Raw genomic sequence first — 47558 nt, 5'->3', positions numbered from 1 at the left:
CTTGCACAAGGCACACCCGCACTCCGAGCGGCCGGATCGGCAATGAGCCACCCAAGCGATCACCGACGCCGAACCTAGCGGCAACCAGCCGAACCGATCACCACCGACATAGAAGCGTCTTGCACTTACTGTCCCGACGTAGGGGGCATTTCACCCCATCTCGGCAACCGAAACTGCAAGATCGGCGCGGTGGGGTGGTCCTCAGGTGCGGGCGATCAGGTCGAGGACGTCGGCCAGAGCCTTCGGCTCGCTGAGCATCGGCCAGTGCCCGGTGGGCAGCTCATGCAGTTGGCCGTCGGCCAGGCCGGTGAAGAACGGATGCTCCTGTTGGATCATCTGCCGCACCACGTCCAGCGGGAAGGTGCTGGCGACCAGCGCCGTCGGCACCGGGCGCCCACCGGTGCGTCGGACCGGGTCGGTGGCGGCCCGCAGTGGCTGCGGGGTGGCCCGGGTACGCAGCAGCGCGAGCGTCGGGTCGTCCAGGCCGGCCAGGTTGGTCGGGTCGGCGGCCGGGTCCCAGGCCGGCGGCGGCAGCAGGTGCCCGGCTCCGATCGCTGCCCGCAGCCGCTGCTGCTCCTCCGGCGGCAGCGTGTCGAACTGCGCCGTGCCGTCCGGCAACGGCCCGCTCTCCACGTAGACGATCCGGGCGATCCGGCCGGGGATGCGGTCCACCGCCTGGGCGGCCGGCATCCCGCCGCCGGAGTGCCCGACCAGCAGGACGTCGCGCAGGTCCTCGACCTCGATGAGTCGGACGATGTCGGTGGTGTGCGTGTCCAGGCTGACCTCCGGCCCGGCGAGGTGGTCGCGTTCGGCCACCCCGGTCAGCGTCATCGGATAGACCTCGTGCCCCTGCGACCGCAGCGCGACGGTCACGTCCCGCCACGCCCAGGCACCCAACCAGAACCCCGGCACCAGCACGAATGTCGCCATCTGCGGCTCCTTCTCTCGGTTACCGACAGACCGTACGATCTATTCCGGACAGGATCCGCCCGGTTTGAAGGAGTGGCCCGTGTCACATCCCGCGGGGCGGGTGCTGGCCCTGCTCGAACTGCTGCAGACCCGGCACCGGTCCACGGCCGCCGAACTCGCCGGCCACCTCGGTGTGGACGAGCGGACCGTCCGCCGGTACGCGACCACGCTCGTCGAGCTGGGCATTCCCGTCACCGCCGACCGGGGCCGCTACGGCGGCTACCGGCTGCACCCCGGTTACCAGCTGCCGCCGCTGATGCTCACCGACGACGAGGCGGTGGCCGTGCTGCTCGGCCTCGTCGTCGCCGAACGGGTCGGGCTCGCCACCGAGCAGCCGGCCACCGCCACCGCGCTGGCGAAGATCCGCCGGGTGCTGCCGGCCGCGCTCGCCGACCGGCTCGCCGCCATCCAGGAGCACCTGGGCTTCACCCTGCGTCGTCCGGAACCGGAGCGCGGACCGGCGTCCGGCACCCTGCTCGCACTGGCCTCGGCAACCCGGCACCGGCAGCGGGTGGCGCTTGACTACCGCTCCTGGCGGGGCGAGCAGTCGCACCGCGAGCTCGACCCGTACGGGCTGGTCTTCCACGCCGGCCGCTGGTATGTCACCGGCCACGACCACCGGCGCGGGGAGATCCGCACCTTCCGACTGGACCGGATCGGCGCGGTGACGCCCGGCATGGCGACGTTCACAGTGCCGGACGGCTTCGAAGCGGTGACCTGGGTGACCCGGTCGCTGGCCGGTGTGCCGTACACGCACGAGGTGGAGGTCGTGCTGGAGACCGACCTGGTCGCCGCCCGCCGCCGCATCCCGCCCAGCGTGGCCGAGTTGACCGCCACCACCGACGGGGTGCTGCTGCGGGCCCGAGCGGAGAGCCTGCCCGGGATGGCGGCGCTGCTGGCCGGGCTGGGGTGTCCGTTCACAGTGCGGCATCCGGACGCGCTGCGCGCCGCGGTGGCCGAACACGCCCGCCGGCTGGCGGACTGGGCCGCTCGGCCAGCAGGTGGACAGCCGCCCTCGCCGCGCCGCCCGCTGGACTAGGCTGCCGGCGATGGACGAGGTGACCCGAATTCCGGTCGGCGGCGAGCGGCCGTACGACGTCTTGGTGGGACGTGACCTGCTGGGCGCGCTGCCGGGCCTGCTGCCCGGCGCGACCCGGGTCGCGGTGCTGCACGCGCCTCCGCTCAAGGCCCTCGCGGACGCGCTCGGCGAACGCCTGCGCGCTGCCGGCGTCGAGCCGCTGCCGATCGAGGTGCCCGACGCCGAGTCGGGAAAGCACATCGAGGTGGCCGCCTCCTGCTGGGACCGGCTCGGAGCGGCCGGCTTCACCCGCACCGACGCGGTGGTCGGGGTGGGCGGCGGCGCGGTGACCGACCTGGCCGGCTTCGTCGCGGCCTGCTGGTTGCGGGGTGTGCGCTGGGTGCCGGTGGCGACCTCGCTGCTGGGCATGGTCGACGCCGCGGTCGGCGGCAAGACGGGCATCAACACGGCCGCCGGCAAGAACCTGGTGGGCGCGTTCCACCCGCCGGTCGGGGTGTTGGCCGACCTGGCCACTCTGGACAGCCTGCCCGCTGTCGACCTGGCTGCCGGGTTGGCCGAGGTCGTCAAGTGCGGCTTCATCGCCGACCCGACGATCCTGGATCTCGTCGAGAACGACCCGGAGGCCGCCACCGACCCCCGAGGGCCGGTGAGCCGGGAGCTGATCGAGCGGGCCATCCGGGTCAAGGCCGACGTGGTCGCCGGCGATCTGCGCGAGTCGGGCCTGCGGGAGGTGCTCAACTACGGGCACACCCTGGCCCACGCCATCGAGCAGAACGAGGGCTACCGCTGGCGGCACGGCCACGCCGTCGCCGTCGGACTGGTGTACGCGGCCACGCTGGCCCGGCTCGCCGGGCGGCTGGACGCGCCGACCGCCGACCGACACCGGGTCACGCTGAGCGTGCTGGGCCTGCCGGTGAGCTACCCGGCCGACGCCTGGCCGCAGCTGTTGGCCGCGATGCGGGTGGACAAGAAGACCCGGGGCAGTCGGCTGCGCTTCGTGGTGCTCGACGGGCTGGCCCGCCCGACGATGTTGGAGGGCCCCGACGACGCGTTGCTGGAGGCCGCCTACCGGGAGGTGGGCTCGTGAAGGTCTACGTCTTGAACGGGCCGAACCTGGGCCGGCTGGGCACCCGCGAGCCCGACGTGTACGGCGCGACCACCTACGCGGACCTGGTGGCGCTCTGCGAGAGCACCGGTCGGGAGCTGGGGCTGGCGGTGACGGTCCGGCAGACCGACGCGGAGCACGAGCTGCTGGGCTGGCTGCACACGGCGGCCGACGAGGGCGCCGCTGTCGTGCTCAACCCGGCCGCCTGGTCGCACTACTCGTACGCGGTGCGGGACGCCTGCGCCATGCTGCGGGGGCCGCTGGTGGAGGTGCACATCTCCAACATCCACACCCGCGAGGAGTTCCGGCACCACTCGGTGGTCTCGGCGGTGGCGACCGGGGTGATCTGCGGTCTCGGTATCGACGGCTATCGTCTCGCTCTGCACCATCTGGCCACCCGCTGAAGGCCCACCGACTGGGCGCTCCGAACGGGGGGCCGTCCGATTCGACGCAGCTTGTAGACTTGCCAGGTCTGTCCGCCAATTGATGATCAAGGCAGGAAATGGCCTCCACCAACGACCTCAAAAACGGCCTGGTACTCAACCTGGACGGCGAGCTCTGGGCCGTCGTCGAGTTCCAGCACGTCAAGCCCGGTAAGGGTGGTGCCTTCGTGCGCACCACGCTGAAGAACGTGCTGTCCGGGAAGGTGGTCGACAAGACCTTCAACGCGGGCACCAAGGTCGAAACCGCGACCGTTGACAAGCGCACGATGCAGTACCTGTACGCCGACGGTGAGGACTTCGTCTTCATGGATCTGGAGACCTTCGACCAGATCACCGTGCCCGGTGGCACCGTCGGTGAGGCAGCCAACTACCTGCTGCCCGAGGCGGAGGCGACCGTCGCCCAGCACGAGGGTGTGCCGCTCTACATCGAGCTGCCCACCAGCGTCGTGCTGGAGGTCACCTACACGGAGCCGGGCCTGCAGGGCGACCGTTCGACCGGCGGCACCAAGCCGGCGACCGTGGAGACCGGCGCCACAGTGCCGGTTCCGCTGTTCATCACCACCGGCGAGAAGATCAAGGTCGACACCCGCGACGGCCGTTACCTCGGCCGCGCCTGATGGCTGAGGGTTCCAAGCAGCAGATGCCGGCGCGCCGCAAGGCGCGCAAGCGGGCGCTGGATGTCCTTTACGAGGCCGACCTGCGGGACAAGCCTCCGGTGGAGGTGCTCGCCGGCTACGTGCAGCGGATCGAGCAGCCCCGACCGGAGCACCTCGGCTACGCGGTGGGCCTGGTCGAGGGGGTTGCCGAGCACCTCAACCGGATCGACGAGCTGATCGCCAGCTACGCCGAGGGTTGGACGCTGGAGCGGATGCCGGTCGTCGACCGTAATCTGGCCCGGATCGCCGTCTACGAGTTGCTCTACGTCGACGAGATCGACGACGCGGTGGCGATCAGCGAGGCCGTGGAGCTGGCTCGGCAGATGTCGACCGACGACTCGCCGCGCTTCCTCAACGGGGTGCTCGGCCGGATCGCCGAGTACGCCACCCGCTGAGCGTCCGCACCGAACACCGCACATCCGAAAGGGCCCGTGCCAGCTGGCACGGGCCCTTTCGGTGGAGCGGCAGATCAGGTGGAGCGGCAGATCAGGAGGCGAAGAACGCCCGGGGGTCGGCCACCAGCACGCCGTGCTCGGTGAGCCGCTCGATCAGGCCCGACGGTGAGGCGTCGTAGACGATCGCGAGCGCCCGCAGGTCGTCGGCGCGGATGGAGAGCACCCGGCCGTTGTAGTCGCCGCGCTGCTGCTGGATGGCGCGGGCGTAGCGGGCAACGTAGGCCAGGTCCTCGGAGGCCTCGTCGTAGAGCCGCTCCAGGTCCAGGACAATCTTGCTGGTGGGCTCGTGACGGACGCCACTGCCGTCAGGCAGCAGCTCCGAGACGGGTACGCGGTAGAACTCGGCCAACTCGGCCAGACGGGACACCGTCACGGCCCGGTCGCCACGCTCGTACGAGCCGACCACCACGGCCTTCCACCGCCCGTTCGACTTCTCCTCCACACCCTGCAGGGAGAGACCCTGCTGCTGGCGGATGGAGCGCAGGCGGGCGCCCAGAGACTTGGCGTATTCAGAGGGCATTCGGACACTCCCAGTGCTGCTCGGGGTTCTCCCGTCGATCGCTACGGAGCGTGACGGTACGGGGAATGCGACACGTGGTCAAGTGGTCGTGCCCCTACCGTTGCGGAGCGTCCGGGGAGTTTTCCCCTTTTCCGGTACCTGACCCGGTGGTCAGCGGCCGCCGTCCATCACCCCGGTGACCACTGGTAACGTGGCGGAAGCCCCGGCCCAGGTCTGCTGAGCGGTCCGGCCGGAGGTGCCCGACATCCTTTAACGACCCGTCCCGTGAGGCGGGGAAGGAGGTCCGCCGTGGCATACCCACCGGCTGCCCGCTCGTCACCACCGCAACAACCCTCGGTGAAGGTGATCCTCGCCAGCGCCGACGTGCAACGCGTGGTCGACCGCATCGCACACCAGATCCTGGAGAAGACCCAGGGCGCCGCCAACACGGTGCTGCTCGGGATTCCCACCCGGGGCACCCCCCTCGCCCGGCGACTCGCCGACCGGATCAGCACCTTCGAGGACGTCGCCGTTCCGGTCGGTGTGCTCGACATCACCCTGTACCGCGACGACCTCCGTCGGCACGCCACCCGCGCGGTGGGTCCGACCGAGCTGCCCCCGGGGGGAATCGACGGCAAGCGGGTCATCCTGGTCGACGACGTGCTCTTCTCCGGCCGCACCGTCCGGGCCGCGCTCGACGCGCTCAACGACGTGGGCCGCCCGGCCTCGGTGCAGCTCGCCGTCCTGGTCGACCGGGGACACCGGGAGTTGCCGATCCGCGCCGACTACGTCGGCAAGAACATCCCGACCTCGCTCGCCGAGAGCGTCAAGGTGACGCTCGCCGAGATCGACGGGACGGACGAGGTCAAGCTCTACGGGGGGACCGCCTCATGATCAAGCATCTGCTCTCCGGCGGTGACCTGGACGCCGACACCGCCACCGAGATCCTGGACACCGCCGCCGAGATGGCCACCGTCGCCGGCCGGGAGATCAAGAAGCTTCCCGCGCTGCGCGGACGGACCGTGGTGAACCTCTTCTACGAGGACTCCACGCGGACCCGGATCTCCTTCGAGGCGGCGGCGAAGCGGCTCAGCGCCGACGTGATCAACTTTTCCGCGAAGGGGTCCAGCGTCACCAAGGGTGAGAGCCTGAAGGACACCGCGTTGACCCTGCAGGCCATGGGCGCGGACGCCGTCGTCATCCGACACCCCGCCTCCGGCGCGCCGCACCGCCTGGCCAACTGGGTGGACGGGTCGGTCGTCAACGCCGGCGACGGCACCCACGAGCACCCCACCCAGGCGCTGCTGGACGCGTACACCATGCGGGCCCGGCTGGGCCGGCTCGCCGGCCTGTCGGTCGCGGTGGTCGGGGACGTGCTGCACTCCCGGGTGGCCCGCTCCAACGTGCTGCTGCTGTCCACCCTCGGCGCCAAGGTCACCCTCGTCGGCCCGCCGACCCTCATCCCGGTCGACATCGCGGGCGCCCTCGCGCCCGGCACCGACGTCTCCTACGACCTCGACTCCGTCCTGCCGAACGTGGACGTGGTGATGATGCTGCGCGTGCAGCGGGAGCGGATGAACGACTCCTACTTCCCCTCCGCGCGCGAGTACGCCCGCCGCTACGGGCTGGATGGCCCGCGGATGCGCCGGCTGCCCGAGCACGCGATCGTCATGCACCCCGGCCCGATGAACCGGGGGATGGAGATCACCCCCGAGGTCGCCGACTCACCCCGCTCCACCATCGTCGAACAGGTCACCAACGGGGTCTCCGTGCGGATGGCTGTCCTTTACCTGCTGCTCGGAGGGAACAACCGGTGACCGCGTACCTGATCACCAGCGTGAGTGTCGTCGGCGCCGCGCCGACCGACCTGCTGATCCGCGACGGCGTGATCGCCGAGGTCGGTGCCGGCCTGACCGCGCCGGACGCCACGGTCGTCGACGGCACCGGCCTGGTCGCCCTGCCCGGCCTCGTGGACCTGCACACCCACCTGCGCGAGCCCGGTCGGGAGGACGCCGAGACCGTCGAGTCCGGTTCCCGGGCGGCGGCGCTGGGCGGCTACACGGCGGTCTGCGCGATGGCCAACACCTCCCCGGTGGCGGACACCGCCGGCGTTGTCGAGCAGGTCTGGCGCCTCGGCCGCGAGGCCGGCCTGGTCGACGTGCAGCCGATCGGCGCGGTCACCGTCGGGCTGGCCGGCGAGCGGCTGGCCGAGCTGGGCGCGATGGCCGACTCCGCGGCCCGGGTACGGATCTTCTCCGACGACGGGCACTGCGTCGCCGACCCGAAGTTGATGCGCCGAGCCCTGGAGTACGTCAAGGCGTTCGACGGGATCATCGCCCAGCACGCCGAGGAGCCCCGGCTCACCGAGGGCGCCCAGATGCACGAGGGCGAGGTCTCCACCCGGCTCGGCCTGATCGGCTGGCCGGCGGTCGCCGAGGAGGCGATCATCGCCCGGGACGTGCTGCTCGCCGAGCACGTGGGCAGCCGACTGCACGTCTGCCACGTCTCCACCGCCGGCAGCGTCGAGGTGCTGCGTCAGGCAAAGGCGCGCGGGGTACGCGTGACCGCCGAGGTGACCCCGCACCATCTGCTGCTCACCGACGAACGGGCGGAAACCTACGACCCGGTCTACAAGGTGAACCCGCCGCTGCGCACCGCCGCGGACATCGCCGCGCTGCGTGCCGCCCTCGCCGACGGGGTGATCGACGTGATCGCCACCGACCACGCCCCGCACGCGGTGGAGGACAAGGAGTGCGAGTGGGCGTACGCCCGACCGGGGATGCTCGGTCTGGAGACGGCCCTCTCCATCGCGCTGGACGTGCTCGGCCCCGAGTGGGACCTGATCGCCGAGCGGATGTCGCGCACCCCCGCACGGATCGCCGGCCTCACCGGGCACGGCGTCGACCCCGCGCCGGGTGTCCCGGCCAACCTGACCCTGATCGACCCGGCCGCCCACCGCACCATCGAGCCGGCGGAGCTGGCCAGTCGCAGTCGCAACACCCCGTACGCCCGCATGACGCTGCCAGGTCGCATCGTGGCGACCTTCCTGCGTGGCGAGCCGACGGTCCTGGACGGAAAGGCTGTCAAGTAATGGTCAAGCGCAGACCGGCAATCCTGGTGCTGGAGGATGGGCGCACGTTCCCCGGCGAGGCGTACGGCAGCGTCGGGGAGACCTTCGGCGAGGCGGTCTTCAACACCGGCATGACCGGTTACCAGGAGACCCTCACCGACCCGTCCTACCACCGTCAGGTGGTGGTGCAGACCGCGCCGCACATCGGCAACACCGGCGTCAACGGCGAGGACGACGAGTCCGGTCGGATCTGGGTGGCCGGCTACGTCGTACGCGACCCGGCCCGGATCGGCTCGAACTGGCGGGCCACCGGCGGTCTCGAGGACCGCCTCGCCACCGAGGGCGTGGTGGGCATCAGCGGGGTGGACACCCGGGCGCTGACCCGGCACCTGCGCGAGCGGGGCGCCATGCGGGTGGGCATCTCCAGCATCGACAACGACCCGCAGAGCCTGCTGGCCCGGGTCCGCCAGGCGCCGCAGATGGTCGGCGCGGACCTGTCCGCCGAGGTGAGCACCGCCGAGCCGTACGTCGTCGAGGCCCTGGGCGAGCACCGGTTCACAGTGGCCGCCCTGGACCTGGGCATCAAGCGCAACGTGCCGCGTCGGCTGGCCACCCGTGGGGTGACCACCCATGTGCTGCCGGCGTCGTCGAGCATCGACCAGATGCTCGCCACCGGCGCCGACGCGATCTTCCTGTCGCCGGGCCCGGGCGACCCGGCCACCGCCGACGCCCCGGTGGAGCTGGCCCGGGAGGCGCTGCGGCGGGAGGTGCCGCTGTTCGGCATCTGCTTCGGCAGCCAGATCCTCGGTCGGGCGCTCGGCTTCGGCACCTACAAGCTGGGCTACGGCCACCGGGGGATCAACCAGCCGGTGCTGGACCGGGTCACCGGCAAGGTCGAGGTGACCAGCCACAACCACGGCTTCGCGGTGCGGGTGCCCGGTGCGGGTGTCGGCGTGGTCGTCCCCGACCAGGTGATCGACACCGACTTCGGTGGCGTACGGGTGTCGCACGTCTGCCTCAATGACAACGTGGTCGAGGGGCTGCGGGCGGTGGACCTGCCCGCGTTCACCGTCCAGTACCACCCGGAGGCGGCGGCCGGTCCGCACGACGCGGACTACCTCTTCGACCGATTCGCCGACTTGATCGAAGGCCGGACCCACAGCAAGGGGCGCAGCAATGCCTAAGCGGACCGATCTCAAGCACATCCTCGTGATCGGCTCCGGGCCGATCGTCATCGGGCAGGCCTGCGAGTTCGACTACTCCGGCACCCAGGCGTGCCGGGTGCTGCGCAGCGAGGGGATCCGGGTCAGCCTGGTCAACTCCAACCCGGCGACGATCATGACGGACCCGGAGTTCGCCGACGCGACCTACGTCGAGCCGATCACCCCGGAGTTCGTGGAGCTGGTCATCGCCAAGGAGCGCCCGGACGCGATCCTCGCGACCCTCGGCGGTCAGACCGCGCTGAACACGGCCGTCGCCCTGCACGAGGCCGGCGTCCTGGAGAAGTACGGCGTGGAGCTGATCGGCGCGAACATCGACGCCATCAACCGGGGCGAGGACCGGCAGCTGTTCAAGGAGATCGTGGCGAAGGCCGGCGTACGGCTCGGCGTCGACGACCCGACCGGGCTGGTGCCCCGCTCGCGGGTCTGCCACTCGATGGACGAGGTCGAGGCGACAGTCGCCGAGCTGGGCCTGCCGGTGGTGATCCGGCCGTCGTTCACCATGGGGGGCCTGGGCTCCGGCATGGCGCACACCCCGGAGGACCTGGCCCGCATCGCCGGCGACGGCCTGTCCGCCAGCCCGGTGCACGAGGTGCTCATCGAGGAGAGCGTGCTCGGCTGGAAGGAGTACGAGCTCGAGCTGATGCGCGACCGGCACGACAACGTGGTGGTGGTCTGCTCGATCGAGAACATCGACCCGATGGGTGTGCACACCGGCGACAGCGTCACAGTGGCCCCGGCCATGACGCTCACCGACCGGGAGTACCAGCGCCTGCGTGACCTGGGCATCGCCGTGCTGCGCGAGGTCGGGGTGGACACCGGCGGCTGCAACATCCAGTTCGCTGTCAACCCGGTCGACGGCCGGATCGTCGTGATCGAGATGAACCCCCGGGTGTCGCGGTCCTCGGCGCTGGCCTCCAAGGCGACCGGCTTCCCGATCGCGAAGATCGCCGCGAAGCTGGCCATCGGCTACACCCTCGACGAGATCCCCAACGACATCACCCTGAAGACCCCGGCGGCGTTCGAGCCGACCCTCGACTACGTGGTGGTGAAGATCCCCCGGTTCGCGTTCGAGAAGTTCCCCGGCGCCGACCCGGAGCTGACCACGACGATGAAGTCGGTGGGCGAGGCGATGAGCCTCGGGCGCAACTTCACCGAGGCGCTGAACAAGGCGATGCGCTCGATGGAAACCAAATCGGCCGGTTTCTGGAGTGTGCCGGACCCGGCCGGCGTCACCCTGGCGGACACTCTCGCGGCGCTGCGGATCCCGCACGACGGCCGGCTCTACACAGTGGAGCGGGCGCTGCGGCTCGGGGCGTCGATCGCCGAGGTGGCCGAGGCGTCCGGCGGCATCGACCCGTGGTTCCTGGACCAGATCGCCGCGCTGATCGAGCTGCGCGCCGAGATCGTCGACGCGCCGGTGCTCGACGCCGACCTGCTGCGTCGTGCCAAGCGGGCCGGTCTGTCCGACCGGCAGCTCGCCGCGCTGCGCCCGGAGCTGGCCGCCGAGGACGGCGTACGGACCCTGCGGCACCGCCTGGACGTGCGCCCGGTCTACAAGACGGTGGACACCTGCGCGGCCGAGTTCGAGGCGACCACGCCGTACCACTACTCGACGTACGACCTGGAGACCGAGGTCGTGCCGTCGGACCGGCCGAAGGTGCTGATCCTGGGCTCCGGCCCGAACCGGATCGGGCAGGGCATCGAGTTCGACTACTCCTGCGTGCACGCCGTGCAGGCGTTGCGGTCGGCCGGTTACGAGACCGTGATGGTCAACTGCAACCCGGAGACGGTCTCCACCGACTACGACACCGCCGACCGGCTCTACTTCGAGCCGTTGACCTTCGAGGACGTCCTGGAGGTCTGGCACGCCGAGGACTCGTCCGGTCGGGCGGCCGGCGGGCCGGGTGTGGTCGGGGTGGTCGTCCAACTCGGCGGGCAGACCCCGCTGGGGCTGGCGCAGCGGCTGAAGAACGCCGGTGTGCCGATCGTCGGCACCTCCCCGGAGTCGATCCACCTGGCCGAGGAGCGCGGCGCGTTCGGCGCGGTGCTGGCCCGCGCCGGACTGCGCGCGCCGGCGCACGGCATGGCCACCTCGTACGACGAGGCCAAGACGATCGCCGACGAGATCGGCTACCCGGTGCTGGTCCGGCCGTCGTACGTGCTGGGCGGGCGGGGCATGGAGATCGTCTACGACGACCCGACGCTGCGCGACTACATCGGTCGGGCCACCGACATCTCCCCGGACCACCCGGTGCTGGTGGACCGGTTCCTCGACGACGCCATCGAAATCGACGTGGACGCGCTGTGCGACGCCGACGGCGAGGTCTACATCGGCGGCGTGATGGAGCACATCGAGGAGGCGGGCATCCACTCCGGCGACTCGTCCTGCGCGCTCCCGCCGATCACCCTCGCGGGCTCGCACCTGGTCGAGGTCCGCCGCTACACCGAGGCCATCGCGCGTGGCGTCGGGGTCCGTGGCCTGCTCAACGTGCAGTACGCCCTCAAGGACGACGTGCTCTACGTGCTGGAGGCCAACCCGCGCGCGTCGCGGACCGTCCCGTTCGTCTCCAAGGCCACGGCGGTGCCGCTGGCCAAGGCGGCGGCCCGGATCGCGCTCGGGGCGAGCATCGCCGAGCTGCGCACCGAGGGCCTGCTCCCGGCGACGGGGGACGGGGGCACGATGCCCGCCGACGCGCCGGTCGCGGTCAAGGAGGCGGTGCTGCCGTTCAAGCGTTTCCGAACCCGCGCGGGCAAGGGGATCGACTCGCTGCTCGGGCCGGAGATGAAGTCGACCGGCGAGGTGATGGGCATCGACACCAACTTCGGGCACGCCTTCGCCAAGAGCCAGTCGGCCGCGTACGGGTCACTGCCGACCGCCGGGAAGATCTTCGTCTCGGTGGCCAACCGGGACAAGCGCGGCATGATCTTCCCGATCAAGCGGCTGGCCGATCTGGGCTTCGAGATCGTCGCCACCGCCGGCACGGCCGAGGTGCTGCGCCGGCACGGCATCGCCTGTGAGCAGATCCGTAAGCACTACCAGGCCGGTGCGGGCGACGACGCGGTGTCGCTGATCGGCGGCGGCCACGTGGCGCTGGTGATCAACACGCCGCAGGGCTCGGGTGCCAGCGCCCGCTCCGACGGTTATGAGATCCGCAGCGCGGCCGTCACCGCGGACATCCCCTGCATCACCACGGTCCCGGGCGCCGCCGCGGCGGTGATGGGCATCGAGGCGCGGATCCGCGGCGACATGCAGGTCCGCCCCCTGCAGGACCTGCACGCAATCCTGCGGGCGGCCCGGTGACACTGTTCGAGCAGGTGGTACGGCCGTGGTTGTTCCGGCTCGGGGGCGGGGACGCCGAGGCGGCGCACGAGTGGACGCTGCGGCGGTTGGCGGCCCTGTCTCGGCGGCCGGCCGCGCTCGCCGCGCTGCGGGCCCGGTACGCGGTCGACGCGCCGCGCACCGTGTTCGGGGTGCGGTTCCCCAACCCGGTCGGGTTGGCCGCCGGGATGGACAAGGACGGCGCGGCGCTGCCGGCCTGGCCGGCGCTCGGCTTCGGTTTCGTGGAGGTCGGCACTGTCACCGCGCACGCCCAGCCGGGCAACCCCCGGCCGCGGCTGTTCCGGCTGCCGTCCAGCGAGGCGGTGGTCAACCGGATGGGCTTCAACAACGCCGGGGCCGCCGCGCTGGCCGCCCGGTTGGCGGCACTGCCGCGCCCGCTCGGGGTGCCGCTGGGCATCTCGCTGGGCAAGTCCAAGGTGACCCCGCTGGACGAGGCGGTCGAGGACTATCTCGCCTCGTACCGGGCGCTGCGCGGGCACGGCGACTACTTCGCGGTGAACGTGTCCTCACCGAACACCCCGGGTCTGCGGTCGTTGCAGGACCGTGGCCACCTGGACGCGCTGCTCGGCGCGTTGGTGGGGGAGAAGCCGGTGCTGGTCAAGATCGCACCAGACCTGACCGAGGCGGCGATCGCCGAGCTGCTGGAGGTCTGCCTGGCCCGGGGTGCCGCCGGGGTGATCGCCACCAACACCACCCTGTCCCGGGACGGTCTCGCCGGCGTCGACGTCGAGCGTGGCGGGCAGGCCGGTGGCCTGTCCGGTCGGCCGCTCACCGGGCGGGCCCGCGACGTGGTCGCCTTCGTCCACTCCGAGACGGGCGGCCGGCTGCCGATCGTCGGCGTCGGCGGGGTGCTGGACCCGGACGACGCGGCGCGGATGTTCGATGCCGGCGCCGCCCTGGTGCAGCTCTACACCGGCTTCATCTTCCGCGGACCGGCCCTGGTCCGCGCCGGCGCCCGCGGGGCGGGCGCTACGGCGGCACCGGACGCGGTCGCCGGCCGGGGAGCGCGCTCGGCCCGGTGCCGGCCGGGCGCAACCGGGTGCCGAGCCCGCTCCGCGTCGAGGAGCACACGCCCGTTGTTGCCCTTTGCTCTGCACCCGTGGGTGCACCACCCGGAGCGCGACACCCGGCCACCGGGTGTCGCGTCCGCGGGTGCAGAGCAAAGGCAGCGGCGGAGAGGTTCGACCCGGCCGCAGGACGTCCGCCGTCCGGACCGCTTGAGGCGCAGAGGAGTACGCGTGACACCCGAGGAGATCCTGGCCTTCGACCGGGCGCACGTCTGGCACCCGTACGCCGCGCTGCCGCCGGCCAACCCGCCGTACGTGGTGCGTGGCGCCGAGGGGGTACGGCTCACCCTGGCCGATGGGCGGGAGTTGGTGGACGGCATGTCGTCCTGGTGGGCGGCGATCCACGGGTACCGGCACCCGGTGCTTGACGCGGCGGTGACCGACCAACTCGGCCGGATGAGCCACGTGATGTTCGGCGGGCTCACCCACGAGCCGGCGGTGCGGCTGGCCCGAACCCTGGTCGAGCTGACCCCGGACGGCCTGGAGCACGTGTTCCTGGCCGACTCCGGCTCGGTCAGCGTCGAGGTGGCGGTGAAGATGTGCCTGCAGTACCAGCGGGCCGTCGGCCGGCCACAGCGGCGCCGGCTGGCGACCTGGCGGGGCGGCTACCACGGCGACACCTTCCATCCGATGAGCGTCTGCGACCCGGAGGGCGGGATGCACCACCTGTGGGGCGACGTGCTGCCCCGGCAGGTGTTCGCCCCGGTGCCGCCGGGCGGCTTCACCGACCCGCCTGACGACGCGTACGTGGCGGCCCTGGTGGAGACGGTCGAGCGGCACGCCGACGAGTTGGCCGCCGTGATCGTCGAGCCCGTCGTCCAGGGCGCTGGCGGGATGCGCTTCCACCACCCGGGCTACCTGCGCGTGCTGCGCGAGGTGACCCGGGCGAACGGAATTCTGCTGATCTTCGACGAGATCGCCACCGGGTTCGGCCGTACCGGCGAGATGTTCGCCGCCGGGCACGCCGGGGTGACGCCGGACGTGCTCTGCCTGGGCAAGGCGCTGACCGGCGGGTACCTGACCCTCGCGGCGACCCTGTGCACCGCTGAGGTCGCCCAGGGCATCTCGGCGACCGGCGTGCTGGCGCACGGGCCCACGTTCATGGGCAACCCGTTGGCCTGCGCGGTGGCGAACGCCTCCATCGGGCTGCTGCGGGCCGGAGACTGGGCCGGCCAGGTCGACAGGGTCGGCGCCGGCCTGCGCGCCGGTCTGGAGCCCCTGCGCGGCACGCCGGGCGTGGCCGACGTACGGGTTCTCGGCGCGATCGGCGTGGTGCAGCTCGACCACGAGGTCGACCTCGGCGCGGCGACCACAGCCGCTGTCGCCCAGGGGGTGTGGCTACGTCCGTTCCGCGACCTGATCTACACGATGCCGCCGTACGTCACCGACGACGTCGACCTGGCCCGGATCGCGACCGGGGTGGCGGCGGCGGTGGCGGCCGGCTGAGTCGGCCCGGCCACCGGGTCGACGGGTTACCCGGGCGGGTCAGCCGTCCGGACGAGAAGAGGGGAACACTCCGATGGAGAGCTTCGGTACCCGGCTGCACCGGGCGATCACCGAGCGGGGCCCACTCTGTGTGGGCATCGACCCGCATCCCGGTCTGCTGGCTCAGTGGGGCCTCCCGGACGACGTTCAGGGGCTCGACCGGTTCAGCCGGACCGTGGTGGAAGCCCTTGGTGACCGGGTTGCGGTAGTCAAGCCTCAGTCGGCCTTTTTCGAGCGGTTCGGGTCCCGAGGTGTGGCGATTCTTGAGTCAACTATCCGACAGTTACGGGATGCCGGCTCGCTCGTTCTGCTCGACGTCAAGCGCGGCGACATCGGCTCGACGGTGAGCGCGTACGCCGCCGCGTACCTTGATCCATCCAGCCCCGTGTATGTCGACGCGGTCACCGCGAGCCCCTACCTCGGGGTCGGTTCGCTGGCGCCGATGTTCGAGCTGGCCGCCGAGCACGGCGGCGGGGTGTTCGTGCTGGCCCTCACCTCCAACCCCGAGGGCGCGGCCGTGCAGCGGGCCGTCACGGCTGACGGCCGCACCGTGGCGCAAACCGTGATCGACGAGATTTCCCAGCTCAACAGGGGTGCGTCCCCGCTCGGGAGCTTCGGTCTGGTGGTCGGCGCGACCATCGGTGACACCGGTCACGACCTCTCCGGTGTGGGTGGCCCACTGCTCGCTCCGGGGCTCGGCGCGCAGGGTGCCGGCGCAGCCGATCTGCGTACCGTCTTCGGTTCGAGCCTCGCCTCGGTGCTCCCGTCGTACTCCCGGGAAGTGCTCTCGGCAGGCCCTGACGTGGCCGCGCTGCGGGCCGCCGCGGACCGCGTGTTGGTCGACTGCCGGGCCGTCCTGCCTGCCCGGTGACTGACTGACGGGTCGGTCACTCTACGGTGATCATGCGGCCCCACGTTGCCGAAAGCTCCGTTGGCCGCTAGTTTTCCCCGCGCTGGGAACCATGGACCCCTTGGTTCACAGCGACACCACGTTTCACAGATGCGGCGGTGCGCCCCGCCCGCCGCGATAGGGACCTGAGGAGAACTGGTGCCGCTCCCGTCACTGACCCCCGAACAACGCGCTGCCGCGCTCGAGAAGGCCGCGGAGATCCGCAAGGCCCGTGCTCAGCTGAAGGAGCAGCTCAAGCAGGGCAAGACCACCCTCGGTGCCGTCCTCGAGCGGGCCGAGAGCGACGACGTCGTTGGCAAGCTCAAGGTGTCGGCCGTCCTGCAGGCCATGCCGGGCATCGGCAAGATCCGGGCTACCCAGATCATGGAGAAGCTCAAGATCGCCGACAGCCGTCGCCTGCGTGGCCTCGGCGAGCAGCAGCGCAAGGCACTGCTTGGAGAGTTCGCCGCCAACTGAACCTGGCAGCGTGTAGAAACAAGCAGTGAGCACGGATGACGAGGCGCGCCCGGCGGCTCGGCTCACTGTCCTGGCTGGACCTTCGGGTTCCGGCAGGGAGAGTGTCGTCGAGCTCGTCCGGGCGCGTTCTCCGTCCGTGTGGATCCCGGTCGCGGCAACCACCAGGCCGCGCCGGGAGTCGGAGATCGACGGGGTGGACCGGGTCTTCCTCGCCCCCGCCGAGTTCGATCGGCGGATCGTCGACGGCGAGCTGCTGGAGTGGTCCCGGATCGGTTCACACCGCCGGGGCACCCCGTACCCGCCGCTACGCGCCCGGCTCGACGCCGGCCAGCCGGTGCTTCTCCCGCTCGACCTGCGCGGCGTCCCACTGGTCCGGGCGCGCCTGCGCGACGCCCGGCTGGTGTTGCTGAGCCCACCCGGGTACGCGCCCGACGCCACGGTGGCCGCCACCGTCGAGCACGCGCTGACCCACGACCACACCGAACGGGTGGTCGAGGAGCTGGTAGGCTTACTCGGTTCTTCTTATCCGGATCCGGCCTGGTCGCGCGTGCGTGGCTGACGGTCGGCCGCCGTTGAGACTCAGCACCGCGTCCGCGCGGCTCGAAAGACGCAGAGGTTAATTCGTGGGATCCATCGCCAACCCCGAAGGCATCACCAACCCGCCGATCGACGAGCTCCTCGAGAAGACGACGTCGAAGTACGCGCTGGTCATCTTCGCCGCCAAGCGCGCGCGCCAGGTCAACGCCTACTACAGCCAGCTCGGTGAGGGTCTGCTGGAGTACGTCGGCCCGCTCGTCGAGACCACCCCGCAGGAGAAGCCCCTCTCCATCGCCATGCGCGAGATCAACTCGGGCCTGCTCACCGCCGAGCCGACCGACCAGCCGTAAGCCCCCGCTGGCCGATGTCCGCCTCGATCGTCCTCGGGGTCGGTGGCGGCATCGCCGCCTACAAGGCGTGCGAGCTGCTGCGACTCTTCACCGAATCGGGTCACCGGGTTCGGGTCGTGCCAACGGCGTCGGCGCTCCGCTTCGTTGGAGCGCCGACCTGGGCCGCGCTCTCCGGTCAACCGGTCGCCGACGACGTCTGGACCGACGTCCACGAGGTGCCGCACGTCCGCCTCGGTAAGCAGGCCGACCTGGTGGTGGTCGCGCCGACCACCACCGACCTGCTCGCCAAGGCCGCCCACGGCCTCGCCGACGACCTGCTGACCAACACCCTGCTGACCGCCCGCTGCCCGGTCCTGCTGGCCCCGGCCATGCACACCGAGATGTGGGAGCACCCCGCCACAGTGGCCAACGTGGCCACGTTGCGCTCCCGGGGAGTCCGGGTCATCGAGCCCGCCGTCGGCCGGCTCACCGGCGCCGACACGGGAAAGGGCCGGCTGCCCAACCCGGCGGAGATCTTCGCCGTCGCCGGTCGGCTCCTGGCCCGCGGCGCCTCCGCCCCCGCCGACCTGGCCGGTCGCCGGGTGGTCGTCACCGCCGGTGGCACCCGCGAGCCCCTCGACCCGGTGCGTTTCCTGGGCAACCGTTCGTCGGGCAAGCAGGGGTACGCGTTCGCCCGCGCGGCGGTCGCTCGGGGTGCCCGGGTCACACTCATCTCGGCAAACGTCGGCCTCGCCGACCCGGCCGGGGTCGACCTGATCCGGGTGGGCACCACCGCCGAGTTGCGGGAGGCGACAGTCAAGGCCGCCGTCGAGGCCGACGCGGTGGTGATGGCGGCGGCTCCGGCCGATTTCCGGCCCGCGACGTACGCGACTGGCAAAATCAAGAAGTCGGACGACGGTGTCGCACCCACCATCGAGCTCGTCACGAACCCTGACATCGCGGCGGAGCTCGGCCAGCGCAAACGACCAGGGCAGGTGCTGGTGGTGTTCGCCGCCGAGACCGGTGACGCCGAGGCCAACGGCCGGGCGAAACTCGCCCGGAAGCGGGCCGACCTGATCGTGGTCAACGAGGTCGGTCCGGACCTGGTCTTCGGCGCCGACACCAACACGGTGACGGTCATCGGCGCGGACGGTTCGGTCAGCCGGCTGCCCGAGCAGGCCAAGGAAGCCGTGGCCGACGCCGTGTGGGATCTCGTCGTGGCGCGGCTGCCCGGCCGCTCCTGACGGGTGGAACAGGGCGCGACCGATCCCGACACCGGCCGCAGTGGTGATTAGACTGCCGCGGAACGACCTCACACGCTTAGGAGTGCCGTGACACGCCGTCTCTTCACGTCCGAATCGGTCACGGAAGGCCACCCGGACAAGATCGCTGACCAGATCAGCGATGGCATCCTCGACGCGTTGCTGACCGAGGATCCCCACAGCCGCGTGGCCGTGGAGACCATGATCACCACCGGTCAGGTGCACATCGCCGGTGAGGTGACCACCAAGGCGTACGCCGACATCCCGACGATCGTCCGCCGGACCATCCTCGACATCGGTTACGACTCGTCGAAGAAGGGCTTCGACGGTGCCTCCTGCGGGGTCAGCGTCTCCATCGGCGCGCAGTCCGAGGACATCGCGCAGGGTGTGGACAACGCCTTCGAGCTGCGCACCGGGGCGTCGGAGAGCGCGCTGGACGCGCAGGGCGCCGGCGACCAGGGCATGATGTTCGGCTTCGCCTGCTCGGAGACGCCCGAGCTGATGCCGCTGCCGATCGCGCTCGCGCACCGGTTGGCCCGCCGCCTCTCGGCGGTGCGCAAGGACGGCACGATCCCGTACCTGCGGCCGGACGGCAAGACCCAGGTCACCATCGAGTACGAGGGGCTGCGCCCGGTCCGGCTGAACACCGTTGTCGTGTCCAGCCAGCACGCCGCCGACATCTCGCTGGACTCGCTGCTCACCCCGGACGTGCGCGACCACGTGATCGCCCCGGAGCTGGAGAGCCTCGGCCTGGACACCGATGGCTACCGGCTGCTGGTCAACCCGACCGGCCGGTTCGAGATCGGCGGCCCGATGGGCGACGCCGGCCTGACCGGCCGCAAGATCATCGTCGACACCTACGGCGGGTACGCCCGCCACGGTGGCGGCGCGTTCTCCGGCAAGGACCCGTCGAAGGTGGACCGCTCGGCCGCGTACGCGATGCGCTGGGTGGCCAAGAACGTGGTCGCCGCCGGCCTGGCCGAGCGGTGCGAGGCGCAGGTCGCCTACGCCATCGGCAAGGCGCACCCGGTGAGCCTGTTCATCGAGACGTTCGGCACCGAGACCGTGCCCGTCTCCTCGATCGAGAAGGCCGTCACCGAGGTGTTCGACCTGCGTCCGGCCGCGATCATCCGGGACCTCAACCTGCTCCGCCCGATCTACCAGCAGACCGCCGCGTACGGCCACTTCGGCCGGGAGCTGCCGGACCTGACCTGGGAGAGCACCGACCGGGCCGCCGACCTCAAGTCGGCCGCGGGAGCCTGACCACCACCAAGCGCAGCGACCGGCGACCCGCTGACGGGTCGCCGGTCGCGCGCGTCTGCGTGGATGTCGGACTGGCGCACCTGGACCGGCCGTTCGACTACCTGGTGCCGGCGGAACTGGACGAGGTGGCGGTTCCCGGTACCCGGGTGAAGGTGCGCTTCGCCGGGCAACTCGTCGACGGGTGGTTGCTGTCGCGCGCCGACGACTCCGGGCACACCGGCCGCCTCGCGTACCTGGAGAAGGTGGTCTCCCCGGAAGCGGTGCTGGCCCCCGAGGTCGCCCGGCTGGCCCGGGCGGTCGCCGACCGGTACGCGGGCAGCCTCGCCGACGTGCTCCGGCTCGCCGTGCCACCCCGGCACGCGCGGGTGGAGAAGGAGCCGCACGATGAGCAGCCCACCCCGGCTGCCCCCACCGTGGCTGTCGACCCGCGCGGGTGGCGCGACTACCCGACCGGTGCGGCCCTGCTGCGGGCGCTCGCCGACGGCCGGGCGCCCCGCGCGGTCTGGTCGGCGCTGCCCGGTGAGGACTGGGCGGCCCGCTACGCCGACGCGGTGGCTGCCACCGTCGCCGGTGGGCGCGGCGCGGTGGTCGTGGTGCCCGACGCGCGTGACCTCGACCGCCTCGACGCGGCGCTCACCGGTGTGCTCGGCCCGGGGCGGCACGTCAGCCTCTCCGCCGCGCTCGGCCCGGCCCGGCGGTACCGGGCGTTCCTCGCCGCTCGCCGTGGTCAGGTGCCGGTGGTGATCGGCACCCGGGCGGCGATGTTCGCCCCGGTGGCCCGGATCGGCCTCGTCGCCGTCTGGGACGACGGTGACGACCTGCACTCCGAGCCCCGGGCGCCCTACCCGCACGCTCGCGACGTGCTGCTCACCCGCGCCCACCTCGCCGAGGCCGGCGCGCTGGTCGGCGGGTACGCCCGGACGGCCGAGGCGCAGCTGCTGGTGGAGACCGGCTGGGCCCCGGAGGTGGTCGCCGACCGGGCCACCGTGCGGGCGCGGATCCCGGCCATCGCGCCGACCGGGGACGACCCGCAACTGGCCCGCGACCCCGGGGCCGCCACCGCCCGGCTGCCCAGCCTGGCCTGGACGGCTGCCCGCGACGCGCTCCGCCAGGACCTGCCGGTGCTGGTGCAGGTGCCCCGCCGCGGCTACCTCCCGTCGATCTCCTGCGCCGAGTGCCGCACCCCGGCCCGCTGCGCGCACTGCGCCGGCCCGCTCGCGCTGCCCTCGGCCGGCGGTACCCCGGCCTGCCGGTGGTGCGCCCGGGTGGCGGCCGCGTACGCCTGCCCTGAGTGCGGTGGCCGGCGGCTGCGGGCGGCGGTGACCGGCGCCCGGCGGACCGCCGAGGAGTTGGGCCGGGCGTTCCCCGACGTGCCGGTGCGCACCTCGGGGCGCGAGGAGGTGCTGACCGACGTGCCCGGTGGCGCGGCCCTGGTGGTGGCCACGCCGGGCGCCGAGCCGGTCGCGGAGGGCGGCTACGGCGCGGTGCTGCTGCTCGACTCGTGGGCCCTGCTGACCCGGGCCGACCTGCGCGCCGGCGAGGAGGCGCTGCGCCGCTGGCTGGCGGCGGCGGCGCTGGCCCGCCCGGCGCCGGCCGGTCGGGTGGTGGTGGTCGCCGACGGTGCGCTCGCCCCCGTGCAGGCGCTGCTGCGCTGGGACGCCGGCTGGTTCGCCGGTCGGGAGCTGGCCGAGCGCCGCGAGCTGGGCTTCCCGCCGGCCGTGCGGATGGCGAGCGTCACCGGAGCGGCCGAAGCGGTGGCGGACCTGCTGGCCGCGGCCCGGCTGCCCGACGACGCCGAGGTGCTCGGGCCGGTGCCGGCCGAGGAGGGCCGGGAGCGGATGTTGGTCCGGGTGCCCCGGGCCCGGGCCGCCGCGCTCGCCGACACGTTGCACTCGGCCGCCGGCGTCCGGGCCGCTCGCAAGGCCGCCGATCCGGTTCGTCTCCAGGTCGATCCGCTGAGCCTGTTCTGAGGCGTTTCGGCCCGGTGCCGACGGCCGCGGACCTCGCCCGCTGCCGGGGGCCCTCGCACACCGCGTCCGGCAAAGCGGTGGCGCCCGAGTGGTAGCATCGCCCGTCATGCCAAGGCGTACGACGGGCTCCAGGTCGCGAGGGGGCGTCAGCCGCGCCGAGCTGGAGCCGCCGCGGGATGGCGCGACGATGGCGGGAACGCGTCGGTCGGGCGCGAGGTCGATGATGTCAATGAGCCGGTGATCAGGGGTGGACCAGTCGTGACCGTTGGACAATCGATCGTCTTCAACGGCGACCTCGGCAGCGGCAAGAGCACCGTGTCGGTCGAGATCGCCAAGCGGCTCGGCATGCGCCGGGTCAGCGTGGGGGACCTCTACCGGGAGATGGCGCAGCAGCGGCAGATGACCGCGCTGCAGCTCAACCTGCACGCCGAGCTCGACCAGGCCGTCGACGGCTACGTCGACCAGCTCCAGCGGGACATCGCCGCCTCCGGTGAGCGCCTCGTCATGGACTCCCGGCTGGCCTGGCACTTCTTCACCGACGCGCTCAAGGTGCACATGATCACCGAGCCGGGCGAGGCGGCCCGCCGGGTGCTCGCCCGCCCCTCCGGGCCGGCGGAGAGCTACGCCTCCCTGGAGGAGGCCAAGGCCAAGCTCCGGGAGCGCAGCGCGAGCGAGCGCAGCCGGTTCATCATCCGTTACGGGGTGGACAAGGCCCGGCTGCGCAACTATGACCTGATCTGCGACACCACCCGGGCGTCCGCCAGCGAGGTGATCGAGCACATCGTGGCCGCGTACGAGGGCACGCTCGGCGCCGAGGTGCTGCGCGACGCGCCGCCGCTGCTGCTGCTGGACCCGGCCCGGGTCTACCCGACCGAGGACATCGCCACCCTGCGCGGTCTGTGGGACACCGACTTCGTCGGTGGGGTGGCCGAGGCCGGCGACGAGGCCCTCGAACCGCTGAAGATCGGGTTCACCGGCGAGTACTTCTTCGTCGTCGACGGTCACCGCCGCCTCAGCGCCGCCCTGCAGAACGGGTTCTCCCTGGTTCCCGCCCAGCTGGTCGCCGAGGTCGACGAGCCGGTAGTGGGTGGGATGACCGCGATCGACTACTTCGCCGCCCAGGTGCGCCCCGGCCTGATCTACGACTGGGAGGCGGCCCACAAGATCCAGCTGCCGCTGCCCGAGCCTGCGCTGCTCCGCGGCGACGCGGTGCTCGCGGGCGACCCGGGCGCCAGCGTCTGAACCCAGCGTGAGGCCGGGCTGACGCGCGGGGTACGCGCGCCGGCCCGGAGTCGTACGGCCTTCGCCGCGACGGCTCAGCCGAGGATGACGCCCGAGGCGCCCACTCCGGCCATGCCGGAGAACATGTCCTCGTAGTAGCTCCGCCAGGCGCAGACCCGACGGGCGGTCAGGTAGCCGGTACAGGCGACGTGGAACTGTCATACATTGGCAACCGTCTATCGAGCTGCGTCGGCCCGGAATTACCCTGCCCGTGCGCATCCGGGGGGCCGGATGACCGGGGGTGGGGGTCACATGTCCGAGCCGTGGATACCTTCCGGCACTCATCAGACGTCACACGGGTCAGCCCAGCTGGTCCGCGCCGGCATCGAGGCGCAGACACTTCCCGAGTTGGCCGGGTTGCTGCGCCAGCTGCGCCGCCGCGAAGCCCGGCAGCAGGGCGAGACCCTGCTGACGTACCGGCAGTTGGCAGCGAAGACCGGCTGGTCGCGCGGGATCATCGGGGAGTACTTCGCCGGCAACATCCTGCCTCCGCCGGAGCGGTTCGACGCCCTCATCCGACTGCTCGGGGCCACCCCCGCCGAGCAGGGGGTGCTGGCCACCGCGCGGGACCGGGTCGAGGAGCGACGTCGACGCCCGAACCGGGAGCACGCCACCACCGGGCGGGCGGTGCCGCGGGCCAGGGTCGGCGGCTCGCGCGCCGGCACCACGTCCCCCCGGTTCCCGATACCCCGCCAACTGCCCCCGGCGCTGCCCGGGTTCGTCGGGCGTGCGGCCCAACTCGCCCAGCTCGATGCCGAATGCGCTCGCGCCGTGGCGCCCGAGAACGACGGCGTGGCATCGGTCACCGTCATGACGTTGTCCGGTACGGCCGGGGTCGGCAAGACGACCCTCGCGGTCACCTTCGCGCACCGGGTCGCCGATCGCTTCCCGGACGGCCAGCTCTACGTCGACCTGCGCGGGTTCGACGCCACCGGAACGGTGGTGACGGCCGTCGAGGCGGTCCGAGGTTTCCTGGAGGCCCTCGAGGTGCCGCCCGAACGCATCCCCACCCACCTGCCCGCGCAGGTGGGCCTCTACCGCAGCCTGCTCGCCGGCCGCCGGATGCTGGTGCTGCTGGACAACGCCCGCGACGCCGACCAGATCCGACCCCTGCTGGTCGGCAGCCCGAGTTGCCTGGTCCTGGTAACCAGCCGCAACCGGCTCGCCGGCCTGATCGCCGCCGAAGGTGCCCGGCCGATCGGCGTCGACCTGCTGAGCGCCGCCGAGGCCCGGCAACTGTTGGCCCGGCGGCTCGGCACGAACCGGTTGGCGGCCGAGCCACAGGCGGTGGACGAGATCATCGAGCGGTGTGCGCGGCTGCCGCTGGCGCTGGCCGTGCTCGCCGCGAGAGGAGCGGAGAAGCCCACGTTCCCGCTGGCCACCCTCGCGGCCGAACTGCGGGCGGCGCCGCGACCACTCGACTCGTTCGACGGAGGGGACGCCGGCACCGACGTGCAGGCCGTCTTCTCCTGGTCGTACCGGAGTCTGACCCCGGCAGCGGCCCGCCTGTTCCGGCTCTTCGGCTGCCATCCCGGACCGGACATCGGGTTCGCCGCGGCGGCCAGTCTGGCCGGACTGCCCCGGGCCCAGGTGCCCCGACTGTTGGCCGAACTGGCCCACGCGCACCTCGTCAACGAGCACGCCCCCGGCCGGTTCGGCGCGCACGACCTGCTCCGGGCGTACGCGGCCGAGCAGGTCGAACGTCTCGAACCTGAGCAGGCCCGGCGGGCCGCGATCCGGCGCGGGCTGGACCACTACCTGCACACCGCCCACGCCGCGGCGCTGCTGCTGCAACCGGGTCGGGACCCGGTCACCCTCACCGCCGCCGCGCCGGGTGTGCTGCCCGAGGAGATCACCGACCTCGGTCAGGCGCTCGCCTGGTTCAGCGTCGAGTATCCGGTGCTGCTGGCGGCGGTCGCCCATGCGAGGCGGGCCGGTTTCGACGGCCATGCCTGGCAACTGGCCTGGACACTGGTGGACTTCCTGCAACGCCGGGGGCGGTGGCCGGACCTGGCCGTGGCCCAGCGGAACGCCCTGGCCGGGGCGCAGCGGGCCGGCGACCGACCCGGGCAGGCGAACGCCCACCGCGACCTGGCCCGGGTGCTGTCCCGGCTGGGTCGGGTGAACGAGGCGGCGAGGAACTACCGACAAGCCCTGGTGATCTTCGCGGAGCTGGGCGACCACACCGGGCAGGCGCGCACCCACCGGGCGTTCGGCGCGATGCTGGACGGGCTCGGCCGGCACGCCGAGTCCCTGGAGCAGAGCGAGCGGGCCCTGGCGCTGTACCGGGCCGCCGGTCACGTCGCCGGGGAGGCCAGCGCCCGCAACGCGGTGGGGTGGGCGTACGCCCAGCTCGGCCGGTACGAGCCCGCGCTCGGGCACTGCCGGGAGGCGTTGGCGCTGCTGCGGACGACAGGCGACCGGCACGGTGAGGCGAACACCTGGGACAGCATCGGCTTCATCCACGCCCGACTGGCCGACCACCGGGCGGCGATCCGCTGTTTCCAGCGGGCCCTCGGGCTGTACCGGCGGGTCAGCGACCGCTACGACGAGGCGGACACCCTGTCCCGGCTGGGCGAGAGCCGACAGGCGGTGGGGGACGCGGCCGGCGCCGCGCGTACCTGGCGGCGGGCCCTGGTCATCCTCGACGATCTCGGCCACCCGGACGCCGAACGGGTCCGGGAGCTGTTCGCCGGGACGCCCGCCGGTGACGCTGGGCACACCGGCGGTGGTTGAGCGAGGTGCGCCGCCCGGCGCCCGGCCGGGCACTCCGTAGACTGGTACGGCACCGCTCGTCCACCCGAAGAAGGAGCCGTTCCGCGTGACCGTCCAGCCCATCCGTCTGTTTGGGGATCCGGTGCTGCGCACGCCGGCCGATCCGGTGGTCGACTTCGACGCCGAGCTACGTCGGCTCGTCGCCGACCTCACCGACACGATGCGTGAGCAGAACGGCGCCGGCCTGGCCGCGCCGCAGCTCGGTGTGAGCCTGCGGGTGTTCACCTTCGACGTCGACGACGTCCTCGGGCACCTGATCAACCCGGTGCTGGAGTTCCCCGACGAGGAGGAGCAGGACGGCCCGGAGGGCTGCTTGTCCATCCCCGGGCTCTACTTCGACACCAAGCGTCGGCAGAACGTCGTCGCCAAGGGCTTCAGCTCGTTCGGCGACCCGATGCAGATCGTCGGCACCGGCCTGATGGCGCGCTGCGTGCAGCACGAGACCGACCACCTCGACGGGGTGCTCTTCCTGGACCGACTGGACCCGGAGGGGCGCAAGGAAGCCATGAAGGCGATCCGCCAGGCCGAGTGGTACGACGCGGCGGCCCCGCCCACTGTCAAGCTCAGCCCGCACATCAGCGACCCCTTCGGTCTGGGGCGCTGACCCGGATGCGCGTGATCTTCGCCGGTACGCCGGCCGTCGCCGTTCCCGCCCTGGCCGCCGTCGCCGCCTCCCGGCACGAGCTGGTGGCAGTGGTCACCCGGCCCGACGCGCCCGCCGGGCGTGGGCGGGGTCTGTCCCGCTCACCGGTCGGCGCATGGGCCGACGAGCACGGCGTCGAGGTGCTCACGCCGGCCCGCCCCCGCGACCCGGAGTTCCTCGACCGGCTGCGCGAGCTGGAGCCGGCCTGCGTGCCGGTGGTCGCCTACGGCGCGCTGGTGCCGCCGGCGGCCCTGGAGATCCCCCGGCACGGCTGGATCAACCTGCACTTCTCACTGCTGCCCGCGTGGCGTGGCGCCGCACCCGTGCAACACGCCGTGCTGCACGGCGACGAGCTGACCGGGGCCAGCGTCTTCCAGTTGGAGGAGGGCCTGGACACCGGCCCGGTCTACGGCACGCTGACCGACGAGATCCGCGCCACCGACACCTCCGGCGACCTGCTGGGGCGGCTCGCCGAATCCGGCGCCGGGCTGCTGGTGGCGGTGCTCGACGCGATAGCCGACGGCACCGCCCGCGCCGAGCCGCAGCCGGCCGACGGGGTGTCGCTGGCGCCGAAGCTGACAGTGGACGACGCGCGGGTGCGCTGGAGCGACCCGGCCTTCGCCGTGGACCGGCGGATCCGGGCCTGTACGCCCGCGCCGGGTGGCTGGACCACGTTCCGCGACGAGCGGGTGAAGCTCGGCCCGGTCGTCCCGGTGCCCGACGGCCCGGAGCTGAAGCCGGGAGAGTTGCTGGTGGAGAAGTCCCGGGTGCTGGCCGGCACGGCGACAGTGCCGGTACGTCTCGGCGAGGTCCGCGCCGCGGGCAAGCGGGCGATGGACGCTACCGACTGGGCGCGCGGCGTCCGGGTCGGCACTGGAGAGGACTTCGCGTGACGGCACCGGAGGGAACCCGACCGACGCGCTCCGGCCCGTCGACCGGCCGTGGCGGGGACCGGCGCCCGGTCCGACCACCGCTGGACCGACCGCGCCGCGCCGCGTACGAGGCGGTGGCGGCGGTGCACCGGGACGACGCGTTCGCCAACCTGGTGCTGCCCATCATCCTGCGGGAAGAGGGGCTGTTCGGTCGGGACGCGGCCTTCGCCACCGAGCTGACCTACGGCACCCTGCGCCACCTGGGCACGTTGGACGCGATCCTGACCGACGCGGCCGGCCGGGACGTGGCCCGGATCGACCCGCCGGTACGCGACGCGCTGCGGCTCGGGGCGTACCAACTCCTGCACACCCGGGTGCCGGCGCACGCCGCGGTGTCGTCGACTGTGGACCTGGTCCGTTCGGTCGCTCCGGGCGCCACCGGTTTCGCCAACGCGGTGCTGCGCGAGGTGTCCAGCCGTGACGCGGACGCCTGGGTGGCGAAGCTCGCCCCACCGATGGAGACCGACCCGGTCGGGCACCTCGCGTTGGCGTACAGCCACCCGCAGTGGATCGTGCGGGCCTTCTCCGAGGCGCTCGGCGGCGATCTGGGCGAGACGGAGCGCCTCCTGATCGAGGACAATGAGCGCCCGCCGGTGCACCTGTGTGCCCGGCCCGGCCTGATCGACCCGATCGAGCTGGCCGACCAGGTCGGCGGCGCGCCCGGCGCCTTCTCGCCGTACGCCGTCTATCTGCCCGGCGGGTCGCCGGGCGACATCCCGGCGGTGGTCGACGGCCGGGCCCACGTCCAGGACGAGGGTTCCCAGCTGGTGGCCACCGCGCTCGCCGACGCGCCGCTGGACGGCCCGGACGGACGTTGGCTGGACCTGTGCGCCGGCCCGGGTGGCAAGGCCGGGTTGCTCGGCGCGCTGGCCGCGCAGCGGGGTGCCCGGGTGACAGCGGTGGAGGTGGCCGAGCACCGCGCCCGGCTGGTCTCCCTGGCGACCCGGGACCTGCCGGTGGCAGTGCTGACCATGGACGGCCGTGAGGTCGGCGGCGACCCGAAACTGCCGGAGCAGCACTTCGACAGGGTGCTGGTCGACGCCCCGTGTACCGGGCTGGGGTCGCTGCGTCGTCGGCCGGAGTCGCGGTGGCGTCGCCAACCGTCCGACCTGCCGCCGCTGACCCGGCTGCAACGGGAGCTGCTCGGCGCGGCGCTGCGGGCGGTCCGCCCGGGTGGCCTGGTCGCCTATGTGACCTGTTCGCCGCACACCGTCGAGACGCACGTGACGGTCACCGAGGCGGCCCGCCGTAGCGGGGTTGCGGTGGACTTCGTGGACGCCCGCCCGCTGCTGCCGGCCGGCATGCCCGGTCTCGGTGACGGGCCGACAGTGCAGCTCTGGCCACACCGCCACGGCACCGACGCGATGTTCCTCGCCGTCCTGCGCCGAGGCTGATCCGTTCCACGCGTCCGGCCGGTCGACCGACCGGCCGGACGCCGTGCGCGGCGTGCTCAGGTGACCGGGAGGCCCTTGGTGCCGGCGTTCTTCATCGAGCGGGTCAGGTTCCGGTCGGAGATCCAGAGGAAACACTGCACGCCCCGGTTCCCGTTGCGCCACTCCTCCTCGTACGGCTGGTAGTAGATCGTGCCGGCGCGGAAGTCGAGCTGGGAGTTGTCCGGGACCTTGGCGTACTTGGCGATCATCGTCTGGCAGGCCCGGTGGGTCCGCTTGGTGCTGCGGGTGAACTCGGCGTAGGTGGTGTCCGGCGCCTGCCAGACGCCGACGAACTCGGCGTGGTGCTTGGCGGTGCAGGAGACCGGCACCATCTCGTCGATGTCGTCCTTGACCAGCTTCGGGTTGAAGCAGCGGTACGCCAACGGGGCCGCTCCGGACAGCGCGCCCCGGAGGCTGCCGGTGCGCAGGTCGACAGCGGTGTCGTCGATGCTGGCGATCTCGGTGACGTCGCAGCGGTACCAGCGGGCTCCGCCCGACCAGGCCTGCGGCGACGGCAGCACGACGGTCAGGCCGAGCCGCCCGGAACGCCAGTCGGCCCCCACCGCCTTGTTGACCGCCGTGTCGCACCCGGTCTGCGCGGCCCGCATGCCGGCGGAGCCGGGCTGCGGAGGCGTGCCGCCGTCGGCGCCCGGACCGGTGAGGGTGCCGACGTGCATGGTCTCCACCCGGTGCGCCTCGGTGCACGCCGTCGGGTTGTAGCCGGTCAGGAAGCCGACCTGCTGGGAACTCTGGTGGCAGACGTCGGCTGCGGGGACGAACTGCTGCGCCGCGACGGGCGCCGGCCAGTCGTCGATGAGGTCACTGTCGATTCCGGCGGGTGCGCCGCACCCGGCCAGCGCCAGGGCCAGCGCACCACCCCCGGCGAACGCCGCCAGCCACCGTCGCATCCCGACCTCCCGCTGCTGCTGGCCCCCGACCGGACCCAGCCGGTCGATAGCGCCACGGCGCAGCAGCATACGGCAACGATGTTCAGATCGCGGGCAGTCCCTCGGGACCGGCGCCGCGCATCGAGCGGGTGAGTTTGCGGTCGTCGCTCCACAGGAAACAGCGCACTCCACGGTCGCCGTCCTCCCACTCCCGCTGCGACGGCGGGTAGTAGATGGACCCGGCCCGGTACGGCAGCTCGCTGTTGTTGGGCACCGCCGCGTACTCGGCGATCAGCGCCATGCAGCGCCGGTGGGCCTGCTCGGCGGACTTGGCGAACTCCGCCCAGCTCATGTCCCGCTCCTCGTAGACACCCACGAACTCGGCGCGGTGCGGCTCGGTGCACAGCACCGGCGCCATGTAGTTGAGGTTGTCGCCGATCAGTTTGGGGTCGAAGCAACGGTGCGTCAGGGGCGTGTCGCCGATCAACGCGCCGCGCAGGCTGCCGGTGCGGTTCACCGGGCGGGTGTTGTCGATGCTGCCGGTCTCGCTGAGGTCGCAGCGGAACCAGCGGGCGCCGCCGGCCCAGGCGGGCGCGGACGGCAACGCGAGGGACAGCGCGAGTCTGGCTGTGTGCCAGTCGCCGCCGAGCACCTGGCGGGCCCGCTGGTCGCACTCGGCGCGAGCCGTGCGCAGCGCCGACGATCCGGGTTCCGGTCGGGCCTCGGTCAGCGCGTCGGGCCCGACGAAGGTGCCGACGTGGATGGTCTCGGCCAGGTGGTTGCGCGCGCAGTCCACCGTCTCGTACGTGCTGGCCTGCACGACAGTGGCGATCCGCGGCAGGCAGGTGTCGGTGGCGGGGGTGAACGGCTTCGGAACCCGCAGCGTCGGCCAGTCGTCGGTGAGATCACCGTCCGCGCCTCGCGCCGGCGCGCAGCCGGCCAGCAGCAGCATCGTCGTGACGCTGGCCAGCACCAGCGCTGGAAGCCACCGTCGCATCGTCCGCCCTCCCGGGAGCTGGCGGCCGGTCGCCGCGCCCCGCGGCGAGACCCCGGCGGGCGTGCAGCCTACGGCACCGTCCCGGTTGGAGTGTCGTCGCGTTTCCGTCGATCGGCCAGTGGCTGATGTCTGTTCGTCCGGATTCGAGGGTCCGGAGCGTCCAATTCTGCACCAATGGTCACTGCTGGGTCACAGGGCGTCCCCAAAGGTGCCGCGATGCGGGTGGCGGGTGGCCACCTTCGTACACTGGCCCCGTGACCGTACCGCCGCCGATCGTCGCGCCGAGCATCCTGGCCGCCGATTTCGCCCGCCTCGCCGAAGAAGTCCGTGCCGTCGAGGACGCCGCGGACTGGTTGCACGTCGACGTGATGGACAACCACTTCGTGCCGAACCTGACCATTGGGCTGCCCGTGGTGCAGAGCCTGAGGGCCGTCACGACGATGCCCTTCGACGTGCACCTGATGATCGAGGACCCGCGCCGGTGGGCCCCCGGGTACGCCGACGCCGGGGCGTACAACGTCACCTTCCACGCGGAGGCGTCCGACGACCCGGTGGCGCTCGCGAAGGACCTGCGTTCGGCCGGTGCGAAGGCGGGCCTGGCCATCGACCGGGACACCCCGATCGAGCCCTACCTGGACCTGCTGCCCAGCTTCGACACCCTGCTGATCATGACGATCAAGGCGGGCTTCGGTGGGCAGCGGTTCATTCCGCAGCTCCTGGAGAAGGTGCGGACGGCCCGGCGGCACGCGTCGGCCGGGCACCTGGAGCTGCGCATCGAGGTGGACGGCGGGATCGCCGCCGACACCATCGAGCAGGCGGCCGCGGCCGGCGCCGACGCGTTCGTGGCCGGCACCGCCGTGTACGGGGCCGCCGACCCGGCGGAGGCGGTACGGCACCTGCGGGCACTGGCGGAACGCGCGGCGCCCGGGGCCTGAGGTGGAGCCCGAGGCCGACCGCAAGGACATCATTCTCGTCGTGGACGACGACGCGGACATCGCTCGGTTCGTCGAGTTCAACCTGCGGCTGCACGGCTTCGAGGTGATCCACGCCAGCGACGGCCAGGAGGCCCTGGAGGTCATCGAACGCCAACGGCCGGACCTCGCGGTGGTCGACCTCATGATGCCCCGGATCGACGGGCTGGAGCTGACCCGCCGGCTGCGCGCCGACCCGATGACGTCAGCCCTTCCGGTGATCATGCTGACCGCCAAGGGCATGACCGTCGACAAGGTGCACGGGCTCAGCGCCGGCGCGGACGACTACCTGGTCAAGCCGTTCGACACCGCCGAGTTGGTGGCCCGGGTCTCGTCCACGCTGCGCCGCAACAAGGAGTTCCGGGAGGTCTCCCCGCTGACCGGGCTGCCGGGCAACAGCCGGATCCGTCGGGAGATCAGCGATCGGGTCCGAAACGGCGTGGACTACGCCGTCGGCTACGTCGACATCGACCGGTTCAAGAGCGTCAACGACCGGTACGGCTTCGTGCGCGGCGACGACTTCATCTCCGCGCTGGCCCGCAGCCTGCACCGGGCGGTGGTGGGCGTCGGGCTGCCACCGGCCTTCCTCGGTCACGTCGGCGGTGACGACTTCGTCATCGTCTGCGCCCCGGACCAGGTGCGCCCACTGACGTCCCGGGCGGTCGTCGACTTCGAGAACGCCGCCGACACGCTCTACGACCAGACCGACCGGGAGCGCGGCTTCGTCGAGTTGAAGGATCGACGCGGCAACATCCGGCGGGCGGCCCTGGTCACGCTCTCCATCGGGGTGTCCCTCTCCGACGCCGGCAAGCGGTTCACCGACCCGCTCGAGGCGATCGCGGTGGCCTCGGAAATGAAGACGGTGGCCAAGAGTCAACCGGGCTCGTACGTAGCGGTGGACCGGCGTCGCGGCGTCACCTGAGCGTGATACCGCTGTGAAGTAGCTCGCCTAGGTGGCGACGGAGCGGGATCGGCGTGTAAGACTTTCCGGGTACCCACCACGCGCTGGCGGGACTCGGTGAAATTCCGAACCGGCGGTGATCCACGGTCCAACCGTGGTCAGCCCGCGACCCGGACGGCTCTGCCGTCCGGTGGACCTGGTGAAAATCCGGGGCCGACGGTTGGGGGCGGTTCGTCCGCGCCCAGACAGTCCGGATGGGAGACAGCGCGCGGGACGGACGGGTCCGAGCCGGCCGCTGGCTTCAGCGTGCCGACCCGACCCCCCGGGGCGGCTGTGCCGTTCCCGGAATCCGCCACCGCCTGCCCGTGGCCCCATGGCCACCGCCTCCCTGACCGCCCGCGCGCGGACCGGCGAGTGAGAGGGCAGGGGCAGCGCGATGGCCAGCGTCTCCGTTGATGAGGCGATGCGGCGTGCGATCGAGTTGGCGGCGCGCGGGCTCGGCACCACCAGCCCCAACCCGGTGGTCGGGTGCGTGCTCCTCGACGAGAACGGCGAGGTCGTGGGCGAGGGCTTCCACGCGTACGCCGGGGGGCCGCACGCCGAGATCGTCGCCCTGGCGCAGGCCGGGCAGCGGGCCAAGGGCGGCACCGCTGTCGTCACTCTGGAACCCTGCGACCACACCGGCCGCACCGGCCCCTGTAGTTCCGCGCTCGTCCAGGCCGGGGTGGGCCGGGTGGTCATCGCCGTACCCGACCCGAACCCCGTCGCTTCCGGGGGCGCCGCCACCTTGCGCGCCGCCGGGGTCCGGGTCGATCTGGGGGTACGCGGTGAGGAGGCCGAGGCCGGCAACGTCGCGTGGTTGACCTCGATGCGCCGGGGCTGGCCGTACGTGATCTGGAAGTACGCCGCCACGCTCGACGGGCGCTCCGCCGCGGCGGACGGCACCAGCATGTGGATCACCTCGGAGGCGGCCCGGATCGACGTGCACGCGCTGCGCGGCACTGTCGACGCGGTCATCGCCGGGGTGGGCACCGTGCTCGCCGACGACCCCCGGTTGACCGCCCGCAACCTGCGCGACGGCAGCCTGGCCATCCGGCAGCCGCTGCGGGTGGTGGTGGACAGCTCGGGGCGTACCCCGGCTGACGCCAAGGTCCGCGACGGCGCCGCCCGCACGTGGATCGCGACCGCCGACGAGGTCGGCGCCGACCCGGACGGCCGGGTCGACCTGTCGGCGCTGCTCGCGGCGCTGCACCAGCGCGGGGTCCGCGCGGTGCTGCTGGAGGGCGGCCCCCGGCTGGCCGGCGCGTTCCTGGAGGCCGGCCTGGTCGACAAGATCGTCGGGTACGTCGCGCCGCGGCTGCTCGGCGCCGGCCCGACCGCTCTGGTCGACGCGGGAGTGACCACCATCGCCGAGGCCATCGATCTGGAGTTCGTCGACGTTACGCAGATCGGTCCGGATCTGCGGATCACCGCTTTGCCCCGCAAAAGGGAGGGCTGAGATGTTCACCGGCATTATCGAGGAATTGGGCGAGATCGTCCGGGTGGCGCCGACGGCAGGGGATTCGGCGCTGCTGGGCGTACGCGGCCCGCTGGTCACGTCCGACGCCCGGCACGGCGACTCGATCGCCGTCAACGGTGTCTGCCTGACCGTCGTGGAGGTGGCCGACGGGGTCTTCACCGCCGACGTGATGGGGGAGACGCTGCGCCGCTCCGCGCTGGGCGCGCTGCGCCCCGGCGACCCGGTCAACCTGGAGCGGGCCGCCGCTCTCGGTAGCCGGCTCGGCGGGCACCTGGTGCAGGGCCACGTCGACGGCGTCGGTGAACTGATCTCCCGGGAGCCGGCCGAGCAGTGGGAGACCGTCCGGTTCCGGCTGCCCGCCGCCCTGTCCCGCTACGTGGTGGAGAAGGGCTCGATCACCATCGACGGTGTCTCGTTGACAGTCGCCGCCGTCGGCGCGGACGAGTTCGCCGTCGGGTTGATCCCGACCACGCTGAAGCTGACCACGCTCGGCGCGAAGGGCGTCGGCGACCCGGTCAACCTGGAGGTCGACGTGCTGGCCAAGTACGTCGAGCGGCTGCTCGGCGACCGGCTCACCAACGCCGACGCCAGCGGGGCGGCCGCGAACCCGGGCGGGGCGGCCTGATGGGCCCGCTCAGTTGGCTGCTGGACGCCCAGGTGCACGTCGCCGGCTCGCCGGTGCTGGCCAGGGAGATCGTCGGCAACGCGTTCGGGCTGGTCTCGGCGCTGCTCGGGTTGCGCCGGCTGGTCTGGGCGTGGCCGGTCGGCATGGTCGGTAACGCGCTGCTCCTCACCGTCTTCCTCGGTGGGGTGTTCGCCACCCCACAGGAGCACGACCTGTACGGGCAGGCCGGCCGGCAGGTGTTCTTCTTCGCGGTCAGCGTCTACGGCTGGTGGCGCTGGCAGCGCAACCGTCGCGCCGACGCCGGGCAGGCCGCTGTCGTGCCGCGCTGGGCCACCGGACGGGAGCGACTGATGCTGCTGGTGGCCGCCGTGATCGGCACCGCCGCGGCGTACCCGCTGCTCAAGGCCCTGGGCTCGTGGGGCCCGCTGCCCGACGCCTGGATCCTCACCGGCAGCCTGCTGGCCACGTACGGCATGGCCCGGGGCTGGGTGGAGTTCTGGCTGCTCTGGATCGCTGTGGACGCGGTCGGCGTGCCGCTGCTGCTGCGCGGCGGGTTCTACCCGTCGGCCGTCATGTACCTGATCTACGGCGCCCTCTGCGTCTGGGGCTTCGCCGCCTGGTGGCGCACCTCGCGCGCCATGGCCACCGTCCGTACGCCCATCTACCGGGAGGCCGTCGCATGACCAGCTTCGGGAGCATTGAGCAGGCGATCGCCGACATCGCGGCCGGCCGGCCGGTCGTCGTGGTCGACGACGCGGACCGGGAGAACGAGGGCGACCTGATCTTCGCGGCCGAGTTGGCCACGCCGGAGCTGATGGCGTTCATGGTGCGTTACACCTCCGGCTACGTCTGCGTGGCGCTGACCGAGAGCGAAGCCGACCGGCTCGACCTGCCGCCGATGCACCACACCAACCAGGACCGGCGCGGCACCGCGTACACGGTGACAGTGGACGCCCGCGAGGGGGTCGGCACCGGCATCTCCGCGGCCGACCGCGCGCACACCAGCCGGCTGCTCGCCGACGCGGCGACCGACCCGACCGACCTGTCCCGCCCCGGGCACGTGGTGCCGTTGCGCGCTCGCGAGGGCGGGGTGCTGCGCCGACCGGGGCACACCGAGGCGGGGATCGACCTGACCCGGCTGGCCGGGCTGCGTCCGGCCGGCGTGCTCTGCGAACTGGTCAACGACGACGGCACCATGATGCGCCTGCCGGACCTGGAGAAGTTCTCCGCCGAGCACGGCCTCACGCTCGTCACCATCGCCGACCTGATCGCCCACCGGCGGCGTACCGAGAAGCAGGTCGAGCTGGTGGCCGACGCCCGGATGCCGACGAAGCACGGGGTGTTCCGGGCGCTCGGCTACCGCGCCGAGCACGACCCGGCCGAGCACGTCGCGATGGTGCTGGGTGACCTCGGTGACGGCCAGGACGTGCTGGTCCGGGTGCACTCCGAGTGCCTGACCGGGGACGTGTTCGGCTCGCTGCGCTGCGACTGCGGGCCGCAGCTGGACGCCGCGCTGGCTCGGGTCGGGCAGGAGGGTCGGGGCGTGGTGCTCTACGTCCGTGGGCACGAGGGGCGCGGCATCGGCCTGCTGCACAAGCTGCAGGCGTACCAGTTGCAGGACCTGGGCCGCGACACCGTGGACGCCAACCTCGACCTGGGCCTGCCGGCCGACGCCCGCGACTACGGCACCGGCGCGCAGATCCTCTACGACCTGGGCGTGCGGTCGATGCGGCTGCTGACCAACAACCCGGCCAAGCGGGCCGGCCTGGAGGGGTACGGGTTGACCATCACCGGCCGCGAGGGGCTGCCGGTCGGCGCGCACCCGGAGAACATGCGCTACCTGCGCACCAAGCGGGACCGGATGGGTCACCTGCTGGACGAGTTGGACGAGGTGTCCGAGGCGCCATTGGGGCGTCCGGTCGCCAACGACGAGATCGGAGCATGACGATGGCGGGTTTCGGTGAGCCGGGAGTCGAGGCGGTCGACGCCGCAGGGCTGACCGTCGGGGTCGTTGCCGCCCGCTGGCACGGCGAGCTGACCGACCACATGCTGGAGCGTGCGGTGGCCGCCGCCGAGGCGTGCGGCGCGCGTTCCGTGGTCGCCCGGGTCGCCGGCTCGGTCGAGCTGCCGGTGGTCGCGCAGGCCCTCGCCCGCCGCTGCGACGTGGTGGTCGCCCTCGGCGTGGTGGTCCGCGGGTCCACCGCCCACTTCGACTACGTGTGCCGTTCGGTCACCGACGGGCTGACCCGGGTGGCGCTGGACGAGGGCAAGCCGGTGGCGCATGGGGTGTTGACGGTGGAGACCATCGAGCAGGCCCGCGACCGCGCCGGTCTGCCCGGCTCGGCGGAGGACAAGGGTTGGTCCGCCACAGTGGCGGCGCTCGACGCGGCGCTGGCCGTGCGGACGGTGGCTGCGGGCAACGCCCAACGGGTCGGCTTCGGCGGCTGACGCCTCTGACGCCTCGGCCGTCTCTGAAGGCGGGCCTTCAGAGACGGCCGGCCTCGATGATCCGGCGCAGGAACTGCCGGGTACGAGGCTGGGTCGGCTCGCCGAGCACCTGCTCCGGCGGGCCGCTCTCGACGACCCGCCCGGCGTCGAGGAAGCACACCTCGTCGGCTACCTCCCGGGCGAAGCCCATCTCGTGGGTGGCCAGCACCATTGTCATGCCGTCGGCCTTCAGATCGCGGATCATCGCCAGCACCTCGCCGACGAGCTCCGGGTCGAGCGCGGAGGTGACCTCGTCGAGCAGCATCAGTCGAGGTGAGTTGGCCAGCGCCCGGACGATCGCCACCCGCTGCTGCTGCCCGCCGGAGAGCCGGTCCGGGTAGGCGTCCGCCTTGGCGCCGAGCCCCACCCGGTCCAGCAGCTCCCGGGCCTGCGCCTCCGCCTCCGCCCGGACCCGCCGGTGCACGTGGCGCGGCGCGAGGGTGATGTTGTCCAACACGCTCAGGTGCGGAAAGAGGTTGTACGCCTGGAACACCATGCCGATCCGCCGCCGGACCCGGTCCGGGTCCACCCGGGGATCGGAGATGTCCTCCCCGTCCAACTCGATGGTCCCGTCGTCGAGTTCGTCAAGCAGGTTGACGCAGCGCAGCAGTGTCGACTTGCCGGACCCGGACGCGCCGATCACTGCCACCACCTGGTGCTCGGCCACGGTCAGATCGAGGTGGTCGAGCACGACGTGCCCGCCGAACTCCTTGCGCAGGCCCCGACACCGCAACAACGCCATGGGTCAGCCCCCCGACTGTCGGCGGGCCGCACGCAGCGTCACCCAGTCGGTGACCGCGATCAGCGGGATGGCGAGCAGCACGAAGAGCACCCCCGCCACGACATACGGCGTGTAGTTGAAGGTCTGCGCGGTGGCGATCTGGGCGGCGCGGACCGCGTCGATCGGCCCGGCCAGCGAGACCAGCCCGACGTCCTTCTGCAACGCCACCACGTCGTTGAGCAGGGGTGGCGCCACCCGCCGGACGGCCTGCGGCAGGACCACGTGCCGCATCGTCTGCCGGTAGGTCAGGCCCAACGAGCGGGCCGCGGCGAGTTGGCTGGAGTGCACCGACTCGATGCCGGCCCGGAACACCTCGGCGAGGTAGCCGCCGTAGGTGAGGATCAACGCGATCCCACCCAGCACCAGCACCGGCGGCATGCCCTGCAACCGCAGCCCCGGCACGCCGAGGGTGAGCAGGTACAGCACGATGATCAGCGGTAGGCCGCGGAAGGTGTAGGTGTAGCCGGCGGCCAGCGCGCGGACCGGGAAGAAGACCGGCCCGCGCAGCGTCCGCAGCACGGCGATCACCAGCCCGAGCAGCAGCGCGCCGACCGCACAGCAGACCAGCAGCCGTACGTTGAGCCAGAGCCCGCTCAGCACCGTCGGCAGCGCGTCGCGGGCGATCTCCGGATCCAGGAACGACCGCCGGACCCGGTCCCAGCCCGGCGCCCCGGTCACCGCGATCACCAGCAGCGTGCCGAGCGCCGCCGTCGAGGACGCCGCGACGAGCACGCTGTAGACGGTCTGCCGACGCCGGTACGCCGACCGCCGCAGCTGCGCCTTCGAGGGCGCATGGTCCAGAAGCGTCACCGCAGCTCGGCCGCCCCTGCCACCTGCGCGAGCCACTTCTGTTCCAGTTCCTTCAGCGTGCCCGCCGCGGTGAGCTGACCGACCGCCCCGCTCAAGCAGGAGGTCAGTGGGGAGTTCTTGTCCAGCAGCAACCCGAACGCCTCGGGCGTACCGACCTGCGGCACCTGCCCGACGATCGTCGCGTCGGTGATCTCCGCGCCGGTGATGTAGAAGGCGGTCGGAAGATCCACCACGAGACCGTCCAGCTGCCCGTTCTGAAGGGCCTTCTTCGCGTCGTCGTTGCTGTTGTAGACCTGCGGCTTGGCGGTCGGCTTGATCACGTCGGTGATCGCCTGGTAGCTGGTGGTGCCGACCTGCGCGCCGAGCCGGGCGTCCCGCAGCTCGGCCAGCGACTTGCGGCCGGCGATCTTCGAGGACTTCAACGCGATGACGGTCTGCCGCACCAGGTAGTACGGCGCGGAGAAGTCGACCGCCTGCTTGCGTTCGTCGGTGATGGAGAACTGGTTGATGTCGAAGTCGAAGTCCTTCGGCCCCGGCGCGATGGCGGTGTCGAACTTGACCCGGGTCCAGGTGACGTCGGCGCGGGCGTAGCCGAGCTTCTCGGCCACCGCGTACGCGACAGCGGATTCGAAGCCCTCTCCGCTGTCCGGCTTGTCCTTGGCGAACCACGGCTCGTACGCGGGCTGGTCGGTGGCGATCGTCAGCTTGCCCGGCGTACGCGTGGGCAGGCTGTCCTTGGCGCAGGACGGCACTGCTGTGACATCGGGGGTGGGTTTCTCGTCCTGTGGCGCGCATCCGGCGGTGGCTACGACGACGGCGCCGGCGAGGGTGAGCGCGAGGAGACGTGAGCGGCTGGCCATGGCGGACAGCGTAGAGCTCCATGGGCATCGATCGACAATTGTCCCACCATGTTGGTAGGGAATTGTCCGCTTGCTGGATTTTGGCGGACCCGGACGCGGGGTGCCGCCCGGGTGGCTGGAAGAATCGTTCCCCGTGAAGACGTTCGAGGAGTTGTTCGCCGAGCTGCAGGCCAAGGCCGCCGCCGGCACCCCGGGCTCGGGCACCGTCGCCGCGCTGGACAAGGGCGTGCACTTCATCGGCAAGAAGGTCGTCGAGGAGGCGGCCGAGTCGTGGATGGCCGCCGAGCACGAGGGGCCGGAGCGCACCGCCGAGGAGATCTCCCAGCTGCTCTACCAGGTCCAGGTGCTGATGCTCGCCAGCGGTCTCGAACTCAAGGACGTCTACCGACATCTGTGAGTGCCCCCACCCCTGTTGATCGCCAACCGGATCGAAGGAGCACTCCGTCATGCTGCGTGTCGCCATTCCCAACAAGGGCACCCTGGCCGAACCGGCCGCCCAGATGCTGCGCGAGGCGGGCTACCGCCAGCGCACCGACCCCAAGGACCTCGTCTGCCGGGACGAGGCCAACGACGTCGAATTCTTCTACCTGCGTCCGAAGGACATCGCCACCTACGTCGGCTCCGGTGACCTCGACCTCGGGATCACCGGCCGGGACCTGCTGATCGACTCGGCCGCGCCGGCCGAGGAGGTCGTCGACCTCGCCTTCGGCCGGGCCACCTTCCGCTTCGCCGCCCGCCCCGACGACATCGCCTCCGTGCAGGAGTTGGGCGGTCACCGCATCGCCACCGCGTACCCGGGGCTGGTCGAACGGCACCTCGGCGAGATGGGCGTCAAGGCCGACGTGATCCGCCTCGACGGCGCGGTGGAGAACGCCGTACGCCTCGGGGTCGCCGACGTGATCGCGGACGTGGTGGAGACCGGCGCGACCCTGCGCCAGGCGGGCCTGGTGGTCTTCGGCGAGCCGCTGCTGCGCTCGTCGGCGGTGCTGGTCCGGCGCGCCGACGCGCCCGCGCAACCGCAGGCCGAGCAGTTGCTGCGCCGCCTGCACGGTGTGCTGGTGGCCCGCCGCTACGTGATGCTCGCCTACGACGTGCCGGCCGGTCTGCTGGACCGGGCCAGCGGGCTCACCCCGGGCATCGAGTCGCCCACCGTGTCGCCGCTGCACCGCGAGGGCTGGGTGGCGGTGCAGGCGATGGTGCTCCGCGACGACGTGCACCGCATCATGGACGAGCTGTACGAACTGGGCGCCCGCGCCATCCTCGTCACCAACATCCACGCCTGCCGCCTCTGACCCTGCTCCGCGATCTTGCACTTTCTGCACCGACACAAGGTGCCTATCACCCTGTACCGGCAACCGAAACCGCAAGATCGACGACCTTTCCGCTCGCCGGGGGGACAGGACTCGGGGTTCTCCGGTGGTGGCTCGGCGGGTGGTGCGTTTGGTGGACGAGTGCGGGTGGCAAACTGGTGGGGTGAGTGAAACCGAACTGGTCCGCCTGAAGCCCCGCCGCATCCGCGTGGTCTGCTGGTCGGCGGCGGCTGCCCTGGTGGTGGTGTTCGCTCTGGTCGCTACCTCGTTGAGTGGCCCGACCGGCGATGGTTACGGCAGCTTCCAGCGCGGCGACCAGATCGCCATGATCGGCCTGGGCGTCTTCGGCGCGCTGGGCTTCCTGCTGTTCACCCGTCCCCGGGTCGAGGCGGACGCCCGGAGCATCCGGGTCCGTAACGTCATCAGCTCCTACGAGCTGCCCTGGGAGGTTGTCCGGGGCGTCCGCTTCGACCGGGGCGCGCCGTGGGCCAGCCTGGAGCTGCACGACGACGACCTGCTGCCGATGGTCGCCTTGCAGGCCGCCGACAAGGAGTTGGCCGTCGACGGGGTCCGCGCGCTGCGCCGGCTGCACGACGCCCACCAGGCTCGCCTCGCCGAACGCGCCGTCGGCCGCTGACCCAGCCGCGGCTGCCCCGCCGACCTGCCGGGCTCGGTGTCTCTGAACACCAGGTCGTGCCCGGTTTGGGGGTCGCCGGGCCGCCGGTGTAGTGTTATCGAGTCGACCAGGCTGTCTCCGCGTGCGAGCAGGCAGCCTTGAAAGCGGAGCGCCTGCTCCCACCCGAGTCGCCGTTACGGTGGCCGGGTCCGGTCACCGGTTCCGGGCATGTCCCGGTGCCGGATGCGCGATCCTTGTGATCGTGCTGACCGGTCGAGCGGGCCCTGGCATATGCCGGGGCCTTCTGCTTTTCGGTCGGTTCCCTCCCGGGAGCCGCAGGGGTCGGCGAGTGAGCAGAAACGACTCGAGGAGGCCCCATCAGCGTCGAACCACGCGTGAACGAGCAGATCCGGGCACGTGAGGTCCGACTGGTCGGCCCAGAGGGTGAGCAGGTGGGCATCGTCCCGCTGGAGCGCGCTCTTCAGCTGGCCGCGGACGTCGATCTGGACCTGGTCGAGGTTGCGCCGATGGCGCGCCCGCCGGTGTGCAAGCTCATGGACTTCGGCAAGTTCAAGTACGAGAGCGCACTCAAGGCGCGCGAAGCGCGGCGTAATCAGCAGCAGACCGTCATCAAGGAAATGAAGCTTCGGCCGAAGATCGACCCGCACGACTACGAGACCAAGAAGGGTCACGTGGTGCGGTTCCTCAAGGCGGGCGACAAGGTCAAGGTGACGATCATGTTCCGCGGTCGCGAGCAGAGTCGTCCGGAGCTGGGTTACCGGCTCCTGCGCCGGCTCGAATCCGAGATCACGGAACTGGGATACGTCGAGGCCGCTCCGAAGCAGGACGGTCGAAACATGATCATGGTTCTCGCCCCGCATCGGGCCGTCAAGGCCTCCGCGGTCGCCGCCACGGCGTCTCGCGGCGGACCTCGGGACCGGGCAGCGGACGAGTCCGCCGCTCCGGAAGCCGATGAGACCGCAGCGGTCAGCGAGACCGCAGCAGCCGGTGACACCGGCCTCGCCGCCGACACCAGCAGCGAGTAACAGGGGAGAAGACGTTCCACATGCCGAAGATGAAGAGCCACACGGGTATGGGTAAGCGGGTCAAGGTGACCGGCAAGGGCAAGATCGTTGCCCAGCAGGCCGGCCTCCGCCACAACCTGGAGAAGAAGCCCTCCACCCAGACCCGCCGGCTGACCGGCACGGTCGTGCTGGCCAAGGCCGACGTCAAGCGCATCAAGAAGCTGCTCGGCCGCTGACGCGCGCCACCTTACGTAATTAGGAGTTGAGATGGCACGCGTCAAGCGGGCTGTAAACGCCCAGAAGAAGCGTCGTACCCTGCTGGAGTCCGCGAGTGGTTACCGCGGTCAGCGCTCCCGCCTGTACCGCAAGGCCAAGGAGCAGGTGCTGCACTCGATGCAGTACGCCTACCGGGACCGTCGCGACCGCAAGGGCGACTTCCGGCAGCTGTGGATTCAGCGGATCAACGCGGGCGCCCGGGCCAACGGGATGACCTACAACCGTCTGATCCAGGGCCTGCGTCTGGCCGGCATCGAGGTCGACCGCAAGATCCTGGCCGACATGGCTGTCAACGACGCCGCCTCTTTCGCGGCGATCGTCGAGCTGGCCCGGGCCGCGGTCACGGCCGAGGGCACCGGCGGCGCGGCGGCTCAGGCCGCCTGATCCCCACGCACCAGAGCGAGGCGTCTCCCGTGTCGGCACCGCCGTCCGGGGGGCGCCTCAATCGTGCCGGAGGAGCGCACATCATGGCTTTCACCCCGCGTACACCAAGGGTTGTCGCCGCCCGCCGGCTGCAACGCCGCCGGGACCGCGACGCCACCGGCCGTTTCCTGGCCGAGGGCCCGCAGGCGGTCCGCGAGGCCCTCGCGCGGCCGGAGGTGGTCACCGAGTTGTTCGGTACGACCACAGCGCTCGACAGGTACCCGGAGTTGGCCGCCACGGCGGCCCGCGCCGACGTGCCGGTCTCCGAGGTGACCGACGACGCGCTCGCGGCGCTGACCGAGACCGTCGCCCCACAGGGGTTGGTCGCCGTCTGCCGGCACCTGGACGTGTCGCTGGAGCAGGCCCTCGCGGGTGCGCCCCGGCTGGTGGCGGTGCTCGCCGAGATCCGCGACCCGGGCAACGCCGGCACCGTGCTGCGCACCGCCGACGCGGCCGGCGCGGGTGCGGTGATCTTCGCCGGAGACGCCGTCGACCCGTACAACGGCAAGTGTGTGCGGGCCTCGGCGGGCAGCCTCTTCCACGTCGACGTGGTGCGCGCCCCCGACCCGGTCGCGGTGGTCGACGCGCTGCGCGCCGCCGGGCTGTCGATCTTCGCGACCACCGGGTACGGCGACAACGACCTGGACGACCTGACCGACTACGGTCGGCTCGTCGGGCCCACCGCCTGGCTGTTCGGCTCGGAGGCGCACGGGCTGCCCGAGGAGTTGACAGCCGCCGCCGACACCACGGTGCGGGTGCCGCTCTACGGGCGCGCGGAGAGCCTCAACCTGGCTGCCGCCGCAGCGGTCTGCCTGTACGCTTCAGCGAGAGCGCAGCGCTGAGGGTGATTGCCTCCGGCGCGACTGACAGCAGGGGAGAGCGTCCGTCCATGAACGCGACACGGCGTTCGTTTAGCCAGCCCGCCGGTGTCGGCGGGCGGCGGGCCTGACCTGCTCCCTGCGCAACTCCTACCGGCGGGCTGCGGCACAGCCGCGCGTCCGTAGACTCGCCTAGCCGCCCCGGTGAGGGCTGGCGCCGCCGTGAGGGAGTGCCCGTACGCCATGAGCTACCGCAACGATCCGTACGACCCGAAGCAGGTCGCCCTGCTCGACCCCGCCGCCCTGGCCGAGGCCGTCGCGGACGCCACGAAGGCGTTCGAGGCCGCCGCCGACCCGGACGCGCTGACCGCGCTGCGCTCGGTGCACCTGGGTGACCGGTCACCGGTCTCCCTCGCGCGCCGGGAGATCGGCGCGCTGCCACCGGCCGCGAAGTCCGACGCCGGCAAGCGGGTCAACGAGGCCCGGCGGGCGATCGAGTCCGCGTACGCCGAGCGCGCCGAGGTGGTGGAGCGCGAGCAGGCCGAGCGGGTGCTGGTCGAGGAGCGGGTGGACGTCACCCTGCCCTACGACCGGCGTCCGCGCGGCGCCCGGCACCCGTTGAGCACCCTGATGGAGTCGATCAGTGACCTCTTCGTCGGGATGGGCTACGAGGTGGCCGAGGGGCCCGAGGTCGACCTGGAGTGGGTCAACTTCGACGCGTTGAACATCCCCGCCGACCACCCGGCGCGCGGGTTGATGGACACCTTCCACATCGCACCGGAGGGCTCCGGCCTGGTGCTGCGTACGCACACCTCGACGGTGCAGACCCGCACGATGCTCAGCCGCAAGCCGCCGATCTACGTGATCGTGCCGGGTCGCGTCTACCGCACCGACGAGATCGACGCCACCCACAGCCCGGTGTTCCACCAGGCCGAGGGCCTGGTGGTCGACAAGGGCATCACGATGGCCCACCTGCGGGGCACGCTGGACCACTTCGCCCGGGCGATGTTCGGCCCGGAGGCGAAGACCCGGTGGCGGCCGCACTACTTCCCGTTCACCGAGCCGTCGGCGGAGTTCGACGTGTGGTTCCCGGAGCACCGGGACGGCCCGCAGTGGGTCGAGTGGGGTGGCTGCGGCATGGTCAACCCCCGGGTGCTGCGCGCCTGCGGCGTCGACCCGGAGGTCTACTCCGGATTCGCGTTCGGCATGGGCATCGACCGGACCCTGATGGTCCGGCACGGGGTCAGCGACATCCGCCATCTCTTCGAGGGCGACGTGCGGTTCAGCCGCGCGCTCGGGACCGGGGCGTAGGCGATGCGGGTACGAGACACGGGAACGGTGGTCTGAAGTCATGCGAGTTTCTGTCAGTTGGCTGCGGGAGTACGTCGACCTCCCCGCCGACCTGCCCACCGGTGACCTGGAGCAGGCCCTGGTCGATCTCGGCATCGAGGTCGAGTCCGTGGTGGACCTGGCCGGGACCGTCACCGGCCAGCTCGTCGTCGGTGAGGTCCGCGAGATCGAGGAGCTCACCGGCTTCAAGAAGCCGATCCGGTTCTGCCGGGTCGACGTGGGTGCCGCCAACGGCACCGGTGAGCCGCAGGAGATCGTCTGCGGTGCCCGTAACTTCGCCCCGGGTGACCGGGTGGTGGTGATCCTGCCCGGCGGCGTGCTGCCCGGCGGCTTCGCCATCGGCGCCCGCAAGACGTACGGGCACAACTCGGCGGGCATGATCTGCTCGGCCAAGGAGCTGGGCCTGGGCGACGACCACTCCGGCATCATCGTGCTGGGGCCGGACGTGACGGCCAAGCCGGGTGACGACGCGCGCCCGGTGGTCGGCCTCGACGACGTCGTCCTCGATCTGGAGATCACCCCCGACCGGGGGTACGCGCTGAGCCTGCGCGGCCTGGCCCGGGAGCTGTCGCACGCGTTCGACGTGCCGCTGCGCGACCCGGCCCTGGCACCGGCTCCGGGCGGCACCGAGACGCCGGCGTACCCGGTGGAGGTCCGCGACACTGTCGGCTGCGACCGGTTCACGGCCCGCCTGGTCCGCGGGGTCGACCCGACCGCGCCCACACCGTCCTGGATGCAGCAGCGGCTCGTCACCGCCGGCATCCGCAGCATCTCGCTGCCCGTCGACATCACCAACTACGTGATGGTGGAGCTGGGCCAGCCGATGCACGCCTTCGACGCCGACCGGATCGCCGGGCCGCTGGTGGTCCGTCGCGCCGACGCGGGGGAGAAGCTGACCACCCTCGACGGGGTCAACCGGGTGCTCACCGCCGACGACATGGTGATCTGCGACGACACCGGCCCGATCTCCCTGGCGGCGGTGATGGGCGGCGAGACCAGTGAGGTCGTCGCCGGCACCACCACAGTGCTCTTCGAGGCGGCGCACTGGGACCCGGCGATGGTCGGGCGCACCGCCCGCCGGCACAAGCTGTTCAGCGAGGCCGCGAAGCGCTGGGAGCGGGGCGTCGACCCGGCCGTGGCGCTGGTCGCGCTGGAGCGTGCCGTGCGGCTGCTCACCGAGCACGGCGGGGGCACGCCGAGTGCTGAGATCCTGGACATCGACCACGTCCGGCCGCGTACCCCGATCAGTCTTCCGGCGGACCTGCCGACCCGGCGGGTCGGCGTCGAGTACCCGCCGGCGCGGGTGGTCGCCCTGCTGGAGCGGGTCGGCTGCACTGTCGCGCAGGGCGCGGACCGGTTGTCCGAGGACCCGGGCGCGGTCGGCGTGGCCAGCGGCGTCGGGACGGTGCTGAGCGTGACCCCGCCGACCTGGCGGCCCGACCTGACCGACCCGGCCGACCTGGTCGAGGAGGTGGTCCGCCTCGACGGGTACGACCGGGTGCCGTCGGTGCTGCCGACCGCGCCTCCGGGGCGCGGTCTGACCGCGCGGCAGCGTCGCCGCCGGGCCGTCGCCTGGTCGCTGGGCGAGCGGGGGTACGTGGAGGTGCTCGCGCACCCGTTCGTGTCGCCGGAGCTGGCCGACCAGCTCGGCCTGCCGGCCGACGACCCGCGCCGGCCCGCGGTGCGGCTGGCCAACCCCCTGTCCGAGGAGGAGCCGCTGCTGCGCACCACGCTGCTCGGCCCGCTGCTCGGCATCCTCA

46 protein-coding genes, 1 pseudogene and 1 riboswitch are annotated in these 47558 nt (G+C 72.1%); of the genes and pseudogenes, 40 read left to right on the top strand and 7 right to left on the bottom strand.

What is annotated here, in order from left to right; all coding sequences use genetic code 11:
• Positions 1 to 201: 201 nt before the first annotated feature.
• Positions 202 to 930, bottom strand: a complete 729-nt coding sequence (locus KBX08_RS22945; RefSeq protein ID WP_210785462.1) for an alpha/beta fold hydrolase — start codon at positions 928 to 930, stop codon at positions 202 to 204.
• A gap of 79 nt (positions 931 to 1009) precedes the next feature.
• On the opposite strand from KBX08_RS22945, the gene KBX08_RS22940 reads away from it, so the two are divergent.
• The 5 genes from KBX08_RS22940 (at position 1010) to nusB (ending at position 4607) form a co-directional block, all read left to right on the top strand.
• Positions 1010 to 2008 carry a YafY family protein gene (locus KBX08_RS22940; RefSeq protein ID WP_210785461.1) on the top strand — a complete coding sequence of 333 codons (999 nt, stop codon included), beginning with the start codon at positions 1010 to 1012 and terminating at the stop codon, positions 2006 to 2008.
• A 10-nt stretch (positions 2009 to 2018) separates the two neighbouring features.
• Positions 2019 to 3095 carry a 3-dehydroquinate synthase gene (gene aroB, locus KBX08_RS22935; RefSeq protein ID WP_210785460.1) on the top strand — a complete coding sequence of 359 codons (1077 nt, stop codon included), beginning with the start codon at positions 2019 to 2021 and terminating at the stop codon, positions 3093 to 3095.
• Complete coding sequence (aroQ, locus tag KBX08_RS22930) at positions 3092 to 3517, top strand: type II 3-dehydroquinate dehydratase (RefSeq protein ID WP_210785459.1); 426 nt, start codon at positions 3092 to 3094, stop codon at positions 3515 to 3517. Before aroB ends, aroQ begins: the two co-directional genes overlap by 4 nt.
• A gap of 98 nt (positions 3518 to 3615) precedes the next feature.
• A complete protein-coding gene (efp, locus tag KBX08_RS22925) occupies positions 3616 to 4173 on the top strand; it encodes an elongation factor P (RefSeq protein ID WP_007458344.1) in 558 nt (185 codons plus the stop codon).
• Between the two features lie 23 nt (positions 4174 to 4196).
• Positions 4197 to 4607, top strand: coding sequence for a transcription antitermination factor NusB (gene nusB, locus KBX08_RS22920; RefSeq protein ID WP_184188983.1), 411 nt, complete (start codon positions 4197 to 4199; stop codon positions 4605 to 4607).
• Between the two features lie 91 nt (positions 4608 to 4698).
• On the opposite strand, the gene KBX08_RS22915 is transcribed toward nusB, so the two are convergent.
• Positions 4699 to 5187 (bottom strand): transcriptional regulator, encoded by a 489-nt coding sequence (locus KBX08_RS22915; RefSeq protein WP_007458348.1) that lies wholly within the window; start codon positions 5185 to 5187, stop codon positions 4699 to 4701.
• A gap of 288 nt (positions 5188 to 5475) precedes the next feature.
• Here KBX08_RS22915 and pyrR point away from each other — a divergent pair, with 288 nt between their 5' ends.
• From pyrR to KBX08_RS22820, 19 genes and pseudogenes are all read left to right on the top strand, one after another.
• A complete protein-coding gene (gene pyrR, locus KBX08_RS22910) occupies positions 5476 to 6060 on the top strand; it encodes a bifunctional pyr operon transcriptional regulator/uracil phosphoribosyltransferase PyrR (RefSeq protein ID WP_210785458.1) in 585 nt (194 codons plus the stop codon).
• Positions 6057 to 6983 (top strand): aspartate carbamoyltransferase catalytic subunit, encoded by a 927-nt coding sequence (locus KBX08_RS22905; protein WP_091401900.1) that lies wholly within the window; start codon positions 6057 to 6059, stop codon positions 6981 to 6983. Before pyrR ends, KBX08_RS22905 begins: the two co-directional genes overlap by 4 nt.
• Positions 6980 to 8257, top strand: a complete 1278-nt coding sequence (locus tag KBX08_RS22900) for a dihydroorotase (protein WP_210785457.1) — start codon at positions 6980 to 6982, stop codon at positions 8255 to 8257. The genes KBX08_RS22905 and KBX08_RS22900 overlap by 4 nt, the downstream gene beginning before the upstream one ends.
• On the top strand, positions 8257 to 9420 hold the full coding sequence (carA, locus tag KBX08_RS22895; protein WP_210785456.1) for a glutamine-hydrolyzing carbamoyl-phosphate synthase small subunit: 1164 nt from the start codon (positions 8257 to 8259) through the stop codon (positions 9418 to 9420). Before KBX08_RS22900 ends, carA begins: the two co-directional genes overlap by 1 nt.
• Entirely contained in the window at positions 9413 to 12760 is a 3348-nt protein-coding gene (carB, locus tag KBX08_RS22890; RefSeq protein ID WP_210785455.1) for a carbamoyl-phosphate synthase large subunit, read from the top strand. The genes carA and carB overlap by 8 nt, the downstream gene beginning before the upstream one ends.
• A pseudogene (locus KBX08_RS22885) lies at positions 12757 to 13764 on the top strand (quinone-dependent dihydroorotate dehydrogenase); the annotation flags it as partial. The gene carB and the pseudogene KBX08_RS22885, both read left to right, overlap by 4 nt.
• 273 nt (positions 13765 to 14037) lie before the next feature.
• Positions 14038 to 15312 carry an adenosylmethionine--8-amino-7-oxononanoate transaminase gene (locus tag KBX08_RS22880; RefSeq protein ID WP_210785467.1) on the top strand — a complete coding sequence of 425 codons (1275 nt, stop codon included), beginning with the start codon at positions 14038 to 14040 and terminating at the stop codon, positions 15310 to 15312.
• Between the two features lie 73 nt (positions 15313 to 15385).
• Entirely contained in the window at positions 15386 to 16222 is an 837-nt protein-coding gene (gene pyrF / locus KBX08_RS22875; RefSeq protein ID WP_091401910.1) for an orotidine-5'-phosphate decarboxylase, read from the top strand.
• Positions 16223 to 16399: 177 nt separating this feature from the next.
• The gene (mihF, locus tag KBX08_RS22870; RefSeq protein ID WP_030335662.1) at positions 16400 to 16717 is read left to right on the top strand and encodes an integration host factor, actinobacterial type; all 318 of its coding nucleotides are present in this window, start codon (positions 16400 to 16402) and stop codon (positions 16715 to 16717) included.
• A gap of 25 nt (positions 16718 to 16742) precedes the next feature.
• Complete coding sequence (locus KBX08_RS22865) at positions 16743 to 17276, top strand: guanylate kinase (protein ID WP_210785454.1); 534 nt, start codon at positions 16743 to 16745, stop codon at positions 17274 to 17276.
• Positions 17277 to 17340: 64 nt separating this feature from the next.
• Positions 17341 to 17604 (top strand): DNA-directed RNA polymerase subunit omega, encoded by a 264-nt coding sequence (gene rpoZ / locus KBX08_RS22860; protein ID WP_030335666.1) that lies wholly within the window; start codon positions 17341 to 17343, stop codon positions 17602 to 17604.
• Between the two features lie 14 nt (positions 17605 to 17618).
• Positions 17619 to 18827, top strand: coding sequence for a bifunctional phosphopantothenoylcysteine decarboxylase/phosphopantothenate--cysteine ligase CoaBC (gene coaBC / locus KBX08_RS22855; RefSeq protein ID WP_210785453.1), 1209 nt, complete (start codon positions 17619 to 17621; stop codon positions 18825 to 18827).
• 87 nt (positions 18828 to 18914) lie between these two features.
• Complete coding sequence (gene metK / locus KBX08_RS22850; RefSeq protein ID WP_091401916.1) at positions 18915 to 20108, top strand: methionine adenosyltransferase; 1194 nt, start codon at positions 18915 to 18917, stop codon at positions 20106 to 20108.
• A gap of 59 nt (positions 20109 to 20167) precedes the next feature.
• Positions 20168 to 22078 (top strand): primosomal protein N', encoded by a 1911-nt coding sequence (locus KBX08_RS22845; RefSeq protein ID WP_307850610.1) that lies wholly within the window; start codon positions 20168 to 20170, stop codon positions 22076 to 22078.
• 258 nt (positions 22079 to 22336) lie between these two features.
• Positions 22337 to 23320, top strand: coding sequence for an AAA family ATPase (locus tag KBX08_RS22840; RefSeq protein WP_210785452.1), 984 nt, complete (start codon positions 22337 to 22339; stop codon positions 23318 to 23320).
• 291 nt (positions 23321 to 23611) lie between these two features.
• Positions 23612 to 26095: a tetratricopeptide repeat protein gene (locus tag KBX08_RS22835; protein WP_210785451.1), complete on the top strand. Its 2484-nt coding sequence runs from the start codon at positions 23612 to 23614 to the stop codon at positions 26093 to 26095.
• A gap of 85 nt (positions 26096 to 26180) precedes the next feature.
• Positions 26181 to 26738 (top strand): peptide deformylase, encoded by a 558-nt coding sequence (gene def / locus KBX08_RS22830; RefSeq protein WP_091401921.1) that lies wholly within the window; start codon positions 26181 to 26183, stop codon positions 26736 to 26738.
• A 5-nt stretch (positions 26739 to 26743) separates the two neighbouring features.
• A complete protein-coding gene (fmt, locus tag KBX08_RS22825) occupies positions 26744 to 27670 on the top strand; it encodes a methionyl-tRNA formyltransferase (protein WP_210785450.1) in 927 nt (308 codons plus the stop codon).
• Complete coding sequence (locus KBX08_RS22820; protein ID WP_247669886.1) at positions 27625 to 29103, top strand: transcription antitermination factor NusB; 1479 nt, start codon at positions 27625 to 27627, stop codon at positions 29101 to 29103. Before fmt ends, KBX08_RS22820 begins: the two co-directional genes overlap by 46 nt.
• A 56-nt stretch (positions 29104 to 29159) precedes the next feature.
• Here KBX08_RS22820 and KBX08_RS22815 read toward each other — a convergent pair whose 3' ends face one another.
• Positions 29160 to 30050 carry a septum formation family protein gene (locus KBX08_RS22815; protein ID WP_210785465.1) on the bottom strand — a complete coding sequence of 297 codons (891 nt, stop codon included), beginning with the start codon at positions 30048 to 30050 and terminating at the stop codon, positions 29160 to 29162.
• A gap of 82 nt (positions 30051 to 30132) precedes the next feature.
• Entirely contained in the window at positions 30133 to 31026 is an 894-nt protein-coding gene (locus KBX08_RS22810) for a septum formation family protein (RefSeq protein WP_210785448.1), read from the bottom strand.
• Between the two features lie 254 nt (positions 31027 to 31280).
• Here KBX08_RS22810 and rpe point away from each other — a divergent pair, with 254 nt between their 5' ends.
• The 7 genes from rpe (at position 31281) to ribH (ending at position 37490) form a co-directional block, all read left to right on the top strand.
• Positions 31281 to 31961: a ribulose-phosphate 3-epimerase gene (gene rpe, locus KBX08_RS22805; RefSeq protein WP_210785447.1), complete on the top strand. Its 681-nt coding sequence runs from the start codon at positions 31281 to 31283 to the stop codon at positions 31959 to 31961.
• 1 nt (position 31962) lies between these two features.
• Positions 31963 to 32919, top strand: coding sequence for a response regulator (locus KBX08_RS22800; RefSeq protein ID WP_210785446.1), 957 nt, complete (start codon positions 31963 to 31965; stop codon positions 32917 to 32919).
• Positions 32920 to 32997: 78 nt separating this feature from the next.
• Positions 32998 to 33168, top strand: a riboswitch (FMN riboswitch).
• A gap of 166 nt (positions 33169 to 33334) precedes the next feature.
• Positions 33335 to 34396, top strand: coding sequence for a bifunctional diaminohydroxyphosphoribosylaminopyrimidine deaminase/5-amino-6-(5-phosphoribosylamino)uracil reductase RibD (ribD, locus tag KBX08_RS22795; RefSeq protein ID WP_210785445.1), 1062 nt, complete (start codon positions 33335 to 33337; stop codon positions 34394 to 34396).
• Position 34397: 1 nt separating this feature from the next.
• On the top strand, positions 34398 to 35042 hold the full coding sequence (locus KBX08_RS22790) for a riboflavin synthase (protein ID WP_210785444.1): 645 nt from the start codon (positions 34398 to 34400) through the stop codon (positions 35040 to 35042).
• The gene (gene pnuC / locus KBX08_RS22785) at positions 35042 to 35725 is read left to right on the top strand and encodes a nicotinamide riboside transporter PnuC (protein WP_210785443.1); all 684 of its coding nucleotides are present in this window, start codon (positions 35042 to 35044) and stop codon (positions 35723 to 35725) included. Before KBX08_RS22790 ends, pnuC begins: the two co-directional genes overlap by 1 nt.
• A complete protein-coding gene (locus KBX08_RS22780) occupies positions 35722 to 36987 on the top strand; it encodes a bifunctional 3,4-dihydroxy-2-butanone-4-phosphate synthase/GTP cyclohydrolase II (protein ID WP_210785442.1) in 1266 nt (421 codons plus the stop codon). The genes pnuC and KBX08_RS22780 overlap by 4 nt, the downstream gene beginning before the upstream one ends.
• Before the next feature lie 2 nt (positions 36988 to 36989).
• A complete protein-coding gene (ribH, locus tag KBX08_RS22775) occupies positions 36990 to 37490 on the top strand; it encodes a 6,7-dimethyl-8-ribityllumazine synthase (protein WP_210785464.1) in 501 nt (166 codons plus the stop codon).
• A 37-nt stretch (positions 37491 to 37527) separates the two neighbouring features.
• Here the strand turns inward: ribH and KBX08_RS22770 are convergent, their stop codons facing one another.
• The 3 genes from KBX08_RS22770 to KBX08_RS22760 are packed head-to-tail and all read right to left on the bottom strand — an operon-like array spanning position 37528 to position 39980.
• Positions 37528 to 38271 (bottom strand): amino acid ABC transporter ATP-binding protein, encoded by a 744-nt coding sequence (locus tag KBX08_RS22770; RefSeq protein ID WP_282102866.1) that lies wholly within the window; start codon positions 38269 to 38271, stop codon positions 37528 to 37530.
• A gap of 3 nt (positions 38272 to 38274) precedes the next feature.
• Complete coding sequence (locus KBX08_RS22765; protein ID WP_247669884.1) at positions 38275 to 39111, bottom strand: amino acid ABC transporter permease; 837 nt, start codon at positions 39109 to 39111, stop codon at positions 38275 to 38277.
• 5 nt (positions 39112 to 39116) lie between these two features.
• Positions 39117 to 39980: an ABC transporter substrate-binding protein gene (locus KBX08_RS22760; RefSeq protein WP_210785440.1), complete on the bottom strand. Its 864-nt coding sequence runs from the start codon at positions 39978 to 39980 to the stop codon at positions 39117 to 39119.
• Positions 39981 to 40113: 133 nt separating this feature from the next.
• Between KBX08_RS22760 and KBX08_RS22755 the strand changes: the two genes are divergently transcribed.
• From KBX08_RS22755 to pheT, 9 genes are all read left to right on the top strand, one after another.
• Positions 40114 to 40377 (top strand): phosphoribosyl-ATP diphosphatase, encoded by a 264-nt coding sequence (locus KBX08_RS22755; RefSeq protein WP_030335709.1) that lies wholly within the window; start codon positions 40114 to 40116, stop codon positions 40375 to 40377.
• Between the two features lie 49 nt (positions 40378 to 40426).
• Positions 40427 to 41272 (top strand): ATP phosphoribosyltransferase, encoded by an 846-nt coding sequence (gene hisG / locus KBX08_RS22750; protein WP_210785439.1) that lies wholly within the window; start codon positions 40427 to 40429, stop codon positions 41270 to 41272.
• A gap of 181 nt (positions 41273 to 41453) precedes the next feature.
• The gene (locus KBX08_RS22745) at positions 41454 to 41927 is read left to right on the top strand and encodes a PH domain-containing protein (protein ID WP_210785438.1); all 474 of its coding nucleotides are present in this window, start codon (positions 41454 to 41456) and stop codon (positions 41925 to 41927) included.
• A 374-nt stretch (positions 41928 to 42301) separates the two neighbouring features.
• The gene (gene infC / locus KBX08_RS22740; protein WP_030488427.1) at positions 42302 to 42952 is read left to right on the top strand and encodes a translation initiation factor IF-3; all 651 of its coding nucleotides are present in this window, start codon (positions 42302 to 42304) and stop codon (positions 42950 to 42952) included.
• A gap of 20 nt (positions 42953 to 42972) precedes the next feature.
• Entirely contained in the window at positions 42973 to 43167 is a 195-nt protein-coding gene (gene rpmI, locus KBX08_RS22735) for a 50S ribosomal protein L35 (protein ID WP_007458415.1), read from the top strand.
• Between the two features lie 31 nt (positions 43168 to 43198).
• On the top strand, positions 43199 to 43591 hold the full coding sequence (gene rplT / locus KBX08_RS22730; RefSeq protein ID WP_030488429.1) for a 50S ribosomal protein L20: 393 nt from the start codon (positions 43199 to 43201) through the stop codon (positions 43589 to 43591).
• A gap of 83 nt (positions 43592 to 43674) precedes the next feature.
• The gene (locus tag KBX08_RS22725) at positions 43675 to 44472 is read left to right on the top strand and encodes an RNA methyltransferase (RefSeq protein WP_247669881.1); all 798 of its coding nucleotides are present in this window, start codon (positions 43675 to 43677) and stop codon (positions 44470 to 44472) included.
• Positions 44473 to 44691: 219 nt separating this feature from the next.
• Positions 44692 to 45759 carry a phenylalanine--tRNA ligase subunit alpha gene (gene pheS, locus KBX08_RS22720; protein ID WP_030335722.1) on the top strand — a complete coding sequence of 356 codons (1068 nt, stop codon included), beginning with the start codon at positions 44692 to 44694 and terminating at the stop codon, positions 45757 to 45759.
• Between the two features lie 40 nt (positions 45760 to 45799).
• On the top strand, positions 45800 to 47558 hold a 1759-nt coding region (gene pheT / locus KBX08_RS22715), incomplete at its 3' end, for a phenylalanine--tRNA ligase subunit beta (protein ID WP_210785436.1).

Origin of the sequence: Micromonospora sp. H61 (assembly GCF_018070325.1) — a bacterium.
Lineage (GTDB): Bacteria > Actinomycetota > Actinomycetes > Mycobacteriales > Micromonosporaceae > Micromonospora > Micromonospora salmantinae.
This window is presented reverse-complemented; position numbering and strand designations above follow the sequence as displayed.

What these genes read in the sequence shown, in the direction of transcription:
- KBX08_RS22815 (WP_210785465.1), bottom strand. Translation starts at nt 30,050, where the DNA reads ATGCGACGGTGGCTGGCGGCGTTCGCCGGGGGTGGTGCGCTGGCCCTG.
- efp (WP_007458344.1), top strand. Translation starts at nt 3,616, where the DNA reads ATGGCCTCCACCAACGACCTCAAAAACGGCCTGGTACTCAACCTGGAC.
- ribH (WP_210785464.1), top strand. Translation starts at nt 36,990, where the DNA reads ATGGCGGGTTTCGGTGAGCCGGGAGTCGAGGCGGTCGACGCCGCAGGG.
- rplT (WP_030488429.1), top strand. Translation starts at nt 43,199, where the DNA reads ATGGCACGCGTCAAGCGGGCTGTAAACGCCCAGAAGAAGCGTCGTACC.
- KBX08_RS22790 (WP_210785444.1), top strand. Translation starts at nt 34,398, where the DNA reads ATGTTCACCGGCATTATCGAGGAATTGGGCGAGATCGTCCGGGTGGCG.
- fmt (WP_210785450.1), top strand. Translation starts at nt 26,744, where the DNA reads ATGCGCGTGATCTTCGCCGGTACGCCGGCCGTCGCCGTTCCCGCCCTG.
- carB (WP_210785455.1), top strand. Translation starts at nt 9,413, where the DNA reads ATGCCTAAGCGGACCGATCTCAAGCACATCCTCGTGATCGGCTCCGGG.
- aroB (WP_210785460.1), top strand. Translation starts at nt 2,019, where the DNA reads ATGGACGAGGTGACCCGAATTCCGGTCGGCGGCGAGCGGCCGTACGAC.
- KBX08_RS22725 (WP_247669881.1), top strand. Translation starts at nt 43,675, where the DNA reads ATGGCTTTCACCCCGCGTACACCAAGGGTTGTCGCCGCCCGCCGGCTG.
- rpmI (WP_007458415.1), top strand. Translation starts at nt 42,973, where the DNA reads ATGCCGAAGATGAAGAGCCACACGGGTATGGGTAAGCGGGTCAAGGTG.
- pheS (WP_030335722.1), top strand. Translation starts at nt 44,692, where the DNA reads ATGAGCTACCGCAACGATCCGTACGACCCGAAGCAGGTCGCCCTGCTC.
- KBX08_RS22905 (WP_091401900.1), top strand. Translation starts at nt 6,057, where the DNA reads ATGATCAAGCATCTGCTCTCCGGCGGTGACCTGGACGCCGACACCGCC.
- KBX08_RS22835 (WP_210785451.1), top strand. Translation starts at nt 23,612, where the DNA reads ATGTCCGAGCCGTGGATACCTTCCGGCACTCATCAGACGTCACACGGG.
- KBX08_RS22760 (WP_210785440.1), bottom strand. Translation starts at nt 39,980, where the DNA reads ATGGCCAGCCGCTCACGTCTCCTCGCGCTCACCCTCGCCGGCGCCGTC.
- KBX08_RS22915 (WP_007458348.1), bottom strand. Translation starts at nt 5,187, where the DNA reads ATGCCCTCTGAATACGCCAAGTCTCTGGGCGCCCGCCTGCGCTCCATC.
- coaBC (WP_210785453.1), top strand. Translation starts at nt 17,619, where the DNA reads ATGTCCGCCTCGATCGTCCTCGGGGTCGGTGGCGGCATCGCCGCCTAC.
- KBX08_RS22945 (WP_210785462.1), bottom strand. Translation starts at nt 930, where the DNA reads ATGGCGACATTCGTGCTGGTGCCGGGGTTCTGGTTGGGTGCCTGGGCG.
- hisG (WP_210785439.1), top strand. Translation starts at nt 40,427, where the DNA reads ATGCTGCGTGTCGCCATTCCCAACAAGGGCACCCTGGCCGAACCGGCC.
- pnuC (WP_210785443.1), top strand. Translation starts at nt 35,042, where the DNA reads ATGGGCCCGCTCAGTTGGCTGCTGGACGCCCAGGTGCACGTCGCCGGC.
- KBX08_RS22810 (WP_210785448.1), bottom strand. Translation starts at nt 31,026, where the DNA reads ATGCGACGGTGGCTTCCAGCGCTGGTGCTGGCCAGCGTCACGACGATG.
- carA (WP_210785456.1), top strand. Translation starts at nt 8,257, where the DNA reads ATGGTCAAGCGCAGACCGGCAATCCTGGTGCTGGAGGATGGGCGCACG.
- KBX08_RS22770 (WP_282102866.1), bottom strand. Translation starts at nt 38,271, where the DNA reads ATGGCGTTGTTGCGGTGTCGGGGCCTGCGCAAGGAGTTCGGCGGGCAC.
- ribD (WP_210785445.1), top strand. Translation starts at nt 33,335, where the DNA reads ATGGCCAGCGTCTCCGTTGATGAGGCGATGCGGCGTGCGATCGAGTTG.
- pyrF (WP_091401910.1), top strand. Translation starts at nt 15,386, where the DNA reads ATGGAGAGCTTCGGTACCCGGCTGCACCGGGCGATCACCGAGCGGGGC.
- KBX08_RS22780 (WP_210785442.1), top strand. Translation starts at nt 35,722, where the DNA reads ATGACCAGCTTCGGGAGCATTGAGCAGGCGATCGCCGACATCGCGGCC.
- nusB (WP_184188983.1), top strand. Translation starts at nt 4,197, where the DNA reads ATGCCGGCGCGCCGCAAGGCGCGCAAGCGGGCGCTGGATGTCCTTTAC.